Consider the following 41,493-nt stretch of genomic DNA (forward strand, 5'->3'; position numbering starts at 1 on the left):
CGTCAAGGAGAGCGACCGGGTAGCCACGCAAATCCTTGTAATGCACCTTGATGCCCTGAGCCTTGGCTTGTTCTTCGACCTCTTCGTACTGGCGCTCGCGCTCGCGGGCGATCAGTGCTTCGCGCTCGTGGGTTTTCTTGATGTCGGCGCGGGCGCCTTCGAAGTCGTCGACGGACAATTGGTTGAGGGCCATTTGCGTGGTCAGCATGACCTTTTCGTAGTCATAGCCGTCGTAGCGCTGCAGCTTGTCGTTGACGAACATGACGCCCAGTTCAGTGCCCAATTGACCGAGGAATTTCATCGGCGCGGAACGCACGGCGTCTTCGCGCTGGACAATCATCTGGTCGGCACTGCGCCAGGCGATCTGGCTCTCCGGCAGCATGTTGCCGACGCTGAGGACTGCGCCTTTTTCGAAGTAATAGAGCAGATCCTTGGATTCCCACGGGTTGTTCCACTCGATCAGGTACAGCGCGCCAGCGACATTGCCCATCATCAGTTGATCGGTGGTTTGCTGCATTTCCTGGTCGTAATCGCGGAAAGCGGCGCATCCGTTGAGTTGCACGATGACACTGAGCAGCACACTCAACAGCAGCAGACAATGACGCATGACGGTGGCTTCTTCCTTGGGCGCAAAGGGGCGGACGGGACGCAGTATAAGGATCAGTGGTGGCAATGTGCTGCTCTGTTTCTCGATGACTGTTGGCGATAGGCGCCAACAAAGCTTGAGGGAAATGCCGGCGAAGTGAACAATATGTAACTTCGCATTTCCATTTGAGACCTGTTCATGACTGCCTCGTCCCGATTTCTGGCCTGGCTGGTGTTCCCGCTGTGCGCGCTAAGCAGCTTCAATCTGCTGGCCGATACCGTGGAGGGCGCTCCGCAAGCGCTGCACCTGCTTGATTACATCAGCGCGGATTATCCGCCGACGGTCGAGGCTGGAGCAGTCGTCGATGATTCCGAATACCGTGAGCAGCTGGAGTTCACCCGGGCGCTGCAAGGCCTGATCGCGGGCATGCCGGCCAAGCCTGAAAAAGCCGCGCTGGAGCAGGGCGTCAGTGCTTTGCATGCGGCAATCACCGCTAAGCAGGACGGCGCTGAAGTTGCCCGTCAGGCGCGGCAGCTGGGCGCGCAACTGGCGGTGGCGTATGAAGTCAGCCAAGCGCCGATCATCACCCCGGACCCGACCCGTGGCGCGCCGCTCTACGCGCAGAATTGCTCGGTGTGCCACGGCGACAGCGGCGCGGGTGACGGCCCGGCAGGTCTGGGCATGACGCCGGCGCCGGCCAATCTGCGTGATGCCGCGCGGATGGATCACCTGAGCCTTTACGCGATCTACAACACCCTCGGCCAGGGCGTCGAAGGCACCGACATGCCGGCGTTTGCCGACCAGCTCGATGATCGTCAGCGCTGGGACCTGGCGACTTACATCGCCGGGTTCAGCGCCGATGCCGCTGCCGTCAAGTCCGAGAAAACCTACAACATCGCCGATCTGGCACGCCAGACCCCGGCAGAAGTGCAGGCTGCCGAAGGCGCGCCCGCCGCCGCGACGTTCCGTGCGCAACGTGCCCAGCCGCCGCAGGTCAAGCGTGGCCCGGCGCAGTTGCTCGATTACACCGCCGCGACGCTGGACAAGAGCCTTTCCGCTTACCGCGCCGGTGAACACGATCAGGCCTATGACCTCTCGGTGGCGGCGTACCTGGAAGGTTTCGAACTGGTCGAGAGTTCGCTGGATAACGTCGATGCCAACGTGCGCAAGGACACCGAAAAATCCCTGATGGCTTATCGGCAATCGTTGCAGGACGGTTTGCCGGTCGAGCAGGCCGAACAGCGTCTGGACGCGGCCAAGGCCAAGTTGAAAGAGTCTGCCGGTCTGCTCGGCAGCGATGGATTGAGCTGGTCGCTGAGCTACATTTCCGGTTTGCTGATTTTGCTGCGTGAAGGTCTGGAAGCGATTCTGGTGCTGGCCGCGATTCTCGCGTTCCTGCGCAATACCGGCCAGCAATCGGCGGTGCGCAGCGTTAACGTCGGTTGGGGTCTGGCGTTGCTGGCCGGGCTCGGCACGTGGGCGTTGGCCGCGTATGTCATCGATGTCAGCGGTTCGCAGCGTGAGCTGTTGGAGGGTGCGACAGCGTTGTTCGCCAGTGTGATGGTGCTGTGGCTCGGCGTGTGGATGCACGACCGCCGTCACGCCGCAGCCTGGCAGGATTACATCAAGAGCAGCCTGGTCGGCGGTGGCGGGCGCTTCGGTTTTGCGATCCTCGCGTTCTTCTCGGTGTATCGCGAGTTGTTCGAAGTGATCCTGTTCTACGAAACCCTGTGGTTGCAGGCTGGCCCAGCCGGGCATGACGCGGTGCTCGCCGGTGGCGCGACGGCGCTGGTGCTGCTGGTCGGTCTGGCGTGGGTGATTCTGCGCGGTTCGGCGAAACTGCCGCTGACGCTGTTCTTCAGCATCAACGCCGCGTTGCTCTGCGCGTTGTCGGTGGTGTTTGCCGGGCATGGCGTCAAGGCGTTGCAAGAAGCCGGGATCTTCGGCACCCGGCCGGTGGCGTTCTTTGAATTCGATTGGCTGGGGATTCATGCCGATGCGTATTCGTTGACCGCGCAGGCCGTGGCGATTGTGGCGATTGTGGTGTTGTATGGGCGTAGTTGGGTGGCGGAGAAGCGGCGGGTTTCGGCTGCTTGATTGGGTGTTCCCTTAAAGATCGCAGCCTCCGGCAGCTCCTACATAGGTTGGTGTATACCTGTAGGAGTTGCCGAAGGCTGCGATCTTTTGCTTTATGAGGTAAACAAAATGCGTGTATGGATCGATGCCGACGCCTGCCCACGGGCGGCGAAGGATCTGGTGGTGAAGTTCGCCCTCAAGCGCCAGTTCGAAGTGGTGCTGGTGGCCGGGCAGCCGCAGATCAAACCGGGGCTGGCCATCGTCAAACTGATCGTCGTACCGAGCGGGCCGGATGCGGCGGACGATTATCTGGTCGAGCACGCGGTGCCGGGCGAACTGGTGATTTGCAGCGATATTCCGCTGGCCGATCGGCTGGTGAAGAAGGGCGTGGCAGCGCTGGATCCACGCGGCAAGGAGTTCGATGCGCAGAACATGGGCGAGCGCCTGGCGGTGCGCAATCTGTTCACCGATCTGCGCGAGCAAGGTCAGATGAGCGGCGGGCCCGCGCCGTTTGGTGATCGCGAAAAACAGGCGTTTGCCAATGCGCTGGACCGGATCCTCACGCGCCTGACCCGCATGCCCTGAGAAAAACCTCGATCCCCTGTGGGAGCGAGCCTGCTCGCGAAAGCGCTGTATCAGACAACATAGGGTTGAATGACACACCGCGTTCGCGAGCAGGCTCGCTCCCACATTTGGTTTTGTGTGCTGCGGGGGATCAGGCGTCGTTTTCGTGCGTCAGTTCAAGCACGCGGTCGACCAGTTTGTTAATCCCCGAAGCCGCCTCGCTGATGTTCTGCGCCAGCATGTAAGCCGGGGTCGTCACCAGTTTGCGCGCCTTGTCTTCGATGATTTCAGTCACCGCACAGTCTTCGTGGGTCGCGCCCATTTTGTTCATCGCCGTGGCGGTGTCGGCGTCGTTGCCGATGGTGCAGGTCACGCCTGGGCCGTAGATCTTTGCCGCCAGTGCCGGCGAGATGCACATCAGGCCAACCGGCTTGCCCGCTTCGGCAAACGCCTCGGCCAAGGCCAGCACTTCAGGCTGCACGCTGCAGCCAGCGCCTTCGACGGCAAAGTTCGACAGGTTCTTCGCCGCGCCGAAACCGCCGGGCACGATAAGCGCATCGAAGTCGTCGACGTCAGCCTCGCGAATGTCCTTGATGTTGCCGCGAGCAATCCGCGCCGATTCCACCAGCACGTTGCGCGACTCGGGCATTTCTTCGCCGGTCAGGTGATTGATCACATGCAACTGCGCGATGTTCGGGGCGAAGCACTGTACCTGTGCACCGCGTTGGTCCAGACGCAGCAGGGTGATGACGCTCTCATGGATCTCAGCGCCGTCGTACACGCCACTGCCGGACAGGATCACTGCAACTTTTTTGCTCATGGGTTTCTCTCCAGATTCATGGCGCTAAATGTCCACTAAATTGTCGCGCGTTGCCATAGGGTTTATGGGCGGCTACACCTAGGATCAGTCTTCAAGACTTGAGTCAGGGCGCGTCATGGACTTCATTCTGTTTGCGGTGCCATTTTTCTTCGTATTGATCGCCGTGGAGCTGATGGCTGACCGTTGGCGCGGGGTCAGTAACTATCGCCTCGCTGATGCGGTGAACAGCATCAGCACCGGCGTTTTGTCGACCACGACCGGGTTGTTGACCAAAGGCGTCGGGCTGCTGACGTATGCCTTTGCCCTGGATCATCTGGCTTGGCTCAGACTGCCGGCGGATCGCGTCTGGGTCTGGGTGTTTGCCTTCGTCCTCTACGACTTCTGCTACTACTGGCTGCACCGCATGGGCCACGAGCGCAACATCCTCTGGGCCGCGCATTCGGTGCATCACCAGAGCGAGGAGTACAACCTCTCCACCGCGTTGCGCCAGACCAGCACCGGGTTTCTGCTGAGCTGGATTTTCTACCTGCCGATGGCCGTGCTCGGCGTGCCGTTGCTGGTGTTTGTCAGCGTCGCGGCGCTCAATCTGCTGTATCAATTCTGGGTCCACACCAAACACATTCCCAAGCTCGGCTGGTTCGAGTGGTTTTTCGTCACGCCGTCCAATCATCGGGCTCACCATGCACAGAACGCTCTCTACATGGATCGCAACTACGGCGGGGTGTTCATTATTTGGGATCGTTTGTTCGGCTCGTTTCAGGAAGAGGATGACAATGAGCCGGTGATTTTCGGCGTGACCACAGCGTTGGCGAGCTGGAATCCGCTGTGGGCCAACCTGCAGTTTTATGCGCAATTGTGGGATGACACGCGGCGGGCCGAGAGGCCGTGGGATAAGTTGCGGATCTGGTTCATGCGCACCGGTTGGCGACCGGCGGACGTCGCGGCGAAGTACCCGATGACCAAGCCGGATCTGGCCCGCTTCCGCAAGTTCGAGGTGCCGCTTGAGCGTCGCCAGCAGGTGTATGTGGCGGCTCAGTTCTGCGTGTATATCGCGCTGGGCAGCTATCTGATGAATCTGGAACGCAGCCTGTCGGCCGCCGCGTTGTTGCTTGGCTGGGGCGCGGTAGCGTTCGGGGTGTTTGCGTTGGGCGTGGCCCTGGAGAATCGCCCGTGGGCGCTGAAGATCGAGCTGTTGCGGCTGAGCTTGAATGTGCCGCTACTGTGGCTGGCGCCGTTGGTCGGGCTATGGCCGGCCAGCCCGGTGATGTGGGCGGGCCTGCTCGGTTACAGCCTGCTCAGTGTGGCCGGGCTGTATATGAGTCGCCAGCGGGTTATTCGGCTGGCGTCTTAGGTTCGGCGGGGTTGGCTTGCTCGGCTTTCAGCTGTTCGGCCTTGGCCGCCAGGGCGATTTGCTCGTCTTCGTAAACCTGTTTGGCCAGACGGGCATTCTTGAAGCGGCGGCGGATCCAGAGGCCGACGCCTAGCACCAGCAACGCACCCAGCACCCACAGCTCGTATTTCTTGATGCTGCCGAGCATTCCTTCCAGCACCGCGCCGAAGTGATAAGCAGCGGCGGCCAGCGCTGTGGCCCAGATCGCCGCGCCAATGCCGTTGAGCAACAGATAGCGTCCCGGCGGATAACCCGACAGGCCGATCGCCACCGGCATTACCGTGCGCAAACCATAAACGAAGCGGAAGCTCAGCACCCAGATGTCCGGATGCTTGCGAATGTGCTCCAGCGCGCGGTCGCCCATCATTTGCCAGCGCGGTTTGCGTGCCAGCAACTTGCGCCCGTGCTTGCGGCCAAGGAAGTACCACAGCTGATCACCGGCATAGCTGCCGCAGAACGCCACGACCACCACAATATTGATGTCCATGTATCCACGGAACGCGAGGAAGCCCGCGAGCACCAGAATGGTTTCGCCTTCGAAGAACGTGCCGAGGAACAAGGCAAAGTAGCCAAAGTCATGCAGAAATTGTTGGAGCATTGTCTGGGTGCTGGCGAAATGAACGCGCAGCCTAACCCTTCGGACACATTCGTGAAAGTGTCGAAATGTGTCTCGACGTGAACAATTCCTACACTGAGAATGGAATGCGGCTACACGTCACAGGTCTCACACAACTGTCATCTGTTGGTCATAATGGCCGTCTATAACTGTCACGCTCGCCCGTTTGCGCGGGCTCAGGAGTCTGCCGTGAGCTTCACCCAAGCCAACCGTTTGTTCCCAGCAACGCGCCTGCGCCGCAATCGCCGTGATGATTTTTCGCGTCGGCTGGTGCGGGAAAATGTGCTGACGGTCGACGATCTGATCCTGCCGGTGTTCGTGCTCGACGGTGAAAACCGCCGCGAAGCCGTGGCCTCGATGCCCGGCGTAGAGCGCCTGACTATCGATTTGCTGCTCGAAGAAGCGGCGAAATGGGTCGAACTGGGGATTCCAGCGCTGGCGCTGTTCCCGGTCACCCCTCCCGAATTGAAATCCCTAGACGCCGCCGAAGCGTGGAACCCTGAAGGCATCGCCCAGCGCGCCACTCGCGCGCTGCGTGAGCGCTTTCCGGAACTTGGGGTGATCACCGACGTGGCGCTTGATCCATTCACCACCCACGGTCAGGACGGCATTCTCGACGAAGAAGGCTATGTGCAGAACGACATCACCGTCGACGCACTGGTCCGCCAGGCCTTGTCCCACACCGAAGCCGGCGCCCAAGTGGTGGCGCCGTCGGACATGATGGACGGTCGCATTCAAGCGATCCGCGAAGCACTGGAAATCGCCGGCCACGTCAATGTGCGGATCATGGCGTACTCGGCCAAGTACGCCAGCGCCTACTACGGCCCGTTCCGCGATGCGGTGGGTTCGGCGTCGAACCTCGGTAAGGCCAACAAAGCCTCTTATCAGATGGACCCGGCCAACAGCGACGAAGCGCTGCACGAAGTCGGTGCAGACTTGTCTGAAGGCGCGGACATGGTCATGGTCAAACCCGGCATGCCGTATCTGGATATTCTTTTCCGGGTAAAAGATGCCTTCAAAGTGCCGACCTTCGTCTATCAGGTCAGTGGCGAATACGCCATGCACATGGCAGCGATCCAGAATGGCTGGTTGAGCGAAGCGGTGATTCTTGAATCACTGACCGCCTTTAAACGTGCCGGTGCAGATGGCATCCTGACTTACTTTGCCGTTCGTGCCGCTCAATTGTTACGAGAGCAGAAATAGCCCTCCCAGGAACATTCCATGAATACCGAAGGACTCACTGAAGTTGCCGTAAAAGAAGCTCAACCGGTGGTCGAGCAAATCACTGAAACCCCGCCGGAACTCGAGCCAGCGCCACCCGCGCCGGTCGCCGAAACCGCTGCGGCGGTGCCGGCGATTGCCATTCCCGGTCTGGATGACAGCAGCCTGTATATCCACCGTGAGCTTTCGCAATTGCAGTTCAACATCCGCGTGCTGGAACAGGCGCTGGACGAGTCCTATCCGTTGCTGGAGCGCTTGAAGTTCCTGCTGATCTTCTCCAGCAACCTCGATGAATTCTTCGAAATCCGTGTCGCCGGCCTGAAGAAACAAATCACCTTCGCCCGTGAGCAGGCCGGTGCCGATGGCTTGCAGCCGCATCAGGCGCTGGCCCGCATCAGCGAACTGGTTCACGGTCACGTCGACCGCCAGTACGCAATCCTCAACGACATCCTGCTGCCGGAGCTGGAAAAGCATCAGGTGCGCTTCATCCGTCGCCGTAACTGGACGGTCAAGCTCAAGACTTGGGTACGCCGCTACTTCCGCGACGAAATCGCACCGATCATCACCCCGATCGGCCTCGACCCGACGCACCCGTTCCCGTTGCTGGTGAACAAGAGCCTGAACTTCATCGTCGAACTGGAAGGCATCGACGCCTTCGGTCGTGACTCCGGTCTGGCGATCATCCCGGCCCCACGTTTGCTGCCACGGATCATCAAGGTGCCGGAAGAAGTCGGCGGCCCGGGCGACAACTATGTGTTCCTCTCGTCAATGATCCACGCCCACGCCGATGACCTGTTCCAAGGCATGAAGGTAAAAGGCTGCTACCAGTTCCGTCTGACCCGAAACGCCGACCTGGCGCTCGACTCCGAAGACGTCGAAGACCTGGCCCGCGCGCTGCGTGGCGAGTTGTTCTCGCGTCGCTACGGCGATGCGGTGCGTCTGGAAGTCGCCGACACCTGCCCGAAACATCTTTCGGATTATCTGCTCAAGCAATTCAACCTGAGCGAGAGCGAGCTGTATCAGGTCAACGGCCCGGTCAACCTGACGCGGTTGTTCAGCATCACCGGTCTGGACAGCCACCCGGAGCTGCAATACACGCCGTTCACTCCGCAGATCCCGAAACTGCTGCAGAACAGCGAAAACATTTTCAGCGTGGTCAGCAAGCAGGACATCCTCTTGCTGCACCCGTTCGAGTCGTTCACCCCGGTGGTCGACCTGCTGCGCCAAGCCGCGAAAGACCCGCACGTGCTCGCTGTACGCCAGACCCTGTACCGCTCGGGCGCCAACTCCGAGATCGTTGATGCGCTGGTGGACGCCGCGCGTAACGGCAAGGAAGTGACGGCGGTCATCGAGCTGCGTGCGCGGTTCGACGAAGAGTCCAACCTGCAACTGGCCAGCCGTCTACAAGCGGCCGGTGCGGTGGTGATTTATGGCGTGGTCGGCTTCAAGACTCACGCCAAAATGATGCTGATCCTGCGTCGCGAGGCCGGCGAGATCGTGCGCTACGCGCACCTCGGCACCGGTAACTACCACGCCGGTAACGCCAAGCTGTACACCGACTACAGCCTGCTGACTTCCGACGACGCCTTGTGCGAAGACGTCGGCAAACTGTTCAGCCAGTTGATCGGCATGGGTAAAACCCTGCGCATGAAGAAGCTGCTGCATGCGCCGTTCACCCTGAAGAAGGGCATGCTCGACATGATTGCCCGGGAAACCCAGTTCGCCGTCGAAGGCAAACCGGCGCACATCATCGCCAAGTTCAACTCGCTGACCGATCCGAAGATCATTCGCGCGCTGTACAAGGCCAGCCAGTCCGGTGTGCGCATTGATCTGGTGGTGCGCGGCATGTGCTGCCTGCGTCCGGGCATCGCCGGGGTTTCGCACAACATCCATGTACGCTCGATCATCGGCCGCTTCCTCGAGCACACGCGGGTGTTCTACTTCCTCAATGGCGGCGACGAGCAGATGTTCCTCTCCAGCGCCGACTGGATGGAGCGCAACCTCGACAAGCGCGTCGAGACTTGCTTCCCGGTCGAAGGCAAGAAGCTGCTGACCCGGGTGAAAAAAGAGCTGGAGCTGTACCTGACCGACAACACTCACAGCTGGAGCCTGCAGTCGGATGGCCGTTACATCCGCAACACGCCGACCGGCAACCAGAACCCGCGCAGCGCGCAGGCGACGTTGCTGGAGCGGTTGGGCAGCCCGATTCTGCCGGTGAGCAGCTGACCTTCAGCCCAATAAAAAAGGCGATCCCAACGGATCGCCTTTTTTGTAGCCAAAATCCCCTTGCAGGAGCTGTCGAGTGAAACGAGGCTGCCCTACAGGGGGAGATTTGTGCTGTGTCAGTGCACGGTGAGGACGATGCCCACCCGCGTCAGCCAATCCGCCTCAAGCCCGAAATCCGCCTGAGTCAGCTGATTCTCATCCAGCCAATTCTCCGGAAATTCCACATCCAAAGTGTTGCCCTTCGCATGCAACACCACCTGCGGCATCGCCTGGGTGCCACGAATGTGGTGGAAGAGGATCGCAAAGCGCAGTAGCACGCACAGGCGGATCAGCTTGTCGCCGTCGTCACCGAAATCAGCAAACTTGTCCTTGGGAATATTGCGCCGATGGCCACGCACCAACAGCGCGAGCATCTGCTGATCTTCGCGAGAGAAGCCGGCAAGGTCGGAGTGCTCGATCAAATAGGCGCCGTGCTTGTGGTAGTGATAGTGCGCAATGTCGAGGCCGACTTCGTGCACTTTCGCTGCCCAGCCAAGAAGTTCGCGCCAGATGCCGTCATCCAGCTCCCAATCCACCGCGACCTGATCGAACGCGTGCAGGGCTTTGCGTTCAACCCGTGCCGCTTGTTGCAGATCGACGTGGTAGCGCTCCATCAGCGAGGTCAGGGTGCGTTCACGCACGTCTTCGTGGTGATGACGACCGAGCAGGTCGTAGAGCACGCCTTCACGCAGGGCACCGTCGCAGTGATCCATGCGTTGCAGTTCGAGGGCGTCGAAGATCGCTTCGAGAATCGCCAGACCGGCCGGAAAAATGGTCCGGCGATCAGGCTTGATGCCTTCAAAATCGATCTTGTCGACGTCGCCGAGCTTGAACAGGCGACGCTTGAGCCACGCCAAACCTTCGGCATTCACTTCGCCGGTGCCGTGACCGCCGGCCTTCAGCGCCAGGCCGATGGCACGGATGGTGCCGGAGGAGCCGATGGCTTCATCCCAGGTCAGGCGGTGCAGGGCGTGTTCGATGCTCATGATCTCCAGCCGCGCCGCGGTGTACGCCTGGGCGTAGCGGGCCGGGGTGATCTTGCCGTCCTTGAAATAGCGCTGAGTGAAGCTGACGCAGCCCATTTGCAGGCTTTCGCGCAGCAAAGGCTCGAAGCGCTGGCCAATGATGAATTCGGTACTGCCGCCGCCGATGTCGGCGACCAGACGTTTGCCCGGGGTGTCGGCGAGGGTGTGCGAGACGCCCAGATAAATCAGCCGCGCCTCTTCACGGCCAGAGATGACTTCCACCGGATGGCCGAGGATTTCTTCGGCGCGGTGAATGAATTCGAGGCGGTTGCGCGCTTCACGCAGGGCGTTGGTGCCGACGATGCGCACGGCGCCCAGTGGCATACCGTTGATCAGTTGGGCAAAGCGCTTGAGGCAATCGAGGCCGCGTTGCATCGATTCTTCGTTGAGCTTGCGCTCATCATCGATGCCGGCCGCCAGTTGGACCTTCTCGCCGAGGCGCTCGAGAATGCGGATTTCGCCGTTCTGGGCCTTGGCCACGACCATGTGAAAGCTGTTGGAGCCCAGGTCGATTGCGGCGATCAGGGACAGATTCTTGGCTTGGGATTGCGGCATGGTCAGGGGGTCTCGGTCGATAACCTCGACATCGTGCCACGATCAAAGGCTGGCGCCAACGCGCATGGTTCAAACCGCCGGAGCGCGCACCCCGAACCCGATCGTTCCCACGCTCTGCGTGGGAATGCCTCACCGGACGCTCTGCGTCCTTTTTTGGGACGCGGAGCGTCCCTGGCTGCATTCCCACGCGGAGCGTGGGAACGATCAGGATGAGGCAGATTCAGGCTGTCGCTTCGACGGTGCCAATAAAGTTCGCCAGCTCCGCCGTCTGCGGATTGGCAAACAACACCTTCGGATCCCCCACCTCATGCACCTTGCCATGGTGCATGAACACCAGTTTGTCCCCAACCTCGCGAGCAAAACGCATTTCATGGGTGACCATGATCAGCGTCATGCCTTCTTTGGCCAGTTGCCGCACCACGCTGAGCACTTCATTGACCAACTCTGGGTCGAGCGCCGAGGTGATCTCGTCGCATAGCAACACTTTCGGTGACATCGCCAGCGCCCGGGCAATCGCCACGCGTTGTTGCTGACCGCCGGACAGCCGATCCGGAAACGCATCGAACTTCTCGCCCAGACCCACCCGTTCAAGCATCTCCCGCGCCAGTTCCGCTGCCTTGGCTTTCGGCACTTTCTGCACCACTTGCGGGGCGAGCATGACGTTTTCGCCCACGGTCAGGTGCGGGAACAGATTGAACTGCTGAAACACCATGCCGACTTTCTGCCGCAGGCTGCGCAGATCGGCGCGGGCGGCGTCGAGGTATTCGCCGTCGACTTCGATCACGCCGTCATTGATCGATTCCAGACCATTAAGTGTGCGCAGCAGGGTGGATTTGCCGGAGCCGCTGCGGCCGATGATCGCCACGACCTGGCCTTCTTCGACGCTGAGGTCGATGCCTTTGAGCACGTGGTGATCGCCGTAGTATTTATGCAGGGCGGAAATTCTAAGCAGAGGCATGCAGTCTCCTTTCCAGGTAGCGCGCACTGAGGGACAAGGGGTAGCAGAGCAGGAAGTAGCCGAGGGCAACGAGGCCATAGACCATGAACGGTTCAAACGTGGCGTTGGCGAGCATGCCGCCGGTCTTGGTCAGCTCGGTGAAACCGATGATCGAGGTCACCGCGGTGCCTTTGACCACTTGCACCGAGAAGCCCACGGTCGGCGCCACGGCAATGCGCAGCGCTTGCGGCAGAATCACGTAGCGCAGTTGCTCCAGCGGATTGAGCGCCAGACTCGCCGAGGCTTCCCACTGACCATTGGAGATCGAGTCGACGCAGCCGCGCCAGATCTCCGCCAGATAGGCGCTGGTGAACAAGGTCAGGGCAATCGCTGCAGCCATCCACGGCGATATTTCGATCCCGGCCAGCGCCACGCCGAAGAACACCAGAAACAGCTGCATCAACAGCGGCGTGCCCTGGAACAGCTCGATCCAGGTGCGGGCGATGCTGCTCGACAGGGTATTTTTCGAGATGCGCATGATCAGGATCAGCAGCCCGACGAGGCCGCCCCCTATAAACGCCACCAGCGACAACGCCAGCGTCCATTGCAGGCCGGCGAGCAGGTTGCGCAGGATGTCCCAGAAGGTGAAATCGCTCATGCGCGGCTCCTGCTGATGTAGCGCCGACCGATCCAGTTCAGCAACTGGCGAATCAGCAGCGCCATGCACAGGTAGATCAGCGTGGTCAGCGCATAGGTTTCAAAGGCGCGGAAGTTGCGCGACTGAATGAAGTTGGCGGCGAAGCTCAACTCTTCGGTGGCGATCTGCGAGCACACCGCCGAGCCGAGCATGACGATAATGATCTGGCTGCTCAGCGCCGGCCAGACCTTGCCCAGCGCCGGCAGCAGGACCACGTGGCGGAACGCTTCGAAACGGGTCATCGCCAGCGCCGCTGCGGCCTCCAGCTGCCCGCGCGGGATCGCCTGAATGCCGGCGCGGATAATCTCGGTCGAATAGGCGCCGAGGTTGATCACCATCGCCAGCACCGCCGCCTGCCACTCGGAAATCTGCACGCCCAGCGACGGCAAACCGAAGAAGATAAAGAACAGCTGCACCAGAAACGGCGTGTTGCGGATCAACTCGACGTAGACGCCGAAGATCGTCGAGAGCGGGCGAATGTTCCACGCCCGCACCAGCGCCCCGACAATTCCGACGCCGACCCCGAGCAACGCGCCGATGGCCGTCAGCTCAAGGGTGAACAGCGCCCCGCGCAGCAGCAGGTCGGTGTTTTCCACCACCGGCATGAAATCGAACTGATAAGCCATGAAAGTCTCCCGCGCAGTCGATCAGAGATCGGCCGGCAGCGGCTCTTTCAGCCAGGTCTGCGAATTCTTTTCCAGGGCGCCGTCAGCCTTGGCGGTGGTCAGGATGTCGTTGACCTTGGCCAGCAGCGCCGCTTCGTTCTTGTTCACGCCGACGTAGACCGGCGAATCCTTGAGCTTCACTTTCAGCGCCGGCACACGTTTCGGGTTCTTCTCGCTGATCGCGACCATCACCACGTTGCCGCTGGCGATCAGGTCGACCTGGCCGGCGAGGTAGGCGGCGATGGTCGAGTTGTTGTCTTCGAAGCGCTTGATGGTCACGCCTTCGGGGGCGACTTTGGTCAATTCGATGTCTTCGATGGCGCCTCGGGTGACGCTGATGGTTTTGCCTTTGAGGTCGTCAAGGCTGGCGATGGCGGCGTCTGGCGGGCCGAACACGGCGAGGTAGAACGGTGCGTAGGCGCGGGAGAAGTCGATGACTTTTTCACGCTCGGCGTTTTTACCGAGGCTGGAAATCACCAGATCGACCTTGCCGGTGGTCAGGAACGGAATGCGGTTGGTGCTGTTGACCGGAGTCAGTTCGAGTTTGACCTTGAGCTGGTCGGCCAGCAGTTTCGCCGTGTCGATATCGAGGCCACGCGGTTTCATGTCCGGGCCGACCGAGCCGAATGGCGGGAAGTCCTGCGGCACGGCGACTTTCAGCGTGCCGCGTTTGACCACGTCGTCGAGTCCGTCGGCGTGGGCAGAAGCCTGGCACAGCAGCAGGCCGGCAAACAGGGAAGCGAGGAGGGCGCTGTAACGCTTGGTCATGGACAATCTCCGGATCGACTGGAAGTGAAAATCTGCGATCGGACAGAGCATGGGCCGTGCCAAGACACGGTTTTCATCCCGGCAGGCCGCAGTTTCAGCGGCTTCGATCGGTCTTACTGGTCTGAACAGTCAGGTTGTTTTTCGCACTGCCATGGCGCATCGGCCTCGTGCACCGAACCCTGCTGGGGCACGACTTGCCGGACTCGGCGAATAGCTTTACAACTAGCCGCACATTGGCCAGATGCGTCTGAAAAACCATGAATTCGATTTCCCGTGCGGTACCCGAAGTGGCGCTGCAAGCGATCCGCAAACTGATCACCGAGCAGGGTTTCGGCGCGGGCGATGCCTTGCCGTCGCAACGGGATCTGGCGCTGCAATTGGGCGTGAGTCGGGCGTCGTTGCGTGAGGCTTTGTCATCGCTGAGCGCGCTGGGTGTGGTCAGCATTCAGCCGGGCAAAGGTGTGTTCGTGCAGTCGCCGGTGGAATTGTCGCGGGGCGACAGCGCGCCGAGCTGGTCATTCGCCGCGCAGGCATCGCCGCTGGATATCTTTCAATTGCGCTATGCGCTGGAAGGCTTTGCCGCCGGGCTGGCTGCGGTAACGTTGACCACATTTGATCTGGATGCGCTGGAAGACAACGTCGCGGCGATGCGCGAGCAATTGAAGGCCGGAGACTTTGAGGCGGCGGCGAAACTGGACTTCGAATTCCACCGACGAATCCTGCTGGCCAGCGGCAATCAGGCGATGCTGAGCATCCTCACCAACAGCGCCGAGATGTTTCTGGAGAGCCAGAAACTACCGTTCATCCGCGCCGAACGCGCCATGGAAACCTGGCAGGAACACCGCAAGATCCTCCGCGCCCTCGCTCGCCGGGCCTCGGGCGCTGCGCAAAAAGCCATGCAGGAGCATGTGCGCAACGCGGCCCTGCGTACTGGAATTTCCTTCATCGCCCCCGCCACCGCGTGACTTGAGCTATACCCAAACTCATCGAGTGCCATAGCAAGACTCAATCAACTGCGGCTTCCTGAACAGGGGAAGGGCGGCTATGATGGGCCACGTTTTTTTGCTTACAACCTGGAGAATTCCATGAGCAGCGATCTTATCAAACACGTTAGCGACGCTAGCTTCGAAGCTGACGTACTCAAGGCCGAAGGCGCTGTCCTGGTCGATTACTGGGCTGAATGGTGCGGTCCTTGCAAAATGATCGCTCCGGTTCTGGACGAGATTGCCGAGACTTACAAAGGCAAGCTGACCGTTGCCAAACTGAACATCGACGAAAACCAGGAAACCCCGGCCAAGCACGGCGTGCGTGGTATCCCGACGCTGATGCTGTTCAAGAACGGCAACGTTGAAGCGACCAAAGTCGGCGCCCTGTCGAAGTCGCAACTGGCTGCTTTCCTCGACGCCAACATCTAAGCGTCGCTGTAAAGTGCCTGAAAAAAAGCCCCGCAAATAGCGGGGCTTTTTGCGTATTCAGGGCTAGACGCTCCGAAACTCAGGTGGTACATTCGGCCCCGCACTGGTTTCTCCACTGCCCCCTGCTAGCCGTCGCCGACGCACTCCTTTTCGAATAAGTACGCGATCCTGTCGCCTTCTCCGCGGCGCGGCCTCATTAAGCCAAAAGCTTAATTTCCCCCCCTCCATAAATGATTACGTCATTCCTATATGAATCTGACTGAACTCAAGCAAAAGCCGATTACCGAACTGCTCGAATTGGCCGAACAGATGGGCATAGAAAATATGGCCCGTTCGCGCAAGCAGGACGTGATTTTCTCCCTGCTGAAAAAGCACGCTAAAAGCGGCGAGGAAATCTCCGGTGATGGCGTGCTGGAGATTCTCCAGGACGGCTTCGGCTTCCTGCGCTCCGCAGACGCTTCCTACCTCGCCGGCCCAGACGATATCTACGTCTCGCCGAGCCAGATCCGCCGCTTCAACTTGCGCACCGGTGACACCATCGTTGGCAAGATCCGCCCTCCAAAGGAAGGCGAGCGGTATTTCGCCCTGCTCAAGGTCGACACGATCAACTTCGATCGTCCTGAGAACGCGAAAAACAAGATTCTCTTCGAGAACCTGACCCCGCTGTTCCCGACCGTGCGCATGAAGATGGAAGCCGGTAACGGTTCCACCGAAGACTTGACCGGTCGTGTGATCGACCTGTGCGCCCCTATCGGCAAAGGCCAGCGTGGTCTGATCGTTGCACCGCCGAAAGCCGGTAAAACGATCATGCTGCAGAACATCGCAGCGAACATCGCCCGTAACAACCCTGAAGTTCATCTGATCGTGCTGCTGATCGACGAGCGTCCGGAAGAAGTAACCGAAATGCAGCGCACCGTGCGCGGCGAAGTGGTTGCCTCGACCTTCGACGAGCCGCCGACCCGTCACGTCCAGGTTGCCGAAATGGTGATCGAGAAGGCCAAGCGCCTGGTCGAACACAAGAAGGACGTGGTGATCCTGCTCGACTCCATCACCCGTCTGGCCCGTGCCTACAACACCGTGATCCCGAGCTCCGGCAAGGTATTGACCGGTGGTGTCGATGCCCACGCCCTCGAGAAGCCAAAGCGTTTCTTCGGTGCGGCGCGTAACATCGAAGAAGGCGGCTCGCTGACCATTATCGCCACCGCGCTGGTTGAAACCGGCTCGAAGATGGACGAAGTGATCTACGAAGAGTTCAAGGGTACCGGCAACATGGAACTGCCTCTGGATCGCAAGATCGCCGAGAAGCGCGTGTTCCCGGCGATCAACATCAACCGCTCCGGCACCCGCCGCGAAGAGTTGCTGACCGCCGACGACGAACTGCAGCGCATGTGGATTCTGCGCAAGCTGCTGCACCCGATGGACGAAGTCGCCGCCATCGAGTTCCTGGTCGACAAGCTGAAAACGACCAAGACCAACGACGAGTTCTTCTTGTCGATGAAGCGCAAGTAACACGCAAGCCGCATGAAAAAAGCGCCCGAAAGGGCGCTTTTTTTTGCCTTGGATTATTTGTATCTGGATTGAAATGGGTGCGACTGATAACTTTCGCGCTCTCAATATTTTGTATCCAGAACGAAAAAGGTTTTCCATGCACACGTTTGGCAATCGCCGTGATATCGACGGATTACGGGCTCTGGCGGTTATACCGGTTGTACTGTTTCATTTCGGATTCAGTACCTTCAGCGGTGGTTTTGTCGGCGTTGACGTGTTTTTCGTTATCTCCGGATTTCTGATCACCAGCATCCTGTTCCGGGAAATCAGCGCACAGCGTTTCAGCTTCGTCGATTTCTGGGCGCGCCGTGCCCGACGCATCATTCCGGCGCTGACCGTGGTCTTGATCGCGACGTTACTGCTGGGTTGGTTGCTGCTGACGGCCAAGGACTTTTCCGAACTGGGGCGCACTGTGCGCTATCAGTCACTGTTCATCTCCAACATTCTGTTCATGCGCGAGGACGGCTATTTCCAGCCGGCCTCTGACCTGAAACCGCTGCTGCACACCTGGTCGCTGGCGGTGGAGGAGCAGTACTACATCTTCTTCCCGCTGCTGATGGTGGTGCTGATCCGGTACATCCGGCATTGGCGGTGGATGCTGTTCGCCCTGCTGCTGGTGTCGTTCGGCCTGAACATCGGCTACATCGAACGTAAACCGGACTTCACGTTCTTTTCGCTGCCGACCCGCGCCTGGGAACTGCTGTGCGGAGCCATGCTCGCCGTGATGCCGGCGCCGAAACAAGCGGTGCGGCCGTGGCTTTATCAGGCGGTCGGCCTGGCCGGTCTGGCGGCGGTGCTGGTGGCGGTGTTCGGCTTTGACAAGAGCACCGTGTTTCCGGGGTGGGCCGCGTTGTTGCCGGTGCTGGGAACAACCGCGTTGATCTGGTCGGGCGCCCAAGGCCCGAGCCTGACCGCACGCCTGTTGAGCCTGCGTGCACTGGTGTGGGTCGGCCTGCTGTCGTACTCGCTCTATCTGTGGCACTGGCCGGTGTATGTCTACGCCAATGCTATTTCCATCGACGGCATTCAGCCGCTGGAGGCGGTCGGCTGGATTGCCTTGGCGCTGGCGCTGGCGTGGTTGAGCCTGCGCTACGTTGAGTTGCCGTTCCGCGAAAAACGCCTGCTGGCCGGACGCAGGGCGGTGTTGACCGGCGGCTTGGTCGCCATCGTCGTGCTGGCCGTCACGGGCTCAGCCATCCGTTCCGCGGACGGTGTCCCCGGGCGCCTGACCGGCAAGGCCCTCGAATATGCGCAGTCACGCGAATGGCGGGCCGGGCAGATGAAATGCATGCTGGTCACGCAGGACAAAACCTTGGACAAGGCCTGTCTGCTCGGCGCCAGCGAAGGTGTGCCGGCCACTCGTTTGTTCTGGGGCGACAGCCACGCCGCGGCCCTGTTGCCGGCAATCGAAAACACCGCCCGTCGCGAAGGGCGCCCGACCTGGCTGTACAGCATGAGTGCCTGCCCGCCGATTCTCAGCGATGAGCCGCGTCAGCGCTGCCGCGACTTCAATGAGCAAACCATGGAGCGCGTGCGCAGTCTGGGGATCAAGGATGTGGTGTTGGCGTCCAACTGGAGCCTGTATGTGTATGGCCGTGAAGATGGTGACAGGAAGGTGCTGCTAAACGCCCATGACGACACGGCTCAATCCGAACAGCGTATGGCGGCGGCGATCAAGGCACGGGTTGCGGCGCTGCGCGAGGCGGGGGTACAAGTCTGGCTGTTCAAGGAGGTGCCGCTGCAGCGCAAAGGCATCATCAGCCGCCTGACCAGCCTCGCGCGGATCGGACGCTCGGCAGAAGGCCTGGGGCGTCCGCTCGAAGAACATCTGGCTCGCCAGCATTTCCTCAGCGATCTGTTTGCGTCCATGAGCGCGGCGGATCCGGGCGTGCACGTCATCGACCCGACGCCACTGATGTGTGCCGGTGGCGTTTGCAGCATCGAGGTCAACGGCCATTCGCAGTACAAGGACGAAGATCACTTGTCGGACGTGGGCAGCGCGCGCTTGAGCCCGTTGTTTGCGCCGGTGTTGCTGGGCACGAGCCAAAATTGAGCAATGCCGGCCACTGACGGGTGCTGTTTGCCCGTCAGAGCAGGTAGGATGTACGCCTATTTTGAGGGTGCCATCGTCAATGAAATTCAAGGATCTTCGGGATTTCGTGCAGCAGCTTGAGCAGCGCGGAGAGTTGAAACGCATCCAGATTCCCGTCTCGCCGGTGCTGGAAATGACCGAGGTTTGCGACCGCACGCTGCGGGCCAAAGGCCCGGCGCTGCTGTTCGAAAAGCCCACCGGCTATGACATTCCGGTGCTCGGCAACCTGTTCGGCACCCCCGAGCGAGTGGCCATGGGCATGGGCGCCGAGTCGGTCAGCGAGCTGCGCGAAATCGGCAAGTTGCTGGCCTTCCTCAAGGAGCCTGAGCCGCCGAAGGGCTTGAAAGACGCGTGGTCGAAACTGCCGATCTTCCGCAAGATCATCTCGATGGCGCCGAAAGTCGTCAAAGACGCGGTGTGCCAGGAAGTGGTCATCGAAGGCGACGACGTCGATCTGGCGATGCTGCCGGTGCAGACCTGCTGGCCGGGCGACGTCGGCCCGCTGATCACCTGGGGCCTGACCGTCACCAAAGGCCCGAACAAGGAACGCCAGAACCTCGGTATCTACCGTCAGCAAGTGATCGGTCGCAACAAAGTGATCATGCGCTGGCTCAGCCACCGTGGCGGCGCCCTCGACTTCCGCGAGTGGTGCGAGAAGCATCCGGGCCAGCCGTTCCCGGTGTCCGTGGCCCTCGGCGCGGATCCGGCGACCATCCTCGGCGCCGTGACGCCGGTGCCGGACAGCCTGTCTGAATACGCTTTCGCCGGTCTGCTGCGCGGTAACCGCACCGAACTGGTCAAGTGCCGTGGCAACGACCTGCAAGTACCGGCCACCGCCGAAATCATCCTTGAGGGCGTGATTCATCCGGGCGAAATGGCCGACGAAGGCCCGTACGGCGACCACACCGGTTATTACAACGAAGTCGATAGCTTCCCGGTGTTCACCGTCGAGCGCATCACCCACCGGATCAAGCCGATTTACCACAGCACCTACACCGGCCGGCCGCCGGATGAGCCGGCGATTCTGGGCGTGGCACTGAACGAAGTGTTCGTGCCGATCCTGCAGAAGCAGTTCCCGGAGATCACCGACTTCTACTTGCCGCCCGAAGGTTGCTCGTACCGCATGGCCATCGTGACCATGAAGAAGTCGTATCCGGGGCACGCCAAGCGCGTGATGCTCGGTGTCTGGTCGTTTTTGCGACAGTTCATGTACACCAAGTTCGTTATCGTTACCGACGACGATATCAACGCCCGCGACTGGAACGACGTGATCTGGGCCATCACCACGCGCATGGACCCCAAGCGCGACACGGTGATGATCGATAACACGCCGATCGACTACCTCGACTTCGCCTCGCCGATCTCCGGCCTGGGTTCGAAAATGGGCCTCGATGCCACCCACAAGTGGCCGGGCGAAACCACTCGCGAGTGGGGCCGCGTGATCGTCAAGGACGACGCCGTCACCCAGCGGATCGATGCCATCTGGAATCAGTTAGGAATAGATTGATGCGTGTAACCCTGCAGCCCTCCGGAGCGGTGCTTGAGATACAGCCCGGTGAGCGGATTCTCGATGGTGCGCGGCGCCTGGGCTACGAATGCCCGCAAAGCTGCCGCAACGGCAATTGTCACGTGTGTGCGGCGCTGCTGGTCGAAGGCAGCGTCGAACAGGACGGCAAGGTGCACGATCACGGCGAGTTCTACACGTGCATAGCCGAACCGCTGGAAGACTGCGTCCTGCTGTGGGATGGCGTGCTCGCGCTAGGAGAACTGCCGGTGCGTAGCCTGTCGTGTCAGGTCATCGAATGCCGCGACGTCGGCGGCGACACCTGGCGCGTGCTTCTGCGTGCGCCAGCGGGCAAGCCACCGCGCTACCACGCCGGGCAGTATTTGATGATCGAGCGCGAGAGCGGCGAGAAGTCGGCGTTCTCCATGGCCTCGGCACCGCACGGTGGCCGTGATCTGGAAATCCATGTGCTGGCGCGCGAAGCCAGTGCACTGAGCCTGATCGAACAGCTGCAACGCAACGCGATGGTGCGCGTCGAGCTGCCGTTCGGCGACACCCACCTTGCCGAGCTGCCGGACGGGCCGCTGGTGCTGGTCGCCGCCGGCACCGGTATGGGCCAGATTCATGCGCTGATCGAGCACTGCCGCGCCAACGGCTTCAAGCACCCGGTGCATCTGTACTGGGGCGTGCGCCGTCCGGAAGATTTCTATGAGATCGAGCATTGGGACGAATGGCTGAAGCTGCCTAACCTGTTCCTGCACAAAGTCGTCAGCGATCAATGCGGTTGGGAAGGGCGCTGCGGCATGCTGCACGAGGCGGTCTGCGAGGATTTCCCTGATCTGAAACCGCTGCACGTCTACGCCAGCGGCTCACCGGCCATGGTCTACGGCACCCTCGACGCCTTGGTCGAAGCCGGGATGGACGCCCATCAAATGCGCGCTGACGTGTTCGCCTACGCTCCGCGCTCTTGAGCCGCGCTCTTGAGCCCCGGTCCTGATTCGTTATAACTCTCTATATAGCCGATCGGTATTTATGTAATTGCATAAATACCGCTAGGTTATATATCAATCAGGCAATCAATTAAGAACTGTGCCATGGCACTCAAATTGCCTTAAAACATATGTGCCTTATTGTTACAGCGGTGCGTTCTATTAAGTAATTCTTTACCCGCGGGGAGCTGAACGCTATTCGCCATGAGCGCCATTGAAAACGCTTTTCTGAATTTGAATTACCCTCCGCGGCTCGATCTAGGACCGCAGCTGACGCACGAACAACTTCTCGCTTCCATGCAATCGACCATGGCGCGCCACAAGGGCGGGCCGGTGTGGCTGTTCGCCTACGGTTCGCTGATCTGGCGTCCGGAGTGTTCGGCGGTAGAGCGAGTGCGCGGGCGGGTGCACGGCTACCATCGCGGCTTATACCTGTGGTCGCACGAGCATCGCGGTACGCCGGAAATGCCGGGACTGGTGTTTGGTCTGGATCGTGGCGGTTCGTGCAGCGGCTTCGCCTATCGGCTGCCGGAAGACAATCTCGATGCGGCGCTGTATGCGCTGTGGAAACGCGAGATGCCGGTGCCGTCGTATCGGCCACACTGGCTCAACTGCCGTCTTGCCGACGGTAGCCAGGTGCAGGCCTTGGGATTTGTCTTGGAGCGACACCTGCCCAGCTATGCCGGCAACTTGCCGGATCACGTGCTGAGCCAGGTGTTCGAAAGCGCAAGCGGGCGTTACGGAACCACTCGCGATTATGTCGAGCAGACCGTACACGCCCTGCGCAGCCACGCCATGCCAGACCGCAATCTGGAAGCGCGGCTCAAGCGCTGTCAGTCACAGTGCGATCAAGCGACCGCTTCACGGCTCTGACTGGCGACTTGCTTGTGCCATAGCGTCGGGGCCAGGAAGGCCATCGCCAGCAGGCAAGCGCCCACCAGCAGGACAAAACCTCCGTCCCAGCCGAAATGGTCAACGGTGTAGCCCATCGCTGCACTCGCCGCGACTGAACCACCCAGATAACCGAACAGACCGGTGAAGCCCGCAGCAGTGCCCGCGGCTTTCTTCGGTGCCAGTTCCAGTGCCTGCAGGCCGATCAGCATCACCGGGCCGTAGATCAGGAAGCCGATCGAGAACAGCGCGATCATGTCGACGGTCGGGTTGCCGGCCGGGTTCAGCCAGTAAACCAGTGTCGCGACCGTCACCAACGCCATGAACACCATGCCGGTCAGGCCACGGTTGCCACGGAAGATCTTGTCCGACATCCAGCCGCACAGCAGCGTGCCGGGGATACCCGCCCACTCATAGAAGAAATAGGCCCACGAGGTTTTATCCACAGTGAAACCCTTGGCTTCCTTCAGGTACGTCGGCGCCCAGTCCAGCACGCCGTAGCGCAGCAGGTAGACGAAGACGTTGGCCATGGCGATGTACCAGAGCATTTTGTTGCGCAGCACGTATTTGACGAAGATCTCTTTCGCGCTGAATTCGTCTTCGTGGCTGGCGTCGTAGCCTTCCGGGTAATCGTTCTTGTACTTCTCGATCGGCGGCAGGCCCACCGATTGCGGGGTGTCGCGCATGGTGATGAAGGCGAACACCGCCACGCCCAGCGCTACGGCTGCCGGTACGTAGAACGCCGCGTGCCAGTCGTTGAACAGGCCCATGCCGAGCAGGAACAGCGGGCCGATCAGGCCGCCGCCGACGTTATGCGCCACGTTCCACACGGAAACCACGCCGCCGCGTTCTTTCTGCGACCACCAGTGCACCATGGTCCGCCCACTTGGCGGCCAGCCCATGCCCTGGGCCCAACCGTTGATGAACAGCAGAATGAACATCATGGTCACGCTGGACGTTGCCCAAGGCGCGAAACCGAAAATGAACATCACCCCGGCCGAGACCAGCAGGCCGAACGGCAGGAAGTAACGCGGGTTGGAGCGGTCGGACACCAGGCCCATGAGGAACTTCGACAAACCATAAGCGATGGCAATCGCCGACATGGCCAGACCCAGATCGCCACGGCTGTAGCCTTCGTCGATCAGGTACGGCATGGCCAGGGAGAAGTTTTTGCGCAGCAGGTAATAACCCGCGTAGCCAAAGAAGATACCGGCGAAGATCTGCCAGCGCAGGCGTCGGTACGTGCTGTCTATTTTTTCTTCAGGCAGTGGAGCCTGATGTGCGGCAGGACGAAAGAAAGCAAACATTCAAGAGCTCCAGATTTCTTGTTTTGACTGCGGATGCGAATGTTACAGTTTCGTTACCGAAAATAGCACCGGTTCGCATCGACCAAATAGCGGAAAATGTTGGAAGTCGCGTGTTCTTTTACGAACCTGTCGCTCAGCTGTAAGAACGGGGCGTTTTTGTCGCTCTGTGAAGGTTGTGTCTTAGACTCGCGCTCAGTGAATTAACTGATCGCAGAGATAAACGATGGCTCCGAATGTGCGCAGGTTATTGCCGAGGTTGTTGATGGTGGCCGTCGTCACCGTTTCGGTGCTGGTGCTGAGTTTCGCCCACGGAGCTGGCGCATCGGGACTGCGCAACACCACCGTGCTGATCGTGCGCCATGCGGAAAAACCTGACGTGGGCCGAGAGCTCAACGCCCAGGGCCAGCAACGCGCCGCCGCGTACGCCGACTTTTTCACCCCGCTGAAACTGGGTGACGAAACACTCACCCCGCAACGCCTGATCGCCACCGCTGACAGCGCGCAAAGCATCCGTCCCCGGCAAACGCTGATCCCACTGTCACAACGCCTGCAACTGCCCATCGAACAGCCCTTCGCCAATAACGACGTCGACCAACTGGTCAAGCAACTGCGCGCCAGCAATCAGGCGAAAACCGTGCTGATCGCCTGGCACCACGGCCACATCAATAAACTCATCGCCGCATTCGGCGGCGATGGCCCGGCACTGATCGGCCAGCCGAAATGGCCGGTGGACGTTTATGACTGGCTGATTGTTTTGCGCTTCGATGACAAGGGGCAGTTGGTTGAATCGCGTAGTGAGAAAGTGCAGGAGCATCTGATGCCGGGCGACACCGCAGCGCCGCCCGGTGGTTGAAGCGCTTTCATTTATTAATTAGCGCACTTGCACTACCACTTTGCCCACAGCCTTGCGCTGCCCAAGATCATTGATCGCCTGTGCCGCATTGCTCAGCGGGTACACCTGCGACACCAGCGGCTGCAACTTGCCTTCGGCAAACCAGCCGAACAATTGCTGGAAGTTTGCCGCGTTGTCCTGAGGCTGGCGCTGGGCGAAGGAGCCCCAAAACACGCCGAGCACCGCCGCACCTTTGAGCAGGGCGAGGTTGACCGGCAACTCGGGGATGCGCCCGCTGGCGAAGCCGACCACCAGCAGGCGGCCGTTCCAGGCGATGGCGCGGATGGCTTGATCGAACAGATCGCCGCCGACCGGATCGTAGATCACGTCGGCGCCCTGGCCGTCGGTGAGGCGTTTGATTTCGTCCTTGAGGCTGGCTTCGCTGTAGTTGATCAGCTCATCGGCGCCGGCAGCCTTGGCCACCGCGAGTTTTTCGGCGCTGCTGGCGGCGGCGATAACCCGGGCGCCCATGGCTTTGCCGATCTCCACCGCCGCGAGGCCGACGCCGCCGGACGCGCCGAGCACCAGCAGGGTTTCGCCCGGTTGCAGGTTGGCGCGCTGCTTGAGCGCGTGCATCGAAGTGCCGTAGGTCATGCTGAAAGCGGCGGCGATGTTGAAGTCCATCGACGGCGGGATCGGCAGCACGTTGTAACCCGGCACCGCGACTTGCTCGGCGAAGCTGCCCCAGCCCGTCAAAGCCATGACCCGGTCGCCGACCTTGAGATGGCTGACCTTTTCGCCGACTTCGCGAACGACGCCAGCGGCTTCACCACCGGGAGAGAAAGGGAAGGGCGGCTTGAATTGATACTTGCCCTCGATGATCAGCGTGTCCGGGAAGTTGACCCCGGCGGCGTGCACGTCCAGCAGGATTTCGTTCTTCTTCGCGAGAGGACTGGCGACGTCTTCCAGCACCAGCGATTCGGCAGGGCCGAAGGCTTTGCACAGCACGGCTTTCATCAGGGCTATTCCTTTGGGAGTGATGGCCGATAAGTGTAGGTGTGTCAGTCAACGGGTCAACGAGCATGCCCGACCCTGATAGTCAGCCATAAGCTTGTGCTTGCGCGGCGGGTCGTTATGCTAGGCCGCAAACCGGATAAGGAGCGAATTGTGAAAGCGTGGATCATGTTGTTGCTGGCCCTGTCTCTGCCTGTGGCAGCGCTGGCCGAAGAAGCCAAAGAAGGTGAAGCGCCGAAGGTGAGCTACATCACCCTGAGCCCGCCGTTCGTGGGTAATTATGGACTGGACGGCACACCGAAGCTCAAGGTCTACAAGGCTGACGTGGCGTTACGCGTGACCGGTGAGGAGTCGGCGAAACTGGTCAAGGCCAACGAACCGTTGATTCGCAATCAACTGGTGGCGCTGTTTACTCAGCAGACCTCTGATGCGATGGCCAGCATTGAAGGCAAGGAAAAGCTGCGTCAGGAAGCGTTGAAGCAGACTCAGCAAGTGATGAATGACGAGACCGGCAAGCCGGTGGTTGAGGATTTGCTGTTCAACAACCTGATCATTCAGTAAGTCATTTGTTGTCCGGGCGGGCCTCTTCGCGAGCAGGCTCGCTCCCACAGTGGATTTGTAGTGATGCACATTTTTGCCTTCACCGAATAACCCTGTGGGAGCGAGCCTGCTCGCGAAAGCGATTTATCAGGCGCAAATGAATCAGGATTTGAGCGCTATGACTGCCGCCCACTGCTCTGGTGTGACCGGCATCACCGACAACCGCGACCCCTTCTGCACCAACGGCATCTCCGCCAGCGCCGTCTGCTGCTTCAGATAATCCAGCTTCAACACCCGCGCAAACGTCTCGACGTGCTCGACATCAATCGCACTCCACGCATTCTTCTCTGGCGTAGCCTTCGGATCGAAGTAATGACTCTCCGGCTCCAGTGCGGTGGGGTCCGGGTACGCGGCTTCAATTATCTTGCCGATTCCGGCGATCCCCGGCTCCGGGCAACTGGAATGGTAGAAAAAGAACTCATCCCCTACGGCCATCGCCCGCAGAAAGTTGCGCGCCTGGTAGTTGCGAACGCCGTCCCAACGCGCTTTACCGAGCTTCTCCAGACCTTTGATCGAGAGTTCGTCGGGTTCGGATTTCATCAGCCAATAGGCCATGTCGTGTGCTCCTGAAGCGGTCATTGGGCAGGTTGTCGGGCAATTTTATGACAAACCGACAGTCGGTTGACGTCAGCGTTTGCGCAGCGGTTCACGTTGCCGCAAAATGCCGGCCTTTAAAGCTTGACGCTGCTGCACGGCCTACGAACGGAAACCGCTGCTGTCATCGTGATGATGTGCCTTGAGGGGGGCAATCGATGAAACGCAAACCGGATCTACTATGGACTTTGGTAATTTTGTTTGGCTTGGGCGTCGTGACCACCGGTTACGCACAGAGCCTGTGGTCGAACAAGGCCGATGCGCCGATTGAAATCGCTCAACAAGTTCAACAGTCGACTGCGTTCAAGCGCTGAAACTGATCTTTCGACGCCGCTGTTCTGTGCGGCGTCCTATCCCGCGAAATACCATGCCTTGTCGCTGACCGTGCCTTGTAACGGTACATCCCAGCTTGCCTGCGCCAAACGTTCGACCTTCTGACATTCATGGGCCAGACCCAATAGCGTCGGCTTGCGCCAGCTTTTGCGGCGGGCCAGATACGCCAGGCTGCGATCATAGAAACCGCCGCCCATCCCCAGTCGCCCGCCGACATCGTCAAACCCCACCAACGGTAGCAAAACCAGATCCAGCGCCCAGACTTTGCGCTGCTGCGCCAGATTGGCGCGCGGCTCGAGAATGCGGAAGCGATTGGGTTTGAGTTTCTCGCCGGGGCGAATGCGCTGGAAAACCATTTTGGTTCGCGGCCAGGCGCTGAGTACCGGAAGGTAAGTCGCTTTGCCCCGACGCTGCGCTTCACGCAGCAGCAGGCGCGGATCGATTTCACCGTCGGTGGGCAGATACAGAGAGATATGTTTAGCCCGGCGAAAATGCGGGTCTTGTGCCAGTTGCCGGTACAGGCCTTTGGCGGCCTCGCGTTGCTCGCTCTTGCTCAGCGAGCGGCGTGCCTTGCGCAGCAGGCGGCGGAGTTGCGGGCGGGGCAGCAGCGCGGGTTCGGTCATGGTTCGGCTTCGGCAGGTTGGACGAAAACGTACGCATAAAAAATCCGATGGCGGTTTTCACCGACATCGGATTCGAATCAGGCTCCCCGGATGAACCGCTGTCAACTTAGCCCTTGAACCCGAAAGTTCAAGGTGGAAGATGCAGTAGACTTTAAGGCTTTCCGTCTAGCGGACATGCACACCAGCCCAACGTGCAACTTCCAGGGTAGTGCGAATCGGCTCAGGGACATCGTCAACTGGCAAGCACCCCAGGGAGTGCCGCGAGTATACCGCAAGCGGCCAGTCGAATCAGCCCTTGGTGTTGGTCTGATCGTCGGCAAGCACCAGATCGACACGATCGAGCAAGTCGCGCACCTGTTCACGGGTCGAACCGCTGGCCTGGATATCCGGACGCTCTTCTTTGTGCAAGAGGTCGTGGGTGATGTTCAGCGCGGCCATCACAGCGATGCGATCGGCGCCGATGACTTTGCCGCTGCTGCGGATCTCGCGCATCTTGCCATCCAGGTAGCGCGCGGCACTCACCAGATTGCTACGTTCTTCCTGCGGGCAGATGATCGAATATTCTTTGTCGAGGATCTGCACGGTGACGCTATTGCTTGAACTCATGAGTCTTGCTCCAGGGCCTTGAGGCGCGAAATCATCGATTCGACCTTACGCCGGGCGATTTCGTTTTTTTCAATGAGGTGAGCGCGTTCCTCGCGCCAGGTTTTTTCCTGAGCTAGTAAGAGTGCGTTTTGACTCTTTAGTTGCTCGACTCGACCAATCAGCAGTTCGAGTCTGGCCATCAGCGCTTGCAGGTCGGTGTCTTCCATTGTGTCCACTGAGTTGGAGTCTGTCTGATGGGATAGCTGGCGGACAGCCTTTAATAGTCTTGGCGAGTCTGTCGATGTAGGATACAAGGCCTTCATTCTAGACATAGCGCCGTCTGGCGCCTAGCTGCCCATGACCATTGCGAATTCCCCGTACCAAGCCTTTGCCACCCTGCTGACTTCCAGCGGCCACAACGTCTCGCCTGCCGAACTGCATGGCGTGCTGCTCGGACGCAGCTGCGCCGGCGCCGGCTTCGATAACGAAGGCTGGTTGATCGACGCCGCCGAACTGCTCGAAGGCGACATTCAGGACAACGTCCGCAACGCCCTCATTGGCCTGCAAGAGATGGTCAAAGGCGAGTTGACCGGCGACGACGTCACCGTCGTTCTGCTGCTGCCGACCGATGACGCCCCTCTGGCTGACCGCGCCGCTGCACTGGGCGAATGGTGCCAGGGCTTCCTCAGCGGTTTTGGCCTGAACTGCCGCGACAGCAGCATGCTCAGCACTGAAGCCACCGAAGTGCTGCAGGATCTGGCCGCCATTTCCCAGGTGCAAGACGCCCTGGAAGAATCCGAAGACGGCGAGACCGACTACATGGAAGTCATGGAGTACCTGCGCGTCGCGCCGCTGCTGCTGTTCTCGGAAACCAAGAAAACCGACGTGCCGCCAGCCGCCAAGCCGTCGCTGCATTAATCGCGTGCCAGGGAAAGCCATCTGCCCATGACCCATATCCCCAAAGCGGAATACAGCCGTCGCCGCAAGGCCCTGATGGCGCAGATGGAACCCAATAGCATCGCGATCCTGCCCGCCGCCGCGGTCGCTATTCGCAACCGCGACGTCGAGCACGTCTACCGTCAGGACAGCGATTTCCAGTACCTCAGCGGGTTTCCCGAGCCGCAAGCCGTCATCGTTTTGATGCCCGGCCGCGAGCACGGTGAGTACGTGCTGTTCTGCCGTGAACGCAACGCCGAACGCGAATTGTGGGACGGTCTGCGCGCCGGGCAAGAAGGCGCGATCCGCGACTTCGGCGCCGACGACGCCTTCCCGATCACTGATATCGACGACATTCTCCCGGGCCTGATCGAAGGCCGCGACCGGGTGTATTCGGCGATGGGCAGCAACCCCGAATTCGACCGCCACCTGATGGACTGGATCAACGTCATCCGCTCCAAGGCGCACCTCGGTGCCCAACCGCCGAACGAATTCGTTGCCCTGGATCATCTGCTGCACGATATGCGTCTGTATAAATCGGCGGCAGAAGTGAAGGTCATGCGCGAAGCCGCACGGATCTCGGCGCAAGCGCATATCCGCGCGATGCAGGCCAGCCGGGCCGGGCTCTACGAGTACAGCCTCGAAGCCGAACTCGACTACGAATTCCGCAAGGGCGGGGCGAAAATGCCCGCTTACGGTTCGATCGTCGCCGCCGGGCGCAACAGCTGCATCCTGCATTACCAGCAGAATGACGCGCTGCTCAAGGACGGCGATCTGGTGCTGATCGACGCCGGTTGCGAGATTGATTGCTATGCCAGCGACATCACCCGCACCTGGCCGGTCAACGGCAAGTTTTCCGCTGAACAGAAAGCGATCTACGAATTGGTATTGGCCTCGCAGGAAGCCGCATTCGCCGAAATCGCCCCGAACAAACACTGGAATCAGGCGCATGAAGCGACGGTTCGCGTGATCACCACGGGGCTGGTGAAACTGGGATTGCTGCAAGGCGAGGTCGACGAGCTGATCGCCAGCGAAGCCTATAAAGCGTTTTACATGCACCGCGCCGGTCACTGGCTGGGCATGGATGTACACGACGTCGGCGAATACAAGGTCGGCGGCGAATGGCGCGTGCTTGAGGTCGGCATGGCGCTGACGGTGGAGCCGGGCATCTACATTGCCCCGGACAATCAGAACGTCGCGAAGAAATGGCGCGGCATTGGCGTGCGCATCGAGGACGACGTGGTCGTGACCAAAACGGGCTGTGAAATCCTCACCACCGGCGTACCGAAAACCGTCGCCGACATCGAAGCGCTGATGGCGCAAGCAAGGACACACGCGGCATGAGTCGAGTCAATCTGGCAATCATCGGTGGCGGTCTGGTCGGCGCCAGTCTGGCGTTGGCCTTGCAGGCCGGGGCCAAGGCCCGTGGCTGGAAGATCGTGCTGATCGAGCCGTTCGCCCCCGGCGACAGTTGGCAGCCGAGCTACGACGCACGTTCGTCGGCGCTGTCCTTCGGTTCGCGGCAGATTTATCAACGCTTGGGCGTATGGCAGGAAATCTCCCGCCGTGCCGAGCCAATCAAACAGATTCACGTCTCCGACCGTGGCCGTTTCTCCACCGCGCGTTTGTCGGCGATGGAAGAGGGCGTACCAGCGCTCGGTTATGTGGTGGAAAACGCTTGGCTCGGCCACTGCTTGTGGCAGCACGTCGACAAAGACGTGATCAGCTGGCGCTGCCCGGCGGAAGTCAAACGCATGGAGCCGCTGCCCGACGGCTATCGCCTGACCCTCAACGATGAAACCACGCTGGAATGCGACCTCGCGGTGCTTGCCGATGGCGGTCGTTCCGGGCTGCGCGAACAGTTGGGCATCAACGTGCGCCAGCGTCCTTACAACCAGAGTGCGCTGATCGCCAACATCACCCCGAGCGAAGCGCACAACGGCATGGCGTTCGAGCGTTTCACTGACGAAGGGCCGATGGCGCTGCTGCCACTGCCGGACAACCGCTGCGCCCTGGTCTGGACCCGTCTGGGCATGGACGCGCAGCGTCTGGCCGATCTGAGCGAGCGCGATTTCCTCAGCGAATTGCAGGGCGTGTTCGGTTATCGCCTCGGCACGTTGAAACAGGTCGGCGCGCGGCATTTGTATCCGCTGACGCTGGTCGAGGCCGAAGAACAAGTGCGCTCGCATCTGGCCGTGCTCGGCAACGCCGCGCACAGTCTGCACCCGATTGCCGGGCAGGGTTTCAACCTGTCGCTGCGTGATGCCGATGCCTTGGCCGCTGCACTGCTGGCCAGCGACAAACCGCTGGGCGACTTCGCCACGTTGCAGGCCTATCGCGAGCGTCAGCGTCTCGATCAGGACCTCACCGTGGGTTTCTCCGATCAGGTCACGCGCCTGTTCGGCAGCACGCAGCCGCTGGTTTCGCTGGGCCGCAACATCGGTTTGCTTGGCCTCGATCTGTTGCCACCGGCCAAGCGCTGGTTTGCGCGTCAGGCCATGGGTTTGGGAACGCGTCCGGATGCTTAAGTGGCTGACCGCAACATTTGGCAAGGCGCGGCTGATGCGCTGGGTCATGACGTTCTACCCGCCGTATCTTGGCGCCGGTGTACGCGTCCGGCACATCAGCGATGATTTCCGCGACGTTCAAGTGTCGATGGGCCTCGGTTGGTACAACCGCAACTACGTCGGCACGCAGTTTGGCGGCAGCCTGTATTCGATGGTCGATCCGTTCTTCATGTTGATGCTCATGGAAAACCTCGGCTCGAAGTACATCGTCTGGGACAAGGCGGCCGACATCGATTTCATTGCGCCGGGCAAAGGCCCGGTGTTCGCCCGGTTCAGCATCGACGAGACCTTGCTCGCCGATATCCGCCGGCAGACCGCCAATGGCGAAAAATACCTGCCGCAGTTGCAGGTCGATATTCATGACGGCGCCGGCAATCTTGTCGCGCGGGTCGGTAAAACCCTTTACGTGCGGCTCAAGCCGCAAGCGAGACAGGCTTAAAGCATGGAAATGCGCGCAGATCTGCTGATTGTCGGAGCCGGAATGGTCGGCAGCGCCCTGGCGTTGGCGTTGCAAGACAGCGGACTCGAAGTTCTCCTGCTCGATGGCAGCCCGTTAAGCGTCAAACCGTTCGATGCCGAAGCCGCGTTTGAACCGCGCGTGAGCGCTTTGTCAGCGGCCAGTCAGCGTATTCTCGAACGCCTCGGCGTGTGGGATGGCATCGCCAAACGCCGCAGCAGCCCCTACACCGACATGCACGTCTGGGACGGCAGCGGCACCGGGCAGATTCATTTCTCGGCAAGCAGCGTGCACGCCGAGGTGCTTGGCCATATCGTCGAAAACCGCGTGGTCCAGGATGCCTTGCTCGACCGTTTGCACGATTGCGACCTGGGCATGCTTGCCAATGCGCGGCTGGAACAGATGCGCCGTTCGGGCGATGACTGGCTACTGACGCTGGCCGATGGTCGGCAGTTGCGCGCGCCGCTGGTGATCGCCGCTGATGGCGCCAACTCGGCGGTGCGTCGTCTCACCGGAATGGCCACGCGCGAGTGGGATTACCTGCATCACGCCATCGTCACCAGCGTGCGCAGCAGCAAACCGCACCAGATGACCGCGTGGCAGCGTTTCACCGATCACGGGCCGCTGGCGTTTCTACCGCTGGAGCGTGACGGGCAGCAGGATTGGTGCTCGATCGTCTGGTCGACCACGCCGAGCGAAGCCGAGCGTTTGATGGCGCTGGACGAAGCGGATTTCTGTCGCGAGCTGGAGCGTGCTTTTGAAGGTCGGTTTGGCGAAGTCATCAGTGCTGATCCGCGCCTGTGCGTGCCGCTGCGTCAGCGTCATGCCAAGCGTTATGTGGCCGAAGGCCTGGCGCTGATCGGCGATGCGGCGCACACCATTCACCCGTTGGCGGGGCAGGGTGTGAACCTTGGCTTCCTCGATGCGGCGGTGTTGGCCGAAGTGCTGTTGCAGGCGGCGGAGCGCGGTGAGCGTTTGGCGGATGTGAAGGTATTGAGCCGCTACGAGCGTCGGCGCATGCCGCATAACCTTGCGCTGATGGCGGCGATGGAAGGGTTTGAGCGGTTGTTCCAGGCCGATCCGTTGCCGGTGCGTTGGTTGAGGAATGCCGGGTTGAAGCTGGTGGAGCAGTTGCCCGAGGCGAAGGCGTTGTTTGTGCGCGAGGCGCTGGGGTTGACCGGTGATCTGCCGGCCTTGGCCAAACCCTGAGATGCTCATCGAGGCTGAAGGCCTCATCGCGAGCAGTCGTCAGTCAATCACCGCAACATTCAGCCTGTGCAACATCTGGTAACTCCTTCAAAAAGAGTTCGATTGAGGTGGTAAATGTGAGTCCTTATCATTTGGCCCACATTTTCCGACCGAGAGACCACTCCCATGTTGGCACCCAAGCGTCTTCTGACCGCACTGGCCCTGACCCTGATCGGTAGCACCACGGCCCAGGCCGCTGATGAGGTGGTGGTTTACTCGTCGCGCATTGATGAACTGATCAAACCGGTCTTCGATGCCTACACCGCCAAGACCGGGGTGAAGATCAAGTTCATCACTGACAAGGAAGCGCCGCTGATGCAGCGCATCAAGGCTGAAGGCGAAAACGCCACGGCTGACCTGCTGCTCACCGTTGACGCCGGCAACCTCTGGCAAGCCGAGCAAATGGGCATCCTCCAGCCGTTCACTTCAAAAACCATCGACGCCAACATCCCGCAGCAGTACCGCTCGTCCAGCCATGCGTGGACCGGCCTGAGCCTGCGCGCGCGGACCATCGCTTACTCCACCGAACGCGTGAAACCGGGCGAACTGACCACTTACGAAGCACTCGCCGACAAGAACTGGGAAGGGCGTCTGTGCCTGCGCACGGCGAAGAAGGTCTACAACCAGTCGCTGACCGCGACCATGATCGAAGTCCACGGCGCGGCGAAGACCGAGGAAATCCTCAAGGGCTGGGTGAACAACCTGTCCACCGACGTGTTCTCCGATGATGTTGCGGTGCTCGAAGCGATCAACGCCGGCCAGTGCGATGTTGGCATCGTCAACACTTACTACTACGGTCGCCTGCACAAGCAGAAGCCGGAGCTGCCGGTGAAGCTGTTCTGGCCGAATCAGGCTGATCGCGGCGTGCACGTGAACCTGTCGGGTATCGGTCTGACCAAACATGCGCCGCACGCCGAAGCGGCCAAGGCTTTGGTCGAGTGGATGACTACCCCTGAAGCGCAGAAAATTTTTGCTGACGTGAACCAGGAATTCCCGGCCAACCCGGCGGTGGCGCCTTCGCAAGAAGTGGCGGCGTGGGGCAAGTTTGTGGCCGATACTTTGCCGGTAGAAGTGGCGGGCAAGCGTCAGGCTGAAGCGATCCGGATGATGGATCGGGCGGGTTGGAACTGACCCGGCGTTTATACGGCGCCACGCGACACTGATCGTTCCCACGCTCTGCGTGGGTATGCATCCATCGACGCTCTGCGTCGTGCCGCCGACAGCGTGACGCAGAGCGTCACAGGATGTGTGCCCACGCAGAGCGTGGGCACAATCATTTGAACGAGACTGTTTCCTTGGCCCACCCCGCCCAACGCCGCTGGTACCCCATCGTCTTCGCCATCGCTGCGTTGGTGCTGTTGCCCCTGAGCGTTCTGCTGCTCTCCTGGCAGACCATCGATCAACAAATCTGGTCGCACCTGTGGGAAACCCAGATGCCGCGCCTGCTGGGCAATACTCTGACGCTGGTCGTTGGCGTCGGTGTCGGCGTGACCCTGCTCGGCGTGAGCCTCGCCTGGCTCACCAGCCTCTGCGAGTTCCCCGGGCGGCGCTGGCTTGACTGGGCGCTGATGTTGCCGTTCGCAATCCCCGCGTACGTGCTGGCGTTCGTCTTTGTCGGCCTGCTCGACTTCGCCGGCCCGGTGCAAACCCTGCTGCGTGAATGGTTCGGCACAGGCCTGCGTCTTCCCCGGGTGCGCTCCACCGGCGGGGTGATTATCGTGCTGGTACTGGTCTTCTATCCCTACGTTTACTTGCTGGCGCGCACCGCGTTTCTCGCCCAGGGCAAAGGCCTGATGGAAGCCGCGCGGGTGCTTGGCCAATCGCCGTGGCAAGCCTTCTGGCGGGTGGCGTTGCCGATGGCGCGTCCGGCCATTGGTGCCGGTGTGGCGCTGGCGCTGATGGAAACACTCGCTGATTTCGGTGCGGTTTCGGTGTTCAACTTCGACACCTTCACCACGGCGATCTACAAAACCTGGTACGGGTTCTTCAGCCTTTCGAGCGCGGCGCAATTGGCCAGTCTGTTGTTGCTGGTGGTGATGCTGGTGCTGTACGGCGAACGCCGTGCGCGCGGGGCGAATCGGGCAAGTAACGAACGTCCGCGGGTGAAAGCGCTGTATCACCTGCGCGGGCTCAAGGCCTTCGCGGCAATGAGCTGGTGCGGCCTGGTGTTCGCCTGCGCCTTCGTCATTCCGGTGCTGCAATTGGTTGTCTGGTTCTGGCAGCGCGGGCGGTTCGATCTCGATGAACGCTACGCCGGGTTGATCCTGAATACCCTCTATTTAGGTGGCATGGCGGCGCTGATCACCGTCAGCGTTGCGTTGTTACTGGCCTTCGCCCGGCGACTGGCGCCGACACGGGCGATCGACTCCGGGGTCGGTCTGGCTAATCTCGGGTACGCCTTGCCGGGTTCGGTGTTGGCGGTGTCGATCATGCTCGCGTTCAGTTATCTGGATCGCGAGCTGGTGATTCCGCTCTCCGGTTGGCTCGGCGGCGCGGGCAAACCGTTGCTGCTCGGGAGTCTCGCAGCATTGTTGATGGCGTATCTGGTGCGCTTCATTGCGGTCGCTTACGGCCCACTGGAAAACAGTCTGGCGCGTATACGGCCGTCTTTGCCCGAAGCGGCACGTAGTCTCGGTGTCAGTGGGCCACGACTGTTTTTCAAAGTGTATCTGCCGTTGTTGCTGCCCGGCACGTTGAGCGCGGCGCTGCTGGTGTTCGTCGATGTGCTCAAGGAAATGCCCGCGACCCTGCTGATGCGCCCGTTTGGCTGGGACACGCTGGCCGTGCGGATCTTCGAAATGACCAGCGAAGGCGAATGGGCGCGAGCGTCTTTGCCAGCGCTGACCCTGGTTCTGGTCGGACTGTTGCCGGTTATTGGCTTGATCCGTCGCTCGGCGCACCGAAACACTTAGTAGTGAGTCCTGAATCATGCGGCTACAATGCGCGGCATTCGGTGCGGTTAGTCTGACAGACCTGTTCGCTGGAATCGGCTGAGAGCCTTCTATTTCAAGGCTTTCACCCGTTTAGCGGCAGTCCGCACCTTCGCCACGCCCGGAAGGAGAAACCCATGGGACAGCGTACGCCTCTGTATGACCTGCATCTCGCCCTTGGCGCGAAGATGGTCGATTTTGGCGGTTGGGACATGCCACTGCATTACGGTTCGCAGGTCGAGGAGCACCACGAAGTGCGCCGCGATTGCGGGGTGTTCGATGTTTCTCACATGACCGTGATCGACGTCACCGGCCCCCAGGCCAAAGCCTGGCTGCAGCATTTGTTGGCCAATGATGTCGACCGTTTGCACCGCCCCGGCCGTGCGCTGTACAGCACCATGCTCAACGAGCGTGGCGGCATCGTCGACGACATGATCGTCTACCGCCTCGACGATGCTTATCGTCTGGTGTTCAATGCCTCGACCCGCGATCAGGATCTGGCGTGGATGAACGCGCAGCGCGGCGATTACGACGTGCAGTTGCACGAGCGCGCCGAGTTGGCGATGCTCGCCATTCAAGGCCCGCAGGCCCGGCACAAGATTGCCGAACTGGTCACCCAGTCCCGCGCCACGCTGATTCAGCACCTCAAACCGTTCGAAGGCTACACCGACGGCGACTGGTTCATCGCCCGCACCGGTTACACCGGTGAGGATGGCCTGGAAATCTGTCTGCCAGCCAATCAGGCGCCGGGTTTCTTCAACGATCTGGTCGGCGCCGGTATTTCCCCGATCGGCCTCGGTGCTCGCGACACGTTGCGTGTGGAAGCCGGGATGAACCTCTACGGTCAGGACATTCACCAAGACGTTTCGCCGCTGGCCTCGAACATGGCCTGGAGCATCGCTTGGGAACCGGCCTCGCGTCAGTTCATCGGTCGCGCTGCCGTGGAGGCTGAAAAAGCCGCCGGCGTAGCGCATAAACTGGTCGGTCTGGTGCTCGAAGAACGCGGTGTTTTGCGCGCTCATCAAGTGGTTCGTATCGCCGATGTTGGCGAAGGAGAGATCACCAGTGGTAGTTTCTCCCCTACGCTGAGCAAATCGATTGCCCTGGCGCGTGTGCCGATGGCCACCGCCGACCGCGCCGAAGTGGAAATCCGCGGCAAGTGGTACCCGGTACGGGTGGTCAAACCGACCTTCGTACGCCATGGCAAAACTTTGATCTAACCTTTTTTGGCGGGCATGACCGCTGACCTGATTACCGAGGACACCGAAGATGAGCAATATCCCCGCTGAACTGCGTTTTGCCGAAAGTCATGAATGGGCCCGTCTGGAAGCCGACGGCACCGTCACCGTGGGCATCAGCGATCACGCGCAGGAAGCGCTGGGCGACGTGGTGTTCGTCGAACTGACTGAAGTGGGCAAAGTCTTCGCCGCTGAAGATCAGGCCGGTGTGGTCGAGTCGGTGAAAGCCGCTTCTGACATCTATTCGCCGATCAGCGGTGAAGTGATCGCGATCAACGAAGAGCTGGGCGGCTCGCCTGAACTGTTGAACTCCGACCCGTACGGCGCGTGGATCTTCAAGCTCAAGCCAAGCGACAAGGCCGAGCTGGACAAGCTGCTGGATGCGGCTGCATACAAGGCTGCCATTGGCGAGTAAGCGTTAGGCAACACCCCAAAGCCCCGACCCGTCGGGGCTTTTTCATGGGCGATGATTTTTCCCTGTGGGAGCGAGCCTGCTCGCGAAAGCAGTCTGTCAGACACATTTGAATTCAATGACACACCGCATTCGCGAGCAGGCTCGCTCCCACAAGGGGAAAGGGGCTGCTCTGAAAATTGGCGGCGACATGGACTGCTATGCTGCTTTGACCGTGTTGCATTGACGCCGAGCGCCAGCCAAGAGAGAGCCCGTCATGTCCCAGTTGCCGTCCCTGAGCCAGTTACGCGATCCCGATGCCTTCCTGCGCCGCCACCTCGGCCCCGATGCCGCCGAGCAGCAGGCGATGCTCGACAGCCTCGGCCTGGGCAGTCGGGTCGAACTGATCGAGCAAACCGTGCCGCCGGGCATTCGCCTCAATCGCGCACTGGATCTGCCACCCGCCCTCGATGAACAAGCGGCGCTGGCCAAGCTGCGCGGTTACGCCGAGCAGAATCAAGTGTGGACCAGCCTGATCGGTATGGGCTACCACGGCACCCTGACGCCGACCGTCATCTTGCGCAACGTGCTGGAAAATCCCGGCTGGTACACCGCGTACACGCCGTATCAACCGGAGATCGCCCAGGGTCGGCTCGAAGCGTTGCTGAATTTCCAGCAATTGACCATCGACCTCACCGGTCTGGAATTGGCCAACGCCTCGCTGCTCGATGAAGCCACGGCGGCGGCCGAAGCCATGGCGCTGGCGAAGCGCGTGGCGAAGTCGAAGAGCAATGTGTTTTTCGTCGATGAGAGCTGTCATCCACAGACCATTTCCGTGTTGCAGACCCGTGCCGAGGGCTTTGGCTTCGAGCTGGTCATCGACGCTGTGGATAACTTGCAGCAGCACCAGGTGTTCGGCGCGCTGCTGCAGTATCCCGACACCCATGGCGAGATCCGCGATCTGCGCCCGTTGATCGATCACTTGCACGCGCAACAGGCCTTGGCCTGCGTCGCCACCGATCTGTTGAGCTTGCTGTTGCTGACGCCGCCGGGCGAACTGGGTGCCGATGTGGTCTTCGGCTCGTCGCAGCGCTTTGGCGTGCCGATGGGTTACGGCGGCCCACATGCGGCGTTTTTTGCCAGCCGCGAGGAATACAAACGGGCGATTCCGGGACGGATCATCGGTGTGTCGAAAGATGCCCGGGGCAATGTGGCGTTGCGCATGGCCCTGCAAACCCGCGAGCAACATATCCGCCGCGAGAAGGCCAATTCGAACATCTGCACGGCGCAAGTATTGCTGGCGAATATCGCCAGTTTCTACGCGGTGTATCACGGGCCGGAAGGTCTGAAGCGCATCGCACAGCGCGTGCATCGGCTGACCTGCATTCTGGCGGCGGGTCTGGAGAAACACGGGATCAAGCGGCTGAATGCGCAGTTCTTCGACACGCTGACCTTGGACGTCGGCGGTGCGCAAACGGCGATCATCGAAAGTGCTCAGGCGGCGCAGATCAATCTGAGGATTCTGGGCCGTGGGCTGTTGGGGCTGAGCCTTGATGAAACCTGCGACGAGAATACGGTCGCCACACTGTTCGATGTGCTGCTCGGGGCTGATCACGGGTTGACCGTCGATGATCTCGATGCGCAGGCACTGGCGTCAGGCATTCCGGAAAGTCTCCAGCGCAAAACCCCGTACCTGTGCCATCCGGTATTCAACGCCCATCACAGCGAAACCGAGATGCTGCGCTATCTCAAACAACTGGAGAACAAGGATCTGGCGCTCAACCAGTCAATGATCCCGCTGGGCTCCTGCACCATGAAACTCAATGCCACCAGCGAGATGATCCCCATCACCTGGCCGCAGTTCGCCAACCTGCACCCGTTCGTGCCTAGGGAGCAGGCGGTCGGTTACACGTTGATGATCGAAGAACTGGAGCGCTGGCTTTGCGTGATCACCGGGTTCGATGCGATTTGCATGCAGCCCAACTCCGGGGCGCAGGGCGAGTACGCCGGGCTGCTGGCGATTCGCAAATACCATGAGAGCCGGCAACAGGGCGGCCGCGATGTGTGCCTGATTCCGTCCTCGGCCCACGGCACCAACCCGGCCTCGGCGCAAATGGTCGGGTTACGGGTGGTGATCGTCGAGTGCGACGAGGCGGGCAACGTTGATCTGGATGACTTGAAAGCCAAGGCTGCCGAGGCTGGAGCGAAATTGTCCTGCCTGATGGCGACCTATCCATCGACCCACGGCGTGTACGAGGAGGGCATCAGCGAGATCTGCGACGTGATCCACCAGCACGGCGGTCAGGTGTACATGGATGGCGCCAACCTCAATGCGCAGGTCGGACTGGCTCGGCCGGCGGACATTGGCGCCGACGTTTCGCACATGAATTTGCACAAGACGTTCTGCATTCCCCATGGCGGCGGCGGGCCGGGCATGGGGCCGATTGGCGTGCGCGCGCATCTGGCGCCGTTTGTGGCCAACCACCCGGTGGTCCCGATTGACGGCCCGCAACCGCAGAACACCGCAGTCAGCGCGGCGCCGTGGGGCAGTGCGAGCATCCTGCCGATCAGCTGGATGTACATCGCCATGATGGGTCCGCAACTGGCCGACGCCAGCGAAGTGGCGATTCTCGCGGCGAATTACTTGGCGCAGCATTTATCCGGCGCATTCCCGGTGCTGTACACCGGACGCAACGGGCGGGTCGCGCATGAATGCATTCTGGATTTGCGGCCGTTAAAGGCGCAGACCGGGATCAGTGAAGAAGACATCGCCAAGCGTCTGATGGATTACGGCTTCCATGCGCCGACCATGTCATTCCCGGTGCCAGGCACGTTGATGGTCGAACCGACCGAGAGCGAATCGAAGGCTGAGCTGGATCGGTTCATCGGTGCGATGCTGAGCATTCGAGCGGAAATCAACCAAGTACAAAATGGCGACTGGCCGGCGGAGGACAATCCTCTGAAGCGAGCGCCGCATACGCTGGCGGATGTCACCGGGGTTTGGGAACGGCCCTACAGCATCGAGCAGGGCATCACCCCGGATGCACACACCAAGGCGCACAAATATTGGCCGGCGGTGAACCGGGTGGATAACGTTTACGGTGATCGCAACCTGTTCTGCGCGTGTGTTCCGGTGGACGATTACCGCTGATTTCCCGGCAAGCACACCTTCCCCTGTGGGAGCGAGGCTGCTCGCGAAAGCGGTGTATCAGCC

The 41,493-nt window shown here is 60.7% G+C and carries 39 protein-coding genes and 1 other RNA gene (1 of these 40 only partly in view); 25 read left to right on the forward strand and 15 right to left on the reverse strand.

The genetic code is table 11. The features are described from left to right. A protein-coding gene (locus tag ACQ4OE_RS23635) for a COG3014 family protein (RefSeq protein WP_430948087.1) crosses the window boundary here: on the reverse strand, positions 1-607 show its 5' portion. Its footprint begins 785 nt before the window's first position; 607 of the gene's 1,392 nt are visible here — the first part of the coding sequence; its start codon is at positions 605-607; its stop codon lies beyond the left edge, outside the window. Positions 608-784: 177 nt separating this feature from the next. Between ACQ4OE_RS23635 and ACQ4OE_RS23640 the strand changes: the two genes are divergently transcribed. Continuing rightward, a complete protein-coding gene (locus tag ACQ4OE_RS23640) occupies positions 785-2,683 on the forward strand; it encodes an FTR1 family protein (RefSeq protein WP_430948088.1) in 1,899 nt (632 codons plus the stop codon). Positions 2,684-2,791: 108 nt separating this feature from the next. Beyond that, on the forward strand, positions 2,792-3,247 hold the full coding sequence (locus tag ACQ4OE_RS23645; protein ID WP_430948089.1) for a YaiI/YqxD family protein: 456 nt from the start codon (positions 2,792-2,794) through the stop codon (positions 3,245-3,247). 130 nt (positions 3,248-3,377) lie between these two features. Here the strand turns inward: ACQ4OE_RS23645 and elbB are convergent, their stop codons facing one another. Further along, positions 3,378-4,046, reverse strand: coding sequence for an isoprenoid biosynthesis glyoxalase ElbB (gene elbB, locus ACQ4OE_RS23650; protein ID WP_038359087.1), 669 nt, complete (start codon positions 4,044-4,046; stop codon positions 3,378-3,380). Positions 4,047-4,161: 115 nt separating this feature from the next. Here elbB and ACQ4OE_RS23655 point away from each other — a divergent pair, with 115 nt between their 5' ends. Then, a complete protein-coding gene (locus ACQ4OE_RS23655) occupies positions 4,162-5,397 on the forward strand; it encodes a sterol desaturase family protein (protein WP_430948090.1) in 1,236 nt (411 codons plus the stop codon). Here the strand turns inward: ACQ4OE_RS23655 and ACQ4OE_RS23660 are convergent. Then, positions 5,378-6,034, reverse strand: a complete 657-nt coding sequence (locus ACQ4OE_RS23660; RefSeq protein WP_122594579.1) for a DedA family protein — start codon at positions 6,032-6,034, stop codon at positions 5,378-5,380. The genes ACQ4OE_RS23655 and ACQ4OE_RS23660 overlap by 20 nt on opposite strands. Positions 6,035-6,241: 207 nt before the next feature. On the opposite strand from ACQ4OE_RS23660, the gene hemB reads away from it, so the two are divergent. Next, positions 6,242-7,255 carry a porphobilinogen synthase gene (gene hemB, locus ACQ4OE_RS23665; protein WP_430948091.1) on the forward strand — a complete coding sequence of 338 codons (1,014 nt, stop codon included), beginning with the start codon at positions 6,242-6,244 and terminating at the stop codon, positions 7,253-7,255. Positions 7,256-7,273: 18 nt separating this feature from the next. Beyond that, positions 7,274-9,499, forward strand: coding sequence for a polyphosphate kinase 1 (ppk1, locus tag ACQ4OE_RS23670; RefSeq protein ID WP_122594581.1), 2,226 nt, complete (start codon positions 7,274-7,276; stop codon positions 9,497-9,499). Positions 9,500-9,615: 116 nt separating this feature from the next. Here ppk1 and ppx read toward each other — a convergent pair whose 3' ends face one another. From ppx to ACQ4OE_RS23695, 5 genes are all read right to left on the reverse strand, one after another. Continuing rightward, the gene (ppx, locus tag ACQ4OE_RS23675; protein WP_122594582.1) at positions 9,616-11,118 is read right to left on the reverse strand and encodes an exopolyphosphatase; all 1,503 of its coding nucleotides are present in this window, start codon (positions 11,116-11,118) and stop codon (positions 9,616-9,618) included. Positions 11,119-11,338: 220 nt separating this feature from the next. After that, a complete protein-coding gene (locus tag ACQ4OE_RS23680) occupies positions 11,339-12,076 on the reverse strand; it encodes an amino acid ABC transporter ATP-binding protein (RefSeq protein ID WP_007911148.1) in 738 nt (245 codons plus the stop codon). Further along, entirely contained in the window at positions 12,063-12,713 is a 651-nt protein-coding gene (locus tag ACQ4OE_RS23685; RefSeq protein ID WP_430948092.1) for an amino acid ABC transporter permease, read from the reverse strand. Before ACQ4OE_RS23685 ends, ACQ4OE_RS23680 begins: the two co-directional genes overlap by 14 nt. Beyond that, positions 12,710-13,378, reverse strand: coding sequence for an amino acid ABC transporter permease (locus tag ACQ4OE_RS23690; RefSeq protein ID WP_430948093.1), 669 nt, complete (start codon positions 13,376-13,378; stop codon positions 12,710-12,712). Before ACQ4OE_RS23690 ends, ACQ4OE_RS23685 begins: the two co-directional genes overlap by 4 nt. A gap of 21 nt (positions 13,379-13,399) precedes the next feature. Then, entirely contained in the window at positions 13,400-14,185 is a 786-nt protein-coding gene (locus ACQ4OE_RS23695; RefSeq protein ID WP_430948094.1) for a transporter substrate-binding domain-containing protein, read from the reverse strand. Positions 14,186-14,442: 257 nt separating this feature from the next. Here ACQ4OE_RS23695 and ACQ4OE_RS23700 point away from each other — a divergent pair, with 257 nt between their 5' ends. The 7 genes from ACQ4OE_RS23700 (at position 14,443) to ACQ4OE_RS23730 (ending at position 22,606) form a co-directional block, all read left to right on the forward strand. Then, positions 14,443-15,150 carry a FadR/GntR family transcriptional regulator gene (locus tag ACQ4OE_RS23700; protein WP_430948095.1) on the forward strand — a complete coding sequence of 236 codons (708 nt, stop codon included), beginning with the start codon at positions 14,443-14,445 and terminating at the stop codon, positions 15,148-15,150. Between the two features lie 120 nt (positions 15,151-15,270). Next, the gene (gene trxA / locus ACQ4OE_RS23705) at positions 15,271-15,600 is read left to right on the forward strand and encodes a thioredoxin TrxA (RefSeq protein ID WP_003206727.1); all 330 of its coding nucleotides are present in this window, start codon (positions 15,271-15,273) and stop codon (positions 15,598-15,600) included. 249 nt (positions 15,601-15,849) lie between these two features. Next, positions 15,850-17,109 carry a transcription termination factor Rho gene (rho, locus tag ACQ4OE_RS23710; protein WP_003229334.1) on the forward strand — a complete coding sequence of 420 codons (1,260 nt, stop codon included), beginning with the start codon at positions 15,850-15,852 and terminating at the stop codon, positions 17,107-17,109. Positions 17,110-17,245: 136 nt separating this feature from the next. Further along, positions 17,246-19,201, forward strand: coding sequence for an acyltransferase family protein (locus ACQ4OE_RS23715; protein WP_430948096.1), 1,956 nt, complete (start codon positions 17,246-17,248; stop codon positions 19,199-19,201). A gap of 79 nt (positions 19,202-19,280) precedes the next feature. After that, positions 19,281-20,747, forward strand: a complete 1,467-nt coding sequence (gene ubiD / locus ACQ4OE_RS23720; protein WP_008081413.1) for a 4-hydroxy-3-polyprenylbenzoate decarboxylase — start codon at positions 19,281-19,283, stop codon at positions 20,745-20,747. Further along, entirely contained in the window at positions 20,747-21,715 is a 969-nt protein-coding gene (locus tag ACQ4OE_RS23725; RefSeq protein ID WP_430948097.1) for a CDP-6-deoxy-delta-3,4-glucoseen reductase, read from the forward strand. The genes ubiD and ACQ4OE_RS23725 overlap by 1 nt, the downstream gene beginning before the upstream one ends. A gap of 222 nt (positions 21,716-21,937) precedes the next feature. After that, positions 21,938-22,606 carry a gamma-glutamylcyclotransferase gene (locus ACQ4OE_RS23730; protein ID WP_053124899.1) on the forward strand — a complete coding sequence of 223 codons (669 nt, stop codon included), beginning with the start codon at positions 21,938-21,940 and terminating at the stop codon, positions 22,604-22,606. On the opposite strand, the gene glpT is transcribed toward ACQ4OE_RS23730, so the two are convergent. Beyond that, on the reverse strand, positions 22,582-23,931 hold the full coding sequence (gene glpT / locus ACQ4OE_RS23735; RefSeq protein ID WP_016985912.1) for a glycerol-3-phosphate transporter: 1,350 nt from the start codon (positions 23,929-23,931) through the stop codon (positions 22,582-22,584). The genes ACQ4OE_RS23730 and glpT overlap by 25 nt on opposite strands. Positions 23,932-24,154: 223 nt before the next feature. Here glpT and ACQ4OE_RS23740 point away from each other — a divergent pair, with 223 nt between their 5' ends. Continuing rightward, positions 24,155-24,784: a flagellar basal body-associated protein FliL gene (locus tag ACQ4OE_RS23740; RefSeq protein ID WP_430948098.1), complete on the forward strand. Its 630-nt coding sequence runs from the start codon at positions 24,155-24,157 to the stop codon at positions 24,782-24,784. Positions 24,785-24,802: 18 nt separating this feature from the next. Here the strand turns inward: ACQ4OE_RS23740 and ACQ4OE_RS23745 are convergent, their stop codons facing one another. Beyond that, positions 24,803-25,780, reverse strand: a complete 978-nt coding sequence (locus ACQ4OE_RS23745; RefSeq protein WP_430948099.1) for an NADPH:quinone oxidoreductase family protein — start codon at positions 25,778-25,780, stop codon at positions 24,803-24,805. Between the two features lie 150 nt (positions 25,781-25,930). Here ACQ4OE_RS23745 and ACQ4OE_RS23750 point away from each other — a divergent pair, with 150 nt between their 5' ends. Beyond that, the gene (locus ACQ4OE_RS23750) at positions 25,931-26,338 is read left to right on the forward strand and encodes a flagellar basal body-associated protein FliL (RefSeq protein WP_122594592.1); all 408 of its coding nucleotides are present in this window, start codon (positions 25,931-25,933) and stop codon (positions 26,336-26,338) included. Positions 26,339-26,479: 141 nt separating this feature from the next. Here ACQ4OE_RS23750 and ACQ4OE_RS23755 read toward each other — a convergent pair whose 3' ends face one another. Beyond that, a complete protein-coding gene (locus ACQ4OE_RS23755) occupies positions 26,480-26,932 on the reverse strand; it encodes an EVE domain-containing protein (protein ID WP_122594593.1) in 453 nt (150 codons plus the stop codon). Positions 26,933-27,129: 197 nt separating this feature from the next. Here ACQ4OE_RS23755 and ACQ4OE_RS23760 point away from each other — a divergent pair, with 197 nt between their 5' ends. Continuing rightward, positions 27,130-27,285: a hypothetical protein gene (locus ACQ4OE_RS23760; protein ID WP_163005287.1), complete on the forward strand. Its 156-nt coding sequence runs from the start codon at positions 27,130-27,132 to the stop codon at positions 27,283-27,285. A 36-nt stretch (positions 27,286-27,321) separates the two neighbouring features. Here the strand turns inward: ACQ4OE_RS23760 and ACQ4OE_RS23765 are convergent, their stop codons facing one another. The 4 genes from ACQ4OE_RS23765 to ACQ4OE_RS23780 form a co-directional block, all read right to left on the reverse strand. Then, positions 27,322-27,927 (reverse strand): 5-formyltetrahydrofolate cyclo-ligase, encoded by a 606-nt coding sequence (locus ACQ4OE_RS23765; protein WP_430948100.1) that lies wholly within the window; start codon positions 27,925-27,927, stop codon positions 27,322-27,324. Between the two features lie 79 nt (positions 27,928-28,006). Beyond that, a non-coding RNA gene (gene ssrS, locus ACQ4OE_RS23770) (6S RNA) lies at positions 28,007-28,185 on the reverse strand. Between the two features lie 30 nt (positions 28,186-28,215). After that, positions 28,216-28,533: a cell division protein ZapA gene (locus tag ACQ4OE_RS23775; RefSeq protein ID WP_008081434.1), complete on the reverse strand. Its 318-nt coding sequence runs from the start codon at positions 28,531-28,533 to the stop codon at positions 28,216-28,218. Continuing rightward, a complete protein-coding gene (locus tag ACQ4OE_RS23780) occupies positions 28,530-28,739 on the reverse strand; it encodes a TIGR02449 family protein (RefSeq protein ID WP_007911197.1) in 210 nt (69 codons plus the stop codon). The genes ACQ4OE_RS23775 and ACQ4OE_RS23780 overlap by 4 nt, the downstream gene beginning before the upstream one ends. A gap of 130 nt (positions 28,740-28,869) precedes the next feature. Between ACQ4OE_RS23780 and ACQ4OE_RS23785 the strand changes: the two genes are divergently transcribed. The 10 genes from ACQ4OE_RS23785 (at position 28,870) to gcvP (ending at position 41,430) form a co-directional block, all read left to right on the forward strand. Beyond that, entirely contained in the window at positions 28,870-29,430 is a 561-nt protein-coding gene (locus tag ACQ4OE_RS23785) for a YecA family protein (RefSeq protein WP_016985920.1), read from the forward strand. A 27-nt stretch (positions 29,431-29,457) separates the two neighbouring features. Further along, positions 29,458-30,792 carry a Xaa-Pro aminopeptidase gene (pepP, locus tag ACQ4OE_RS23790; protein ID WP_430948101.1) on the forward strand — a complete coding sequence of 445 codons (1,335 nt, stop codon included), beginning with the start codon at positions 29,458-29,460 and terminating at the stop codon, positions 30,790-30,792. Next, positions 30,789-31,976: a 2-octaprenyl-6-methoxyphenyl hydroxylase gene (gene ubiH / locus ACQ4OE_RS23795; RefSeq protein ID WP_430948102.1), complete on the forward strand. Its 1,188-nt coding sequence runs from the start codon at positions 30,789-30,791 to the stop codon at positions 31,974-31,976. The genes pepP and ubiH overlap by 4 nt, the downstream gene beginning before the upstream one ends. Beyond that, positions 31,969-32,454: a DUF4442 domain-containing protein gene (locus ACQ4OE_RS23800; RefSeq protein WP_430948103.1), complete on the forward strand. Its 486-nt coding sequence runs from the start codon at positions 31,969-31,971 to the stop codon at positions 32,452-32,454. The genes ubiH and ACQ4OE_RS23800 overlap by 8 nt, the downstream gene beginning before the upstream one ends. A gap of 9 nt (positions 32,455-32,463) precedes the next feature. Continuing rightward, complete coding sequence (locus ACQ4OE_RS23805; protein WP_430948109.1) at positions 32,464-33,681, forward strand: 2-octaprenyl-3-methyl-6-methoxy-1,4-benzoquinol hydroxylase; 1,218 nt, start codon at positions 32,464-32,466, stop codon at positions 33,679-33,681. Between the two features lie 165 nt (positions 33,682-33,846). Then, entirely contained in the window at positions 33,847-34,851 is a 1,005-nt protein-coding gene (locus ACQ4OE_RS23810; protein ID WP_430948104.1) for an extracellular solute-binding protein, read from the forward strand. A 164-nt stretch (positions 34,852-35,015) separates the two neighbouring features. Further along, the gene (locus ACQ4OE_RS23815; RefSeq protein ID WP_430948105.1) at positions 35,016-36,632 is read left to right on the forward strand and encodes an ABC transporter permease; all 1,617 of its coding nucleotides are present in this window, start codon (positions 35,016-35,018) and stop codon (positions 36,630-36,632) included. A gap of 155 nt (positions 36,633-36,787) precedes the next feature. Next, positions 36,788-37,870: a glycine cleavage system aminomethyltransferase GcvT gene (gene gcvT, locus ACQ4OE_RS23820; RefSeq protein ID WP_430948106.1), complete on the forward strand. Its 1,083-nt coding sequence runs from the start codon at positions 36,788-36,790 to the stop codon at positions 37,868-37,870. Positions 37,871-37,919: 49 nt separating this feature from the next. Continuing rightward, the gene (gcvH, locus tag ACQ4OE_RS23825; protein ID WP_122596654.1) at positions 37,920-38,303 is read left to right on the forward strand and encodes a glycine cleavage system protein GcvH; all 384 of its coding nucleotides are present in this window, start codon (positions 37,920-37,922) and stop codon (positions 38,301-38,303) included. Positions 38,304-38,556: 253 nt separating this feature from the next. Then, positions 38,557-41,430, forward strand: a complete 2,874-nt coding sequence (gcvP, locus tag ACQ4OE_RS23830; RefSeq protein ID WP_430948107.1) for an aminomethyl-transferring glycine dehydrogenase — start codon at positions 38,557-38,559, stop codon at positions 41,428-41,430. The last annotated feature ends 63 nt before the right edge of the window (positions 41,431-41,493 follow it).

Origin of the sequence: Pseudomonas sp. WC2 (assembly GCF_050586545.1) — a bacterium.
Taxonomy (GTDB): domain Bacteria; phylum Pseudomonadota; class Gammaproteobacteria; order Pseudomonadales; family Pseudomonadaceae; genus Aquipseudomonas.

Excerpts from the sequence above, each read along its gene's own strand:
- ACQ4OE_RS23645 (WP_430948089.1), top strand. The coding sequence starts at position 2,792 with ATGCGTGTATGGATCGATGCCGACGCCTGCCCACGGGCGGCGAAGGAT.
- ACQ4OE_RS23780 (WP_007911197.1), bottom strand. The coding sequence starts at position 28,739 with ATGGAAGACACCGACCTGCAAGCGCTGATGGCCAGACTCGAACTGCTG.
- ACQ4OE_RS23730 (WP_053124899.1), top strand. The coding sequence starts at position 21,938 with ATGAGCGCCATTGAAAACGCTTTTCTGAATTTGAATTACCCTCCGCGG.
- gcvT (WP_430948106.1), top strand. The coding sequence starts at position 36,788 with ATGGGACAGCGTACGCCTCTGTATGACCTGCATCTCGCCCTTGGCGCG.
- ubiD (WP_008081413.1), top strand. The coding sequence starts at position 19,281 with ATGAAATTCAAGGATCTTCGGGATTTCGTGCAGCAGCTTGAGCAGCGC.
- gcvP (WP_430948107.1), top strand. The coding sequence starts at position 38,557 with ATGTCCCAGTTGCCGTCCCTGAGCCAGTTACGCGATCCCGATGCCTTC.
- ACQ4OE_RS23655 (WP_430948090.1), top strand. The coding sequence starts at position 4,162 with ATGGACTTCATTCTGTTTGCGGTGCCATTTTTCTTCGTATTGATCGCC.
- trxA (WP_003206727.1), top strand. The coding sequence starts at position 15,271 with ATGAGCAGCGATCTTATCAAACACGTTAGCGACGCTAGCTTCGAAGCT.
- ACQ4OE_RS23680 (WP_007911148.1), bottom strand. The coding sequence starts at position 12,076 with ATGCCTCTGCTTAGAATTTCCGCCCTGCATAAATACTACGGCGATCAC.
- elbB (WP_038359087.1), bottom strand. The coding sequence starts at position 4,046 with ATGAGCAAAAAAGTTGCAGTGATCCTGTCCGGCAGTGGCGTGTACGAC.
- pepP (WP_430948101.1), top strand. The coding sequence starts at position 29,458 with ATGACCCATATCCCCAAAGCGGAATACAGCCGTCGCCGCAAGGCCCTG.
- ppk1 (WP_122594581.1), top strand. The coding sequence starts at position 7,274 with ATGAATACCGAAGGACTCACTGAAGTTGCCGTAAAAGAAGCTCAACCG.
- ACQ4OE_RS23765 (WP_430948100.1), bottom strand. The coding sequence starts at position 27,927 with ATGACCGAACCCGCGCTGCTGCCCCGCCCGCAACTCCGCCGCCTGCTG.
- ppx (WP_122594582.1), bottom strand. The coding sequence starts at position 11,118 with ATGCCGCAATCCCAAGCCAAGAATCTGTCCCTGATCGCCGCAATCGAC.
- ACQ4OE_RS23755 (WP_122594593.1), bottom strand. The coding sequence starts at position 26,932 with ATGGCCTATTGGCTGATGAAATCCGAACCCGACGAACTCTCGATCAAA.
- ACQ4OE_RS23685 (WP_430948092.1), bottom strand. The coding sequence starts at position 12,713 with ATGAGCGATTTCACCTTCTGGGACATCCTGCGCAACCTGCTCGCCGGC.
- ACQ4OE_RS23725 (WP_430948097.1), top strand. The coding sequence starts at position 20,747 with ATGCGTGTAACCCTGCAGCCCTCCGGAGCGGTGCTTGAGATACAGCCC.
- ubiH (WP_430948102.1), top strand. The coding sequence starts at position 30,789 with ATGAGTCGAGTCAATCTGGCAATCATCGGTGGCGGTCTGGTCGGCGCC.
- ACQ4OE_RS23740 (WP_430948098.1), top strand. The coding sequence starts at position 24,155 with ATGGCTCCGAATGTGCGCAGGTTATTGCCGAGGTTGTTGATGGTGGCC.
- glpT (WP_016985912.1), bottom strand. The coding sequence starts at position 23,931 with ATGTTTGCTTTCTTTCGTCCTGCCGCACATCAGGCTCCACTGCCTGAA.
- ACQ4OE_RS23800 (WP_430948103.1), top strand. The coding sequence starts at position 31,969 with ATGCTTAAGTGGCTGACCGCAACATTTGGCAAGGCGCGGCTGATGCGC.
- gcvH (WP_122596654.1), top strand. The coding sequence starts at position 37,920 with ATGAGCAATATCCCCGCTGAACTGCGTTTTGCCGAAAGTCATGAATGG.
- ACQ4OE_RS23745 (WP_430948099.1), bottom strand. The coding sequence starts at position 25,780 with ATGAAAGCCGTGCTGTGCAAAGCCTTCGGCCCTGCCGAATCGCTGGTG.
- ACQ4OE_RS23805 (WP_430948109.1), top strand. The coding sequence starts at position 32,464 with ATGCGCGCAGATCTGCTGATTGTCGGAGCCGGAATGGTCGGCAGCGCC.
- ACQ4OE_RS23640 (WP_430948088.1), top strand. The coding sequence starts at position 785 with ATGACTGCCTCGTCCCGATTTCTGGCCTGGCTGGTGTTCCCGCTGTGC.
- ACQ4OE_RS23810 (WP_430948104.1), top strand. The coding sequence starts at position 33,847 with ATGTTGGCACCCAAGCGTCTTCTGACCGCACTGGCCCTGACCCTGATC.
- ACQ4OE_RS23760 (WP_163005287.1), top strand. The coding sequence starts at position 27,130 with ATGAAACGCAAACCGGATCTACTATGGACTTTGGTAATTTTGTTTGGC.
- rho (WP_003229334.1), top strand. The coding sequence starts at position 15,850 with ATGAATCTGACTGAACTCAAGCAAAAGCCGATTACCGAACTGCTCGAA.
- ACQ4OE_RS23660 (WP_122594579.1), bottom strand. The coding sequence starts at position 6,034 with ATGCTCCAACAATTTCTGCATGACTTTGGCTACTTTGCCTTGTTCCTC.
- ACQ4OE_RS23695 (WP_430948094.1), bottom strand. The coding sequence starts at position 14,185 with ATGACCAAGCGTTACAGCGCCCTCCTCGCTTCCCTGTTTGCCGGCCTG.
- ACQ4OE_RS23700 (WP_430948095.1), top strand. The coding sequence starts at position 14,443 with ATGAATTCGATTTCCCGTGCGGTACCCGAAGTGGCGCTGCAAGCGATC.
- ACQ4OE_RS23715 (WP_430948096.1), top strand. The coding sequence starts at position 17,246 with ATGCACACGTTTGGCAATCGCCGTGATATCGACGGATTACGGGCTCTG.
- ACQ4OE_RS23690 (WP_430948093.1), bottom strand. The coding sequence starts at position 13,378 with ATGGCTTATCAGTTCGATTTCATGCCGGTGGTGGAAAACACCGACCTG.
- ACQ4OE_RS23785 (WP_016985920.1), top strand. The coding sequence starts at position 28,870 with ATGACCATTGCGAATTCCCCGTACCAAGCCTTTGCCACCCTGCTGACT.
- ACQ4OE_RS23775 (WP_008081434.1), bottom strand. The coding sequence starts at position 28,533 with ATGAGTTCAAGCAATAGCGTCACCGTGCAGATCCTCGACAAAGAATAT.